Origin of the sequence: Clostridioides sp. ZZV14-6387 (genome assembly GCF_020657835.1) — a bacterium.
GTDB classification, from domain to species: Bacteria; Bacillota; Clostridia; order Peptostreptococcales; family Peptostreptococcaceae; genus Clostridioides; species Clostridioides difficile_A.
In genome coordinates, this window is record NZ_JAGWCW010000028.1 from 1 (window position 1) to 57,671 (window position 57,671).

The 57,671-nt window shown below is 28.5% G+C and carries 49 protein-coding genes (1 of these 49 running past the window's edge); 36 read left to right on the top strand and 13 right to left on the bottom strand.

What is annotated here, in order from left to right:
* Nucleotides 1–449 precede the first annotated feature (449 nt).
* From KGF38_RS15670 to KGF38_RS15705, 8 genes are all read left to right on the top strand, one after another.
* Nucleotides 450–1,079: a hypothetical protein gene (locus KGF38_RS15670; RefSeq protein ID WP_054269482.1), complete on the top strand. Its 630-nt coding sequence runs from the start codon at nucleotides 450–452 to the stop codon at nucleotides 1,077–1,079.
* A 58-nt stretch (nucleotides 1,080–1,137) separates the two neighbouring features.
* Nucleotides 1,138–1,464 (top strand): PTS sugar transporter subunit IIB, encoded by a 327-nt coding sequence (locus KGF38_RS15675; protein WP_054269483.1) that lies wholly within the window; start codon nucleotides 1,138–1,140, stop codon nucleotides 1,462–1,464.
* A 17-nt stretch (nucleotides 1,465–1,481) separates the two neighbouring features.
* On the top strand, nucleotides 1,482–2,771 hold the full coding sequence (locus KGF38_RS15680) for a PTS sugar transporter subunit IIC (RefSeq protein ID WP_054269484.1): 1,290 nt from the start codon (nucleotides 1,482–1,484) through the stop codon (nucleotides 2,769–2,771).
* 23 nt (nucleotides 2,772–2,794) lie between these two features.
* On the top strand, nucleotides 2,795–3,124 hold the full coding sequence (locus KGF38_RS15685) for a PTS lactose/cellobiose transporter subunit IIA (RefSeq protein WP_054269485.1): 330 nt from the start codon (nucleotides 2,795–2,797) through the stop codon (nucleotides 3,122–3,124).
* 147 nt (nucleotides 3,125–3,271) lie between these two features.
* Nucleotides 3,272–4,600: a 6-phospho-alpha-glucosidase gene (locus tag KGF38_RS15690; protein WP_074178295.1), complete on the top strand. Its 1,329-nt coding sequence runs from the start codon at nucleotides 3,272–3,274 to the stop codon at nucleotides 4,598–4,600.
* A gap of 294 nt (nucleotides 4,601–4,894) precedes the next feature.
* Nucleotides 4,895–5,749: a protein-ADP-ribose hydrolase gene (locus KGF38_RS15695; protein ID WP_074178294.1), complete on the top strand. Its 855-nt coding sequence runs from the start codon at nucleotides 4,895–4,897 to the stop codon at nucleotides 5,747–5,749.
* 173 nt (nucleotides 5,750–5,922) lie between these two features.
* Nucleotides 5,923–6,903: an alpha/beta hydrolase gene (locus KGF38_RS15700; protein ID WP_074178293.1), complete on the top strand. Its 981-nt coding sequence runs from the start codon at nucleotides 5,923–5,925 to the stop codon at nucleotides 6,901–6,903.
* A gap of 201 nt (nucleotides 6,904–7,104) precedes the next feature.
* Nucleotides 7,105–7,554, top strand: coding sequence for a hypothetical protein (locus tag KGF38_RS15705; protein WP_074178292.1), 450 nt, complete (start codon nucleotides 7,105–7,107; stop codon nucleotides 7,552–7,554).
* A gap of 166 nt (nucleotides 7,555–7,720) precedes the next feature.
* Here the strand turns inward: KGF38_RS15705 and KGF38_RS15710 are convergent, their stop codons facing one another.
* On the bottom strand, nucleotides 7,721–8,650 hold the full coding sequence (locus KGF38_RS15710) for a helix-turn-helix transcriptional regulator (RefSeq protein ID WP_054269490.1): 930 nt from the start codon (nucleotides 8,648–8,650) through the stop codon (nucleotides 7,721–7,723).
* Nucleotides 8,651–8,842: 192 nt separating this feature from the next.
* Between KGF38_RS15710 and modA the strand changes: the two genes are divergently transcribed.
* The 4 genes from modA to KGF38_RS15730 all read left to right on the top strand — a co-directional run bounded on the left by modA (nucleotide 8,843) and on the right by KGF38_RS15730 (nucleotide 12,126).
* Nucleotides 8,843–9,655: a molybdate ABC transporter substrate-binding protein gene (gene modA / locus KGF38_RS15715; RefSeq protein ID WP_054276122.1), complete on the top strand. Its 813-nt coding sequence runs from the start codon at nucleotides 8,843–8,845 to the stop codon at nucleotides 9,653–9,655.
* Between the two features lie 147 nt (nucleotides 9,656–9,802).
* Nucleotides 9,803–10,486: a molybdate ABC transporter permease subunit gene (gene modB / locus KGF38_RS15720; RefSeq protein ID WP_054269492.1), complete on the top strand. Its 684-nt coding sequence runs from the start codon at nucleotides 9,803–9,805 to the stop codon at nucleotides 10,484–10,486.
* Nucleotides 10,487–11,563, top strand: a complete 1,077-nt coding sequence (locus tag KGF38_RS15725) for a sulfate/molybdate ABC transporter ATP-binding protein (protein ID WP_074178291.1) — start codon at nucleotides 10,487–10,489, stop codon at nucleotides 11,561–11,563.
* 5 nt (nucleotides 11,564–11,568) lie between these two features.
* On the top strand, nucleotides 11,569–12,126 hold the full coding sequence (locus KGF38_RS15730) for a sugar O-acetyltransferase (protein ID WP_054269494.1): 558 nt from the start codon (nucleotides 11,569–11,571) through the stop codon (nucleotides 12,124–12,126).
* 196 nt (nucleotides 12,127–12,322) lie between these two features.
* On the opposite strand, the gene KGF38_RS15735 is transcribed toward KGF38_RS15730, so the two are convergent.
* From KGF38_RS15735 to KGF38_RS15765, 7 genes are all read right to left on the bottom strand, one after another.
* A complete protein-coding gene (locus KGF38_RS15735; protein ID WP_074178290.1) occupies nucleotides 12,323–13,339 on the bottom strand; it encodes an ABC transporter substrate-binding protein in 1,017 nt (338 codons plus the stop codon).
* 31 nt (nucleotides 13,340–13,370) lie between these two features.
* Nucleotides 13,371–14,393, bottom strand: coding sequence for a CD0873 family tyrosine ABC transporter substrate-binding lipoprotein (locus tag KGF38_RS15740; protein WP_054269496.1), 1,023 nt, complete (start codon nucleotides 14,391–14,393; stop codon nucleotides 13,371–13,373).
* Between the two features lie 138 nt (nucleotides 14,394–14,531).
* Complete coding sequence (locus tag KGF38_RS15745; RefSeq protein WP_021383597.1) at nucleotides 14,532–15,287, bottom strand: ABC transporter ATP-binding protein; 756 nt, start codon at nucleotides 15,285–15,287, stop codon at nucleotides 14,532–14,534.
* Entirely contained in the window at nucleotides 15,274–16,176 is a 903-nt protein-coding gene (locus tag KGF38_RS15750; RefSeq protein WP_074178289.1) for an ABC transporter permease, read from the bottom strand. The genes KGF38_RS15745 and KGF38_RS15750 overlap by 14 nt, the downstream gene beginning before the upstream one ends.
* Nucleotides 16,177–16,971: 795 nt before the next feature.
* Nucleotides 16,972–18,009: an ABC transporter substrate-binding protein gene (locus KGF38_RS15755; RefSeq protein WP_054269497.1), complete on the bottom strand. Its 1,038-nt coding sequence runs from the start codon at nucleotides 18,007–18,009 to the stop codon at nucleotides 16,972–16,974.
* 95 nt (nucleotides 18,010–18,104) lie between these two features.
* Nucleotides 18,105–18,860 carry an ABC transporter ATP-binding protein gene (locus tag KGF38_RS15760; protein WP_054269498.1) on the bottom strand — a complete coding sequence of 252 codons (756 nt, stop codon included), beginning with the start codon at nucleotides 18,858–18,860 and terminating at the stop codon, nucleotides 18,105–18,107.
* Nucleotides 18,847–19,749, bottom strand: a complete 903-nt coding sequence (locus KGF38_RS15765) for an ABC transporter permease (RefSeq protein ID WP_075050854.1) — start codon at nucleotides 19,747–19,749, stop codon at nucleotides 18,847–18,849. The genes KGF38_RS15760 and KGF38_RS15765 overlap by 14 nt, the downstream gene beginning before the upstream one ends.
* Nucleotides 19,750–20,513: 764 nt before the next feature.
* On the opposite strand from KGF38_RS15765, the gene KGF38_RS15770 reads away from it, so the two are divergent.
* The 11 genes from KGF38_RS15770 (at nucleotide 20,514) to KGF38_RS15820 (ending at nucleotide 35,896) form a co-directional block, all read left to right on the top strand.
* Entirely contained in the window at nucleotides 20,514–22,100 is a 1,587-nt protein-coding gene (locus KGF38_RS15770; protein WP_074178287.1) for a bifunctional ADP-dependent NAD(P)H-hydrate dehydratase/NAD(P)H-hydrate epimerase, read from the top strand.
* A gap of 181 nt (nucleotides 22,101–22,281) precedes the next feature.
* A complete protein-coding gene (locus tag KGF38_RS15775; protein ID WP_054269500.1) occupies nucleotides 22,282–22,728 on the top strand; it encodes an NfeD family protein in 447 nt (148 codons plus the stop codon).
* A gap of 20 nt (nucleotides 22,729–22,748) precedes the next feature.
* Complete coding sequence (locus KGF38_RS15780; protein WP_054269501.1) at nucleotides 22,749–23,792, top strand: SPFH domain-containing protein; 1,044 nt, start codon at nucleotides 22,749–22,751, stop codon at nucleotides 23,790–23,792.
* A 771-nt stretch (nucleotides 23,793–24,563) separates the two neighbouring features.
* Nucleotides 24,564–25,724, top strand: coding sequence for a glucose-1-phosphate adenylyltransferase (locus KGF38_RS15785; protein ID WP_054269502.1), 1,161 nt, complete (start codon nucleotides 24,564–24,566; stop codon nucleotides 25,722–25,724).
* Nucleotide 25,725: 1 nt separating this feature from the next.
* Nucleotides 25,726–26,856, top strand: a complete 1,131-nt coding sequence (glgD, locus tag KGF38_RS15790; RefSeq protein WP_054269503.1) for a glucose-1-phosphate adenylyltransferase subunit GlgD — start codon at nucleotides 25,726–25,728, stop codon at nucleotides 26,854–26,856.
* Between the two features lie 28 nt (nucleotides 26,857–26,884).
* Entirely contained in the window at nucleotides 26,885–28,327 is a 1,443-nt protein-coding gene (glgA, locus tag KGF38_RS15795; protein ID WP_074178286.1) for a glycogen synthase GlgA, read from the top strand.
* A 13-nt stretch (nucleotides 28,328–28,340) separates the two neighbouring features.
* Nucleotides 28,341–30,761 (top strand): glycogen/starch/alpha-glucan phosphorylase, encoded by a 2,421-nt coding sequence (locus tag KGF38_RS15800; RefSeq protein ID WP_167640072.1) that lies wholly within the window; start codon nucleotides 28,341–28,343, stop codon nucleotides 30,759–30,761.
* A gap of 4 nt (nucleotides 30,762–30,765) precedes the next feature.
* Complete coding sequence (locus KGF38_RS15805; RefSeq protein ID WP_054269506.1) at nucleotides 30,766–32,631, top strand: glycoside hydrolase family 13 protein; 1,866 nt, start codon at nucleotides 30,766–30,768, stop codon at nucleotides 32,629–32,631.
* A gap of 240 nt (nucleotides 32,632–32,871) precedes the next feature.
* Nucleotides 32,872–33,510: a GntR family transcriptional regulator gene (locus KGF38_RS15810; RefSeq protein WP_074178284.1), complete on the top strand. Its 639-nt coding sequence runs from the start codon at nucleotides 32,872–32,874 to the stop codon at nucleotides 33,508–33,510.
* 189 nt (nucleotides 33,511–33,699) lie between these two features.
* Nucleotides 33,700–34,494 (top strand): MerR family transcriptional regulator, encoded by a 795-nt coding sequence (locus KGF38_RS15815; RefSeq protein WP_227832530.1) that lies wholly within the window; start codon nucleotides 33,700–33,702, stop codon nucleotides 34,492–34,494.
* A 97-nt stretch (nucleotides 34,495–34,591) separates the two neighbouring features.
* Nucleotides 34,592–35,896, top strand: coding sequence for an MATE family efflux transporter (locus KGF38_RS15820; RefSeq protein ID WP_074178282.1), 1,305 nt, complete (start codon nucleotides 34,592–34,594; stop codon nucleotides 35,894–35,896).
* A 146-nt stretch (nucleotides 35,897–36,042) separates the two neighbouring features.
* Here the strand turns inward: KGF38_RS15820 and KGF38_RS15825 are convergent, their stop codons facing one another.
* On the bottom strand, nucleotides 36,043–37,374 hold the full coding sequence (locus KGF38_RS15825) for an MATE family efflux transporter (protein WP_074178281.1): 1,332 nt from the start codon (nucleotides 37,372–37,374) through the stop codon (nucleotides 36,043–36,045).
* A complete protein-coding gene (locus KGF38_RS15830; protein ID WP_054269511.1) occupies nucleotides 37,367–37,801 on the bottom strand; it encodes a MarR family winged helix-turn-helix transcriptional regulator in 435 nt (144 codons plus the stop codon). The genes KGF38_RS15825 and KGF38_RS15830 overlap by 8 nt, the downstream gene beginning before the upstream one ends.
* Before the next feature lie 657 nt (nucleotides 37,802–38,458).
* Here KGF38_RS15830 and KGF38_RS15835 point away from each other — a divergent pair.
* The 4 genes from KGF38_RS15835 to speB are packed head-to-tail and all read left to right on the top strand — an operon-like array spanning nucleotide 38,459 to nucleotide 42,161.
* A complete protein-coding gene (locus KGF38_RS15835) occupies nucleotides 38,459–39,934 on the top strand; it encodes an aminotransferase class I/II-fold pyridoxal phosphate-dependent enzyme (protein ID WP_074178280.1) in 1,476 nt (491 codons plus the stop codon).
* 58 nt (nucleotides 39,935–39,992) lie between these two features.
* On the top strand, nucleotides 39,993–40,406 hold the full coding sequence (gene speD / locus KGF38_RS15840) for an adenosylmethionine decarboxylase (RefSeq protein ID WP_054269513.1): 414 nt from the start codon (nucleotides 39,993–39,995) through the stop codon (nucleotides 40,404–40,406).
* A 35-nt stretch (nucleotides 40,407–40,441) separates the two neighbouring features.
* Nucleotides 40,442–41,293 (top strand): polyamine aminopropyltransferase, encoded by an 852-nt coding sequence (gene speE, locus KGF38_RS15845; protein ID WP_054269514.1) that lies wholly within the window; start codon nucleotides 40,442–40,444, stop codon nucleotides 41,291–41,293.
* Nucleotides 41,283–42,161 (top strand): agmatinase, encoded by an 879-nt coding sequence (gene speB / locus KGF38_RS15850; protein WP_054269515.1) that lies wholly within the window; start codon nucleotides 41,283–41,285, stop codon nucleotides 42,159–42,161. The genes speE and speB overlap by 11 nt, the downstream gene beginning before the upstream one ends.
* A gap of 173 nt (nucleotides 42,162–42,334) precedes the next feature.
* Here speB and KGF38_RS15855 read toward each other — a convergent pair whose 3' ends face one another.
* A complete protein-coding gene (locus KGF38_RS15855) occupies nucleotides 42,335–42,535 on the bottom strand; it encodes a cold-shock protein (RefSeq protein WP_003418660.1) in 201 nt (66 codons plus the stop codon).
* A 457-nt stretch (nucleotides 42,536–42,992) separates the two neighbouring features.
* Here KGF38_RS15855 and KGF38_RS15860 point away from each other — a divergent pair, with 457 nt between their 5' ends.
* Both KGF38_RS15860 and KGF38_RS15865 read left to right on the top strand, forming a co-directional pair.
* Nucleotides 42,993–44,483: a 4Fe-4S dicluster domain-containing protein gene (locus KGF38_RS15860; RefSeq protein ID WP_054269516.1), complete on the top strand. Its 1,491-nt coding sequence runs from the start codon at nucleotides 42,993–42,995 to the stop codon at nucleotides 44,481–44,483.
* 262 nt (nucleotides 44,484–44,745) lie between these two features.
* Nucleotides 44,746–46,242, top strand: a complete 1,497-nt coding sequence (locus tag KGF38_RS15865; protein ID WP_054269517.1) for a 4Fe-4S dicluster domain-containing protein — start codon at nucleotides 44,746–44,748, stop codon at nucleotides 46,240–46,242.
* A gap of 339 nt (nucleotides 46,243–46,581) precedes the next feature.
* On the opposite strand, the gene KGF38_RS15870 is transcribed toward KGF38_RS15865, so the two are convergent.
* Both KGF38_RS15870 and KGF38_RS15875 read right to left on the bottom strand, forming a co-directional pair.
* On the bottom strand, nucleotides 46,582–49,494 hold the full coding sequence (locus KGF38_RS15870; protein ID WP_207644661.1) for an EAL domain-containing protein: 2,913 nt from the start codon (nucleotides 49,492–49,494) through the stop codon (nucleotides 46,582–46,584).
* Nucleotides 49,495–49,568: 74 nt separating this feature from the next.
* On the bottom strand, nucleotides 49,569–49,817 hold the full coding sequence (locus KGF38_RS15875) for a hypothetical protein (protein ID WP_227832529.1): 249 nt from the start codon (nucleotides 49,815–49,817) through the stop codon (nucleotides 49,569–49,571).
* Between the two features lie 196 nt (nucleotides 49,818–50,013).
* Between KGF38_RS15875 and KGF38_RS15880 the strand changes: the two genes are divergently transcribed.
* From KGF38_RS15880 to KGF38_RS15910, 7 genes are all read left to right on the top strand, one after another.
* A complete protein-coding gene (locus KGF38_RS15880) occupies nucleotides 50,014–50,928 on the top strand; it encodes a ComEC/Rec2 family competence protein (RefSeq protein ID WP_054269519.1) in 915 nt (304 codons plus the stop codon).
* Nucleotides 50,929–51,047: 119 nt separating this feature from the next.
* Nucleotides 51,048–51,239, top strand: a complete 192-nt coding sequence (locus KGF38_RS15885) for a hypothetical protein (RefSeq protein WP_021383686.1) — start codon at nucleotides 51,048–51,050, stop codon at nucleotides 51,237–51,239.
* A 221-nt stretch (nucleotides 51,240–51,460) separates the two neighbouring features.
* Complete coding sequence (locus KGF38_RS15890) at nucleotides 51,461–51,811, top strand: DUF6483 family protein (RefSeq protein ID WP_021383697.1); 351 nt, start codon at nucleotides 51,461–51,463, stop codon at nucleotides 51,809–51,811.
* 261 nt (nucleotides 51,812–52,072) lie between these two features.
* A complete protein-coding gene (locus KGF38_RS15895; RefSeq protein WP_054269520.1) occupies nucleotides 52,073–53,578 on the top strand; it encodes a DUF1846 domain-containing protein in 1,506 nt (501 codons plus the stop codon).
* Nucleotides 53,579–53,966: 388 nt separating this feature from the next.
* Nucleotides 53,967–55,064, top strand: a complete 1,098-nt coding sequence (gene dinB, locus KGF38_RS15900; protein ID WP_054269521.1) for a DNA polymerase IV — start codon at nucleotides 53,967–53,969, stop codon at nucleotides 55,062–55,064.
* Between the two features lie 261 nt (nucleotides 55,065–55,325).
* The gene (locus tag KGF38_RS15905) at nucleotides 55,326–56,462 is read left to right on the top strand and encodes an ABC transporter ATP-binding protein (RefSeq protein ID WP_054269522.1); all 1,137 of its coding nucleotides are present in this window, start codon (nucleotides 55,326–55,328) and stop codon (nucleotides 56,460–56,462) included.
* A protein-coding gene (locus KGF38_RS15910) for a glycine betaine ABC transporter substrate-binding protein (protein WP_054269523.1) crosses the window boundary here: on the top strand, nucleotides 56,455–57,671 show its 5' portion. The gene runs 331 nt beyond the window's last position; only the first 1,217 of its 1,548 coding nucleotides appear in the window; the start codon lies at nucleotides 56,455–56,457; the stop codon falls past the right edge of the window. The genes KGF38_RS15905 and KGF38_RS15910 overlap by 8 nt, the downstream gene beginning before the upstream one ends.

Sequence of the window (57,671 nt, forward strand, 5' to 3'; positions counted from 1 at the left end):
AGAATTGGTAAGACATATTTCAGTATGCAAGATTCTATGAAACAGGAACCCTGTGACTTTAGTCATGGGAGGTTCAGAAAGAAAAAGCACTTAATTGTGATAAGGACTTAAGTAAAATAAAAAATATATTATCTCAATTAGATAAAAAATATAATATAGAAATTAATAAAAAAGAATGTTATCAAATATTATTAATATTAGAATATGTATAAATAATAAAAAAGATTACCAATAAGTATAAAAACCTATTTGGTAATCTTTTTTAGTCTAAAATGACATTAATATTAGACACATACAAGTAAATTTAGACAAAGTATCTGAGTATTGGCAATAAATATGATTGAAATAATCGCATTTAGAAGTGTCTAAAAAAACTGGCACAATACTTGCTTTGTATTATTTATAAATAATATAAAGAATTAAAATTTAAATCAAAAGGAGTAAATAATATGCAGGAGAAAATATTAAGAGATAAAAAGGCAAATGACCCATGGGCAAGAATGACTACAAGAAACGGATTTAGTGCAGATGAAATAATATCATCATTTCAAAAGGCTATAAGAAGAAATATGGTAGAAGAAGCATGTGAATTTGCTTATGAACTATATATATCATCACCAGAATTAGAAGATAAGTTGTGGAGAAGAATACTTACAATATCAGTTGAGGATATAGGAATGGGAGACCCATCAGCTATAATAATCATAAATAATTTAAATCAAGTAAGAAAGGAATATTCATATGCAGATGGAGATAGACCTTTATTTTTCATACATGCAATAAGATATCTTTGTGCATGTGAAAAAGATAGATCAAGTGACTTATTAAAAAATATAATTATAAAAGGATTTGCAATGGGTAAAGTCCCAGAAATTATGGATGTGGCACTTGATAAACATACATATAGAGGATTAGAAATGGGAAGAGATTCATTCCACTTCTTAAATGAAGCTAGCATAGTAATACCAGAAAAAAAGGTAGATAATGATTATAAAGAAAGATACTTAAAAATATTAGAAGAATATAAGCCAGAAGAAGCTATAGATACAGCTTTTAAATTTAATCACTGGCAGTACTAAGAATTAAAGTATAAAACTATAAAATAAAAGAAATTAAATATTGCAGGAGGAATTTATTATGAATATTTTATTAGTATGTGCAAATGGAGCTTCAACAGGAGTACTCGTAGAAAAAATGAAAAGTTTTTGCAGTGAGCATGTAAAGCTAAAAACAAAAACTATAAATATAGATGCAACATCATTTGAAAATTTAAAATCATATATTCAAGTTAATGATATAGATGTAGTTCTTGTAGCTCCTCAAATTAGATTTAAGGAGGAGGATGTAGTTGAAGCTTGTAAAAATTATAAAATAGTAGTTGGTGTAATAGATACTAAACATTATGGTCGTATGGATGCCCCTTCTGTTATGAAGTCGGCAATCGAGCTATATAAAAATAGATAATTAGGGAGAGGATAAACATGGAAGCACTTCAAAATAATTTGAGAAAATTTCTTCTTCCAATAGCACAAAAGATTGAAAAGCAGAGGCATCTTCAAGCTATAAAAGAAGGCATGATAAGCATCACCCCAATAATAATTGTTGGCTCTTTAAGTATGCTATTTGTAGCTCTAAATAATATGTTACCTGAAGGAAGTGTAAAAACGTTATTATCTGAGAATATGGATACATTACTTATTCCAAATAAATTTACTATGAGCTTATTATCTATATACTCAGCCTTTTTTATAGCTCAAGCATTGGCTAAAAAATATAATCTTAATCATGTGGAAATAGGTATGACAGCCGTTATAGCACAACTTGTTGTATGTGGGCAAATAGTAGATGGTGCATTAGATACAAGTTATTTAGATGCTCAAGGTTTATTTGTAAGTATACTAATAGCACTTTTAGTAGTTGATATTACTAAGTTTATGAATGATAAAAATCTTGTAATTAGATTTCCAAAAGAAGTACCAAGTGTAGTAAATAAAAGTTTTAGAAATTTAACACCAATGATAGTATGTATAATGTTATTTACAGCAATAGCAGCAGTAACTAAAAATATACTAGGTCAGCCATTACCAGCTATTATAATGAATTTCTTAGCACCAGCTATAAGCAGTTTAGACAATGTTTTTGCAGTAATTATAATACTTTTTATAACTCAATTGTTATGGTTCTTTGGGCTTCATGGAGCAGCAATAACTTCAAGTATATGGATGCCAATAGCAGCTACATATATGGCAGAAAATGCGACACTAATAGCAGCTGGAGGAGACCCAAAACATGTGTTTACAATAGGGTTTTACTATGGTTTCTTACAAGTAACTGGGTCAGGAATAACTTTAGGACTAGTATATCTTATGTCGAGAAGTAAGAGTAAGAGTCTAAATAGTATGGGAAAAGTTGTGCTATTACCATCATTATTTGGGATAAATGAGCCAGTAATATTTGGAACACCAATAGTTATGAATCCATATATGTTTGTACCATTTGTATTTGGACCTGTGCTAGTTGGAGCACTTAACTTTATGGCTTTAAAATTAGGATTAGTAGGATTACCTATTGCAGAACCTCCAGGATTTTTGCCTCCAGGAGTTGCAGCTTTTTTAATGACATTAGACTGGAAGGCTATAGTATTAGTATTTGCAAGTATAATACTTATGACCTTGATATATTATCCATTCTTTAAGATAATGGAGAAAGAGGAATTAAACAAAAATGCAGAATTAGCTACGGAATTAAGTGACGATAGCTTTGATTTTTAACTAGTCATTAGAAGGAGAAGGATATGATACCTGAAATAGAAGAAAAAGTATTTAGCATAATATCAGAATCGGGAGATGCTAAAAGTGATGTGATGATGTCCCTTAAAGAAATAAAAAAAGGTGACTATGATAAAGCTAAAAAACTTTTAGACTCAGCATCAGAAAAAATACAAACAGCATCAAAGAATCATTTAGAATTACTATCAAATGCTATGAACAGTGAAGATAGTGGAACTAATTTTTTAGTTGTACATTCTGAAGACCATTATTCAAATGCTTTGTTTGCTCACTCTTTAGTATCTGAGCTTGTAGACATATTTGAAATAATGGACCCAAGAAATGATAAGAATTAATTTTCATATAAATAGTGCTTGAAGTTTGGCTATAGTTTATTAATTTGGCAAATTTAATAAATGAACTCCCTTTTGCTTTAAAGTACTAGTATTTATAAAGTTATTTATAAATATAGTAAATTTTTAAATAGAAAAGGAGAAATTGTTATGGAGAAGTTTTCAGTAGTAATAGCTGGTGGAGGAAGTACATATACTCCAGAAATCATATTAATGTTGTTAGATAATCTAGATAGGTTACCATTAAGAGCTATTAAATTGTATGACAACGATGAAGAAAGACAAAATAAAGTAGCTAAAGCCTGTGAAATATTAATAAAAGAAAAGGACCCTACTATAGAGTATTTAGCAACAACATCCCCTGAAGAAGCTTATACAGATGTAGACTTTTGTTTGGCTCATATAAGAGTGGGAAAACTTGAAATGAGAGAATTAGATGAAAAAATACCTCTAAGACATGGGATAGTTGGTCAAGAAACATGTGGACCAGGTGGAATAGCTTATGGAATGAGGTCCATAGAAGGTGTGCTTGAAAATATAGACTATATGGAAAAGTATTCTCCAAATTGCTGGATGTTAAATTATTCTAATCCAGCATCCATAATAGCAGAAGCTGTTAGAAGGTTAAGACCTACTTCTAGAGTAATAAATATCTGTGATATGCCAATAGGTATGGAGCATAGTATAGCAAAGATTGCGGGGCTTGAATCTAGAAAAGATATGGATATAAGATATTTTGGATTAAATCATTTTGGTTGGTATACTTCAATTAAAGACAAAGAAGGAAATGAACTTTTGCCAAAATTAGTAGAGCATATAAAAGAGTATGGATTTATAAATGGTGAAGAAGGAATGAAAAATGATAAGAAGGATAGCTGGTTTGAAACTAATTTATTTACTAGAGAAATAGTAAAAACAGATTTGACTACAATACCAAGTAGTTACTTAAAATACTATCTATTCCCAGATTATGTTGTAAATCATTCTGACGTAAATTACACTCGTGCTAATGAAGTAATTAATGGAAGAGAAAAAGAAGTATTTAGCTCATGTGCATTAATAGAAAAGCAAGGGCATTCTAATGGCAGTGGACTTGAGATAGGAATACATGCAGAGTTTATAGTTGATTTAGCTACAGCTCTAGCTTTTAATACTCATGAACGTATGTTATTAATAGTTCAAAATAATGGAGCTATAGAAAATATACAATCTGATGTGATGGTTGAGATTCCATGTATAGTTGGAAAAGATGGGTATGAACCATTATCAATAGGAAAAATACCAACGTTTCAAAAGGGCTTAATGGAACAACAATTAGCAGTTGAAAAGTTAGTGGTTGATGCTTGGATTGAAAAATCATATAATAAACTGTGGCAAGCACTTATGCTATCTAAAACAGTTCCAAGTGCAAAAGTAGCAAAAGAACTATTAGATGATTTAATAAAAGCAAATAAAAATTATTGGCCAGAACTTAACTAAGAATAATATATGGTTTTTTAGAATATTTAATTTATAAAGGTGTTAGCTTTAGAAGCTTTCACCTTTATTATTATTTAAAAATTTTACTATTAAAGTAATAACAAATTGCATATTATTTTTATAAAGGTTTCTATAAAATACTTAAAATAATTCTATATTTTGTCTTTAAATATAATAATATTAAAAAATTTACACTTTTAACAGGATTTATGTAAGTGTTTATAGAAATAAATAAACATGTACATAATACATAATTATTTTACAATCCTAAAATATGAGAATGGAGAGATGGCTATGAAGTGGAGAGATTATGCTGATGATGTAAATTTATTTGAGGATTTTGATAAAAGTATCAAGCCTCTAACTGACGAACAAAGAAAGAAAAATATAAACACTTTAATTGCATATTTTTCAAAAGAAATTCCTTCTAAAATATACAATTTATCAAATGACGAAATTAAGCCTAGAGATATACTTAGAGGACTTTTGAATGTATATCCACCAAAAGAAATTGCTCCAGAAATACTTAATATGTTACATAATTTATTGTTAATTGAATGTGAAGAAAGAGAGTTAGTAGATGTAAATGATATAGAAGAAGTAGAGGAAGGTATTGCTATATGGAGAGGTAATATAACAAGTTTAAAAGCAGATGCAATAGTGAATGCTGCAAATAATAAGCTATTAGGATGCTTACAACCATTACATTTATGTGTAGATAATGAGATACATTCATGTGCAGGTCCTAGGCTTAGAGAAGATTGTGATAAAATAATAAAAAAACAAGGTCATTTAGAATATACTGGAGATGCTAAAATAACAAGAGGTTATTGCCTACCTTCAAAATTTGTAGTACATACTGTTGGTCCTATTGTATCTGGTGGTCAACCAAGTAAAGAACAAGAAAAGCAACTACTTCATTGCTACAAATCATGTTTAAACACAATAAAAGAAATTGATGAAATAAAAAATATTGTTTTTTGTGGAATTTCTACAGGAGTATTTGGGTATCCAAAAAAAGAAGCAGCTAATCTTGCTGTAAGCAGAGTTAGATTATGGTTAAAAGAAAATCCTGAGAAAAACTTAAAAGTTGTATTTAATGTGTTTACTGAAGAGGAAGAAGAAAAATACAGAAGAATATTTAAATAATATTATATAATAAAATTCTAAAAATCTTTATTATATAATATAATAATTTATTAATACTAAATAAAATTTGTAATTTTAGTACATTAATGGGTATAATAGAAATCATAAGGGTAATATAAGTAATTGTTCTATTACTTAAAAATATAATCTAGGAAATTGTATGGTAAATAAATATGAAAAATAATTTTAAAAATTATATTAATTTAAGCGATAAAGTTATAATTATATCAGTTGTGTTTCTGTTAATTCTATTAATTGTATCTTATATATTTGGTAAATTAGTTTATGATAGCTCAGTTGGTTCAGAACAACTAATAAAAAAAGAAGATGTGATAAAAGTATTTTCTAAGAGAAAAGATAAGCCTCTAGAGAAATTAAAAAGCTATAAGACAGATGAATTAATGATACAAAGTTCTAATAATTACAAACTTGAAAGTATTTTTATAACTTCAAATATAAAGACGAAAGATACTATTATACTTGTTCATGGAATAGGAAGTTGCCACTATGAAATGCTAAAGGTAGCATATGGATACTTAGATAAAGGTTATAATGTATTAATTTATAATCAAAGAAACACAGGTAATAGTGGAGGCGATAATTATACATTTGGCCTTTATGAAAGGTATGATTTAGATAGTTTAGTTAAATTTATAAAAAATAAATTTCCAGATGGAAGATTAGGAATACATGGATTTTCTATGGGTGCAGGAACAGCTGCTATGCATACAGAGATAAACTCTAAAAATAGAGATGTGGATTTTTATATATTGGATTCTCCTTATTCTGAAATGAGAGAAGCGATTAGAATGGGAGTAATAGAAAAGCGCATACCAAAGGTATTAGTCGATTATGTAATAACATGTGGAGATTTATACAATAAGTTTAAATCTGGATTTTGGTACAGTGATGTAAGACCAGATGAGGCAGTTAAAAAGTCTAATGTCCCTATACTATTTATACATGGAACAGAAGATAATGTCTGTGATTATAGAAATAGCCAAAAAATGTATGATTTAGTTAAACACGATAAAAAAGAGATATGGCTTATAGAAGGTGTTGGTCATGTTGATGGATATGAGCATGATAAAACAGTATATTTCAATAAAATCTTTAAATTTATAGATAGTAATGTTGTTAATGATAAAAATTAATTGCATATTAATAGCTTATTTATTTTGGTATTTATCAAAAATAGATAAGCTATTTTTATGTTGAAATATAAATAATATTTAGTAATGTGAATTAATTTCTAGTAAAAATGAAAATAACTACCAATTAAATTCATTTATACCTCAAATGAAAGAGTTAGTATTATATTACAATAAAATCTAAAGAAAAGAGAGGTAGTATATATGAAAAACAAAGATAATAAAGATAAAGACATGTTGAATATGAAAGTGTTAAGGGGGTTAGGATTACTATTAATACTTTTTGATTATACAGGAGATACTTTAAACTTTTATAATTTCTTTGCAAAACCATTGGTATCGGGAAGTTTATATCAGCTAGGAGGTACTGATTATATTGTATTTTTGTTATTTATTGTAGAATGTATATACCTAGTGGGAAGATATATCTTAAAAGTTAAAATAAATTGGTGTAAAGTTATTGAAAATGAAAAGGATACTTTTATAAATAATTTATTAGTTGAAAAAATACAAGAAGAAAGCAATATTGTATATAATGTATTAAATTCATACATATTGCCACATATATATAATAAAGGAAGAGTGTTGCTTGTTAGAATACATCATATGCTAATCTATGTTAAGGAAAAGTACTATTATGTGAATATCTATTAAATGTAATAGTACTATGAAATTTATTATATTGAAATTTGTATTAACTGCTAAATTTAATAAGGTAAACATTTTTAAAAATGCACAAAAAATCGCAATTTATTTTGACCTTAAGTTATAAGTTTTGTGAAAAATTATAAGTCTTATGAAATAGATTGCGATTTTGATTCTATACTTCTGCTATGATTTTACCTGTATCAGTTAAGTCATACCCACCAAGACCTTGAAGTTCAGCCTTAAATTCAGCTGAGTTTATTATGTTAATTATGGTTTGGTAAACTGGATTTTGTAAGTCTTCTTTTTTGATGACTAAATCATAACGTTCCTTGTGAAGAGGAATAAAGTCAATATTATTTACTTGTAATGCTGCTTTTTCATTCCCTAAACCAACATCAGCTATTCCACGAGAAACAGTACTTGCAACCCCAAGGTGTGATAATTCTTCATTGTCATAACCTTTTATATGGTTACCATTAAAATTTAGAAGTCTAAGTTTACCATCAAGTAGAACTCTAGTACCAGCACCCTTTTCTCTGTTGACAAGAGTTATGTTTGGTCTAGTTAAATCTTTCCAAGCTTTTATTTCTTTAGGATTACCTTTAGCAACATAAAAACCTTGCATTCTGTAAGCTAAATTTATAAGAACACATGGGATTCCTGGCAATAGTTTTTTAACAAAAGTGCTATTATATTCATCTGTTTCAAAATCCCATAGATGAGATGATGCTATAGAAACCCTACCATTATATAATTCATATAAAGCATTATAACTACCTATATAAGAGCGAAATGTATTTACTCCATCTAATTTTTTTTCAACAGACCTAGCTAAAATATCTAATATTACATCTTGACCAGAAATAATAACTTTAAAATTATTATTTATAGATATATTCTTATTGTTAAATTGTGTATCTTTTATTTTACCAGTCTTTTGACTATTGATATATTCTTCAACATCTTTAATATCAACTCTTATTTTTTTCCCTACTTTATAAGAAGGAAGTTCACCTCTTTTGATTAATTCATATACAGTATTTTTTGTTATCTTTAATAATTCAGCTACCTCGACAGGCGTCAAAGATGATAATGAGTCCATAATACACCTCCATATAAGGTTATTTTAACATTAAAAAAAGAAAAATGTAGGAAAATATTTAAAAGTAATATAAATAATTTACTTGAAAATTTATTAGTAGGTATATATAATTAAGTTATACGTAACAAAACATAATAAAACATGATAAAACATATTGAAATGTGTATCAAATTTACAAAAAGGGAGATTGTTATGAAAAAAATATTGGGAATATTAGGGCTAGTTGCATGCTTAACTTTGGGGACAGTTGGATGCAATAGTAATGAAAGCAAGAAAGATGATGAAAAACAAGAAAAAACAAATAAAAGTAGTGAGACAGTAGAGTTAAACATATCGGCTGCTGCAAGTTTAAAAGAAGCAATGGCAAAGCTTGAAGAAGAATACAAAAAAGTTGATTCAAATGTAAAACTTATAGTTAACTATGGAGCATCAGGTTCATTACAACAACAGATAGAACAAGGAGCACCATGTGATTTATTCATTTCAGCAGGACAAAAACAAATGAAGGCATTGGATGAAGAAAAGTTATTAGTTTCTGATACAACGAAAGACTTAGTAAAAAATGATTTAGTTCTTATTTCTTCTACTGATAGTGATGTGTCTAGTATGAAAGATTTGACATCGGATAAAGTAAAGAAAATTGCTGTTGGTGAAGCTGAAAGTGTTCCAGCAGGGAAATATGCAGATGAAGTATTAACTAATTTAGATTTAAAAGATAAATTAAAAGACAAGTTAGTATTTGCAAAGGATGTAAAAGAAGTTTTAGCATGGGTACAATCAGGAAATGCTGATGTTGGATTCGTTTACTTTAGTGATACTGTTAATAATGATAAGATAAAAGTAGTTGAAAAAACAGATGAAAAAACTCATTCACCTATTACATATCCAGTTTCAGTAATTAAAGCTAGTAAAAATGTAGATGCTGCTAAGAAATTTGAAGAGTTTTTGTTAAGTGATGCAGGTCAAAAGATTTTTGAAGAATTTGGGTACAAAAAAGTAGAATAAGTTTACAAATAAGTTATGTATATTAAGTATAAATTATATATAAATAAATGAAAATTGAAAATAATTGTATATTATAATAAAATGGAAATAGTGAAGTTAATAGACATATTAATTTCACTATTTCCATTTAAAATTAAGGAGGGAAAAATGGGAACAGATTGGTCACCTTTATGGATATCACTTAAGACATCTTTTTTGTCAACAGTGATAACTTTTATAATAGGAATATTTGTGTCATATATTATGGCTAATTATAGAGGCAAGTGGAAGGGTCTTATAGATGGGTTATTTACACTCCCATTGATTTTGCCACCAACAGTTGTAGGCTTCTTTTTATTATTGCTATGTGGGAAAAATGGTTTTGTAGGTAAGTTTTTGTTAAGTTTTGATAAGACTTTAATATTTAGTTGGACAGCAACTGTAATTTCAGCAGTAGTGGTGTCTTTTCCTATGATGTACAGAACTTCAAGGTCAGCATTTGAACAGATTGATAATAATATGTTGTCAGCTGCGAGAACATTAGGTCTTAATGAATGGAAAGTGTTTTTTAAGATTGCAGTTCCATTAGCATGGCCTGGAATAATTGGTGGACTGGTGTTGTCATTTGCTAGGGCTCTTGGAGAATTTGGAGCAACACTTATGGTAGCTGGTAATATACCTGGAAAAACTCAAACTATGCCAATAGCTATATTTTTTGCTGTGGAAGGTGGAGATATGAATAAAGCTATGATGTGGGTTATGATTATTGTAGTGATATCTATAGCAATGATTTTATTGTTAAATTATTGGTCTGAATTTCAGCAGAAAATTATAGGAAAGAGGTGTAGATAATTGAGCTTATATGTAGATATTGAAAAAGATTTATCCTCTTTTAAATTAAAGGTAAAAATTGAGCAAGAAAAAGGAATTTTAGGTTTTCTAGGAGAATCTGGTTCTGGAAAAAGCATGACACTAAAATGTATAGCAGGGCTTGAAAAACCAACAAAAGGTAAGATTATATTAAACGATATAGTATTGTTTGATTCTGAAAAAAAGATAAATTTGTCAACTCAAGAAAGAAAAGTAGGTTTTCTATTTCAAAACTATGCTTTGTTTCCACATATGACTGTAAGCCAAAATATTGAGCTTGGACTTTTAAAACTGAGTAAGGATGAAAAAAAGGAAATAGTAGAAAGATACTTAGATATACTTAAATTGAATGGGTTTGAGAGGAGATATCCTTGGCAATTATCTGGCGGTCAGCAACAAAGAGTAGCATTAGCTAGAGCATTGGCAGCATCTCCAGATATATTACTTCTAGATGAGCCGTTTTCAGCACTAGACCATCATTTAAGAAGTAATATGGAAAAAGAACTTATGAATATGCTAAAGGATTATAAAGGAGACATATTATTTGTCACTCATGACATTGAGGAAGCTTATAGAGTTTGTGATGATATTATGGTATATAACAAAGGGGAAGGCCTTCCAAAAAGACCTAAAAAAGAGTTATTTGAATCCCCAAGATACCTTATGGAAGCAAAGATAACAGGATGTAAAAATATATCTCAATTAAACAGAATAGATGAAAATACTGTTTATGCTACAGATTGGGGATGCGAGTTGACATTAAATAGAGAAATAGGCGATAATATAGAATATGTGGGAATCAGAGAGCATCATATTAATGTCTTGGATTCTAATGAAGATTTAAGTGGAAAGCTATGTTTTGAATTGATTAACATTATAGAAAATCCATTTACATATACTATATACGTTAGAAAACAGGACTTATCTAACCAGTGTATGCCTATTCAAATAGAATTAGAAAAAAGTAAAATGAGATTTAAAAATGGAGACAGCATTTATTTAGATTTTCCACAGGAACATTTATTTTGCTTTAGAAACAATTATAACGAAAAGGAGTAAATTATATGACTGAAAAAGAAAAAATGTTGTCAGGTAAAGGCTATTATGCAAGCGATAAAATTCTAGTAAAAGAAAGAGAGAAATGTAAAAGATTAACTAGACTATTTAATAATACTTTAGAGGATGAATATGAGAAAAGAGAAGAAATTTTAAGTGAGCTATTTGGTTCAGTAGGTAGTAAAATAAATGTAGAACAAAATATAAGATGTGATTATGGATATAACATCCATGTAGGTGAAAATTTTTTTGCAAATTATGATTGTATCTTTTTAGATGTATGTAAAATAGAAATTGGTGATAATGTAATGCTAGCGCCAAATGTTCAAATCTATACAGCTTATCATCCAATGGATGCACAACTTAGAAATTCGGGTATAGAGTATGGTTCCCCTGTAAAGATAGGTAATAATGTATGGATAGGTGGTGGAGTAATCATAACTCCAGGTATTACTATAGGTGATAATGTAGTAATAGGTGCAGGAAGTGTTGTGACAAAAGATATTCCATCAGATACTGTGGCTGTTGGAAATCCATGCAGAGTAATAAAGAAAATAGAGGACTAAATATTGATTATATAAAGCCTGTAAAAGTAAAGTCTATAAAAATAAATTAAGAATGTTTATACATAATTTTGAATAGAAAAGATACGAAAGTAAAAATATATGCCTGTTTCTTGTTTTAAAAAGCTTATAGAAACAGGCATAGTAATTATAGAGAAAATATATTTAATTTTATATCGTTCAAACTAGAGTAGTCAAATTATTTATTTTCAGTCTTAACGTAAACTATATTATTGTCAGAAGGTTTATCTATAGAAAGTGCTTTTAATATATCTTCATTAATAATTAAATTAGTTTCATCCAAACTTGTTATAGGCATATCTGAAACTTTAGATTCTCCTTTTAGTACTTTGACAGCCATCTCACCAGTTTTATAGCCCAATTTTTCGTAATTTATACCTTGGCAAGCCAATGCGCCTCCTTTTACCATTCCTTCTTCTGCTGCTATTATAGGGATTTTATTTTTAGTAGCAAGTTCAGATACTATAGGCATAGAAGATGCAAGTAAATTGTCTGTAGGAGCATAAATAACATCAACATTTCCCATTAGGCTAGAAGCTGCTTGATTTATTTCGCTGGAAGAACTAATTCCCTTTTCAACAATTTTAAGCCCTTTATTAGTAGCATATTTTTTCAAATTATCAACTTGAACTTTAGAATTTACTTCACTAGTATTGTATATGACACCTATAGTTTTTGCTTTGGGAACTAGTACATCAAGAGCTTCCATACTTTTTTCAATTGGTGTAAAGTTAGAAGTTCCAGAAACATTTTTACCTGGATTATCTAAAGAATCTGCAAATCCAGCAGAGACAGGGTCAGTTACAGCAGTGATAAGTATAGGTATATCTTTAGTTGCATTATATGCAGCCTGAGCAGATGGTGTAGATATAGCAAATATCAAGTCCTTTTTATCAGATACGAATTTACTTGCTATGGTCTGTGTAGTAGGCATATCATTTTGAGCATTTTGGTAATCTATTTCTATATTTTTACCATCCTTAAAACCATTATCTTCTAAAGCTTTAACAAAGCCTTCTTTAGATGCATCTAAAGCTTGGTGTTCAACTAATTGTGTAATACCAATTTTTTTTATATCATTGTTTTTGCTGGATGATTCATCTAAATCACCTTCATTATTCTTAGAGCAACCTGTAATGGTAGATATACTAAGAACACCAATCAAAGTTAAATTTATTAGTTTACTTCGTTTCATTTTGACCACTCCCTCAAAAAATCTATTATATCTATTCTTGTTTAGTTTTTACATAAGAAATATTATCATTAGAAGGTTTTTCCATGCCTAAAGCTTTTAATATATCTTCATTAACTATGATATCTGTGTCATCCAATGTAGCTACAGGCATATCAGAAACTGATTCTCCATTTAAAATTTTAACTGCCATTTCACCTGTTTTGTAACCTAGTTTTTCATAGTTTATACCTTGACAAGCAAGAGCACCTTTTTCAACTGGACCAGATTCAGCTGCAATAACAGGAATTTTATTTTCAGTAGCTATTTTAGAAACTATAGGCATAGAAGAAGCTACTAAGTTATCTGTAGGAACATATAAGACATCTATTTTACCAACTAAACTAGAAATTCCTTGATTGACTTCATTTGAAGTAGTTACACCCTTTTCAACAACTTTAAAACCATTTTTAGATGCATATTCCTTTAAGGCATCAACTTGAACTTTAGAGTTAACCTCACTAGTATTGTACATAACTCCTATAGTTTTTGCCTTAGGAGCAAATATTTTAAGAAGTTCTAGGCCTTTGTCTACAGAAACAAAATCTGATGTCCCAGAAACATTTCCACCTGGTTTTTCAAGTGTTTTAACTAATCCAGCAGCAACAGGGTCGCTTACAGCAGTCATAAGTATAGGTATATCTTTAGTGGCATTGAAAGCTGCTTGAGCTGATGGAGTAGATATAGCAAATATTAAATCTTTCTTGTCAGATGCAAATTTACTTGCAATACTTTGTGTAGTAGGCATATCATTTTGAGCATTTTGGAAGTCTATATCAATATTTTCTCCATCTTTAAATCCATTCTTTTCTAATGCTTTTACAAATCCTGCCTTAGTAGCATCTAATGCTGGATGTTCAACCAATTGAGTTATTCCAATTTTTTTAACTTCTTTATTTTTAGAAGCACTTTCTTGTTTTGAATTACCAGAATCTCCACCTTGTGAACATCCTGTAAGCATAGATACACTAAGTGCACCAGCTAAAACTAAACTTGCCAATCTTTTTTTATTAATCATTTTTATATCCCCCTCAAGAATTTTATTGTTATATATGTTCATATATTCATATGAATTATTGTAAAGTTAGCATAATTATTATATTTTTGAGCTTATTTTAGAAATAAACTAAACTTAAATTAATATAATAGATATATTTTAAACGGCATATTCGAATTTTTCTAAGATTTCCTCAACTGTTAATTGCTCTTTTTCTTTACCCTTTACATCTAATACAACTTCACCTTTATGAAGCATTATTAATCTATCTCCATATTGAAGAGCATGTTTTAAGTTGTGAGTTACCATAAGTGTAGTTATATTTTTTTCTCTTACAATCTTATTAGTCAACTCAATTACTTCGTTTGATGTTTTTGGGTCAAGTGCCGCTGTATGTTCATCAAGTAATAAGACAGAAGGATTTGTCAAGCATGACATAATTAGTGATAGTGATTGTCTTTGACCTCCTGATAAAAACTGTACTTGAACATCAAGATATTTTTTTAAATCAAGAGATACTCCTTCTAATAAATTTTCTAAGAAATCTCTTTTGTAACGAAGACATTTTCTTAGGTTTAATAATTTACCTTTATTAAGAGCTAAAGATAAGTTTTCTCTAACTGTCATAGAAGGACAAGTTCCAAGGCTTGGGTCTTGAAAAACTCGACTTACTATTTGAGTTCTTCTATGTTCTGCTAGGTTAGACAAGTTGTGTTTATTTAATAATACTTGACCAGAAGATTCTTTTATAAGTCCAGATATTATGTTTAGTAAAGTAGATTTACCAGTTCCATTACTACCTATGATACTTACAAATTCACCATCTTCTATATCAATTGATAAATTTTCAAATATAGTATTAGGTTGACCGTATGGATTAGGGAAACTTTTTGAAAGATTTTTAATTTGTAACATCTATAACACCTCTTTTTTCTGATTTATTTTTGGTACTAGCTTTGTGGTTGTTTTTTTTTAGTGAAACATTTAAGTTACCAGTAGCTAAGAAAGCAATTATAACTATTGCAGTTATAAGTTTTAAGTCGGTTGATAACATTCCTAAACTCATTGCAAAGTATATAGTGAATTGGTATATAAAAGAGCCAACGATTATTGCAGTAGTATCTTTAATAAAAGTGAATTTCTTAAATAAAGTAATACCAATTATTATAGATGCAATTCCAAGAACCAAAGTTCCTATACCCATATTTACATCTGAGAATCCTAAGAACTGAGCCATAAGGCTACCAGATAAAGCTATAAGTCCATTTGAAATCATAAGTCCTAGTATCTTTATAGAGCCGATATTTATACCCAAAGATTTAATCATTTGAGAGTTATCACCAACACCTTTTAAAGTGTATCCAAGACCTGTTTTTAAGAATAAGTCTAAGAAGACTTTACAAATAAAAACGAATACTAAGGCTAAAACTATAGGAGATATTTCTCCGTTGAATAAGTGCTTGAAACTGAATAGAGGGATGTTTGATTTTCCCATTATTCTTAAATTGATAGAGTATAGCATTCCCATAACTAAAATACCAGAAAGTAAGTTAGAAATCTTAAACTTAATGTGAAGAATTCCAGTAACAAGACCAGCAGTGCAACCACATAAGATAGCCATTAGTGTTGCCACTACAGGGGAAATACCATTAGTAAGAGAAAATGCTACGATAGAAGCACCCATTGTGTAACTACCATCAGCAGACATATCTGGAAAATCTAAGATTTTGTAAGTTATATAAACCCCCAGTGCCATAATCGATAAAATTAAACTTTGCGCCATTACAGATATAATACCTGACATAAATAAAACACTCCTTTGAAAATATTTTTATAATTTTAATTATTTGCTAATTTTGTGTATAAAAAAACCACATAGTATACAAAACTATGTGGTGAAAAACACGAATAAGCCACATAGTTTAATCTATGTGGCTCTTATATAGTTAAATGAAAACTCTATAAACAATATAGCCAACATAGATACAATCCCAAAATTTTACTAGTCTTAAGGGGCCTGTATCTATGTTAAAACGTAGGTACAAACCCTAAAAATAGTGGCTATAATAATAATAATATTTTTTATTGTTTAATAAAGTATTCATAATTATCTCTCCCTTTTAATATTTTAATTAGTCAGAAAATTATATGTATTCTCGACTTGTTATAAATTATAAATTATACAATAATAAAAGTCAACTGCTAAATTTAATTAAAATACTAAATAATGTATACTTATATAACTTTCAAATTAATGTGATATTTGGAAAAAACGTTATCCTGATATTTTGTTGACATGGAAAAATTGTGAAAATATTTACTAAACATAGAGTCTATATGCACATAAATTCATACTATTTTATAAAAAAAAGCTGTCTAAAGAATATTAAAATCCTTTTGGACAGCTCAAGTTGTGATTAGAAAGTTATATAACTTTCATAATCAGTCGTCAGTATAGACGACTTTTATGGAAAATGAATAACTTTATATGCAATATTTGAATTGCTGAAATAAGCACAATTTTCAAAGGGTTAGGGTGGATAAGAGTACTTATTATATAAAGTTTTCATATTACCTACTTTGTTAAATTTAATAAGTATTATTCTGCAGATTTTGTATTTTCATCTGACTTTATATACTTTATATTATCGGCTGATAACTTTTGCATGTCAAGTGCTTTTAGTGTATCTTCATTAATTATTATTTCAGTTTCATCTAACATAGTAACTGGGATATCTCCAATAGATTTCCCTTCTAATACTTCAATAGCAAGTTCTCCAGCCTTATATCCTAGCTTTTCATAGTCTATTCCACAACAAGCTAAAGCACCAGAAGATACAGAACCTTCTTCAGAAGCTATTATAGGAATTTTGTTCTCATTAGCAACTTTAGCAACTATTGGCATAGAAGAAACTATTAAATTGTCAGTAGGAACATATAAGACATCTATCTTACCAACTAAGCTAGAAATAGCTTGATTAACTTCACTTGAAGAGCTGATTCCTTTTTCAACAACTTCATAATTATTTTTCTTAGCGTAATCATGTAGAGAATCAACTTGGATTTTTGAATTAACTTCACTAGTATTGTATATAACACCTATTCTTTTTGCTTTTGGAGTTAATGTTTTAACTAATTCCAATGTTTTATCAATAGAAAGGTAGTCTGATGTACCAGAAACATTCCCGCCTGGCTTTTCAATAGATTTAACAAGTCCAGCTTCTATAGGGTCTGTAACAGCAGTCATAATTATAGGTATATCTTTAGTAGCATTATAAGCTGCCTGAGCAGATGGAGTAGATATAGCATATATCAAATCTTTTTTATCAGATACAAATTTACTTGCAATACTTTGTGTAGTAGGCATATCGTTTTGTGCATTTTGGAAGTCTATTTTTATATTATCTCCATCCTTATAGCCTTTGTCTTCAAGTGCTTTTATGAATCCTTTTTTTGCTTTATCTAGAGATGGATGTTCTACTAATTGAGTTATACCTATATTTTTTTGTTTTTTGTTATCGGCTTTATCCTTTTCGTTTGAAGTACTAGAGCCATCATTTTGAGAACAACCAGTAAGCATTGATACACCAAGTACTCCTGCTATAATTAAACTTAATATTTTTTTACTTTTTATCATTTTATTTTCCTCCCTCAAATTTAATAATTATATTTGTTCATATATTCATATAAAAGATTATAAGTATACTTGATTAAGACTAAGTTTTTTATTTTTTAAACTGCATATTCGAATTTTTCTAAGATTTCTTCAACTGTTAATTGTTCTTTTTCCTTATCTCTTACATCTAAAACAACTTCGCCTTTATGAAGCATTATCAATCTATCACCATATTGAAGAGCATGCTTTAAATTGTGAGTTACCATAAGTGTAGTTATATTTTTTTCTCTTACTATCTTGTCTGTTAGCCCTATAACTTCATTTGATGTTTTAGGGTCAAGTGCTGCTGTATGTTCATCTAACAGAAGAACTTTAGGATTTGCTAGACTAGACATAATTAATGATAGTGACTGTCTTTGACCTCCTGAAAGATATTGTACTTTGATATCTAAATATTTTTTTAAGTCTAAAGAAATTCCTTCAAGCAAGTGTTCTAAGTCATTCGTTTTATGACGAAGACACTTTCTTAGGTTTAATAATTTACCTTTATTAAGAGCTAAAGATAAGTTTTCTCTAACTGTCATAGAAGGACAAGTTCCAAGGCTTGGGTCTTGAAAAACTCTACTTACTATCTGAGTCCTTTTGTATTCTGCTAAATTTGTTATAGCAGTATTATCTAAAGTAATTTCTCCAGAAGATTCTTTTATAAGTCCAGATATTATGTTTAGTAAAGTAGATTTACCAGTTCCATTACTACCTATGATACTTACAAATTCACCATCTTCTATATCAATTGATAAATTTTCAAATATAGTATTAGGTTGACCATATGGATTAGGGAAACTTTTTGAAAGATTTTTAATTTGTAACATCTATAACACCTCTTTTTTCTGATTTATTTTTGGTACTAGCTTTGTGGTTGTTTTTTTTTAGTGAAATATTTAAGTTACCAGTAGCTAAGAAAGCAATTATAACTATTGCAGTTATAAGTTTTAAGTCGGTTGATAACATTCCTAAACTCATTGCAAAGTATATAGTGAATTGGTATATAAAAGAGCCAACGATTATTGCAGTAGTATCTTTAATAAAAGTGAATTTTTTAAATAAAGTAATACCAATTATTATAGATGCAATTCCAAGAACCAAAGTTCCTATACCCATATTTACATCTGAGAATCCTAAGAACTGAGCCATAAGGCTACCAGATAAAGCTATAAGTCCATTTGAAATCATAAGTCCTAGTATCTTTATAGAGCCGATATTTATACCCAAAGATTTAATCATTTGAGAGTTATCACCAACACCTTTTAAAGTGTATCCAAGACCTGTTTTTAAGAATAAGTCTAAGAAGACTTTACAAATAAAAACGAATACTAAGGCTAAAACTATAGGAGATACCTCTCCATTGAATAAGTGCTTGAAACTAAATAGAGGGATGTTTGATTTTCCCATTATTCTTAAATTGATAGAGTATAGCATTCCCATAACTAAAATACCAGAAAGTAAGTTAGAAATCTTAAACTTAATGTGAAGAATTCCAGTAACAAGACCAGCAGTGCAACCACATAAGATAGCCATTAGTGTTGCCATTACAGGGGAAATACCATTAGTAAGAGAAAATGCTACGATAGAAGCACCCATTGTGTAACTACCATCAGCAGACATATCTGGAAAATCTAAGATTTTGTAAGTTATATAAACCCCCAGTGCCATAATCGATAAAATTAAACTTTGCGTCATTACAGATATAATACCTGACATAAATAAAACACCCCTTTGAAAATATTTTTTAAATAATTTTTTAAATTTAATTTGAAAATTGAGTTTTAATATAAAAAAACCACACAGTATATATAACTGTATGGCAAAAACACGAATGAGCCACACAGTATAATCCATGTGGCTCTATATTATGATGATAAAATAAAAACTTTAACAACAATTACTATAGCCAACACAGATACAATCCTTAAAAATCATAATCCTAAGGGGTTTGTATCTATGTCATGACAATTTGTCTTAACTTAGCTACAAACCCTAACTAAATTGGCTATTAAAAAATCGTACTTGTTTGTTTAATAAAGTCTTCATGTTTATCTCTCCTTTTAATTTAATAATTTTGAAAATTTTGTTTTCTATTTTGTATAGTAATTAGTTTAATACAGTAAAAAATAAAAGTCAACTATAAATTTAAGAAAATCATTAAATTATCAGAAAATTTGATTTAAATAAAAAAAATTTTATGTGTGGAATATAGCAATATTCTTAATTATTATTTTCTAAATAAAAATAAAAAATATTTGGATGATTAGTTCAAATAGGCTTTAAACCAACATAATAACTCAAATTATGTGATATAATAAAATTAAATAATTATTTTAATTCAAAATTTTTTGTTATTTTAGATTACTTTAAAATTTTAGTTTTAGTAATTTTATTATGATATTTATGATATTAAAAAGACTTCAATAGATATTTATCTGTGAATATTTAGGAAGTCTTTAACTTTATAGGAGTGATGATTTATGCTGATAGGTACATCTGATTTAAGTAAAAACGTTGATGCTGCATGTGTGACAGAGTTGGGAATCCCAATGATTGTATTAATGGAAAATGCCGTGATATCTGCAATGAAAAATATGGATATAGATATATATAATAGCTATGTGGTTGTATGTGGTGTTGGTAATAATGGTGGAGATGGTCTTGGGATAGCAAGACATTTAAATACAAAAGGAAAAGATGTAGAAGTATTTTTAATAGGAAATCTTGAAAAGTTAAGTGAATGTTCTAAAATAAACTACAATATACTTTTAAATATGGGTATTAATATTATAAATATTAATAAAAGTGATTTAATTGAAAAAGATGATGAAAATATAAATAAAAATAAAGTTGATAAAATCATTAAGAATGAAAAGGGAAATATTATAAAAAATAAAAATTTAACAATGCTTAAAGAAGCAATATCTAAAAGTGATGTTGTAGTAGATGCTATATTTGGGACTGGATTAAAAAGAGATATAACTGGTATTTTTAAAGAAGTAATCGACATGGTAAATGATAATAGTAAAAAGACATATTCTATAGATGTTCCATCTGGTATAAATAGTGATAAAGGAAATGTGTTAGGAACTTGTATTAAAGCAAATAAGACAATTAGTTTTGAGTTTTATAAAAGAGGTTTTTTAAACTATGACACTAGTTCACTTATAGGTAATGTAATTGTAGAAAAAATAGGTGTTCCAGATTTTATTACAAAAAAATACCATGAAGACGAGTTCATAACTGATGAGAATTTTGTGAAAAATAATATTAGAATAAGAGATGTACATGGTTTTAAAAGTGATTTTGGAAAAGTATCTATAGTTGCAGGTTCAAAAGGATTTTATGGTGCAAGTTTTATAGCAACTGAATCTGCTGTTAAGAGTGGAAGTGGACTTGTAATATTGATTAGTGAAGAAGATGTACAAAACAAGGCATCTATTAGGCTTACAGAAGCGATGACTGTAAATTTTGAAGAAGAAAGATTGAATAAAATATTAAGTTCTAGTAATGCAATTGGTTTTGGTCCAGGAATGGGAGATAGTCATCAGACATTTGATAAATTGCTCAAAACAGTGGAAGGTTCTAATTGTCCAATTGTATTAGATGCTGACGGATTAAATGTTATGAAAGATAGATGTTATAGATTTTTAGAGTGGGAAAATAAATTCGTGATTACACCTCATCTGGGAGAAATGGCCAGGTTGACAGGAGACTCAATTGGGTATATAAGAGAACATAGGGTAGATGTAGCAAAAGAATTTGCTCAAAAATATAATGTAGTTGTACTTTTAAAAGGTTATCAAACTGTCATAACAGATGGCAAAAAAACATATATAAATCCTACAGGAAACAGTTGTATGGCAACTGGAGGAATGGGAGACTGTCTTCTTGGCATGATTACTTCATTTATAGGTCAAGGTGTGGATGTATTTGAAGCTACAGTCATGGGAGCATATATACATGGTTATATAGGAGATAAATTAAGCAAGAAAATGTATACAGTAACTGCAACGGATTTAATAAGTAACATTTCGTTAACAATGAAGGAGTTTTTGCTTATCTAGTGAATGATATTTGATACTACTTTGTAACAACTTTAACAAAGTATGTTGATATAATACTATTAAATTAATTTAAAATTAATTTATTTTATTGGTTTATGGTTTAAATTTACATTTAAAAGCATTGTATAAACATAATATTTATATAGGGTTTTATAATTCATATGAAAAGAGGGAAGATAGTATGAAATTAATATGGTTGATAGTAGCAATCTTATTTGGAATAGCAGAAATGTTGACACCAAGTTTAACTCTGATATGGTTTAGTGTAGGAGCTGTAGTACTTATATTTTTAAGTAGCTTTGTAGAGAGTATATTCTTACAGATTCTAATTTTTGCAGTAATCTCTATAACTATGTTGGTTGTAGCTACTAAAAAAATAGTAAAGAAAGATAAAGGTTATAAGTCTAACACTAATTTACAAGCGATGATGTCTAAAAAAGGTGTTGTTACAGAAGAGATTTCTCCAAATAGCACAGGTTTAGTTGTAGTTGAACATGAAACATGGACTGCTATTTCTATAGATGGTGAAAAGATAGAAAAAGATTCTACAGTAGAAGTATTGAAAATAGAAGGGGTAAAACTAGTTGTTAAAAAAGTAAACTCTACAACTAGTGTGACAAATCAATAGAATAAAGGAGGATTTATAGTATGGGTATTAAAATTGTTTTAAGTATTGTATTAATAGTAGTAGTTGTAGCAATAAGTTTAACTTGTATAAGAGTTATAAAACAATCTAAAGTAGGTATAATAATGAGACTTGGAAAGTTTCAGAAAGTAGCTGATACAGGTGTACATTTCTTAATACCATTTTTAGATCAGATGGCATATGTAATTGATTTGAGAGAAATTGTAATAGATTTCCCACCTCAACCAGTTATAACTAAGGATAATGTAACTATGCAGATTGATACAGTTGTATATTATAAAGTTACAGACCCAGTTAGATATGTGTTTGAAATAGCAAATCCAATAGCTGCTATTGAAAACTTAACAGCTACAACATTAAGAAATATAATTGGTGAACTTGACTTAGATGAAACATTAACATCAAGAGATATAATAAACGTAAAAATGAGAACTATCCTAGATGAAGCAACAGATAAATGGGGAATAAAAGTAAATAGAGTAGAGTTAAAGAATATAATGCCTCCTCATGATATTCAAGTTGCGATGGAAAAACAAATGAGAGCAGAAAGAGAAAGAAGAGAAGCGATACTTCAAGCAGAAGGTAACAAATCAGCTGCGATATTACAAGCAGAAGGAGAAAAACAATCTGCTATACTAACAGCAGAAGCTAGAAAAGAAGCTATGGTACGTGTAGCAGAAGGAGAAAAAGAATCTGCTATCTTGGTTGCAGAAGGTGAAGCTGAAGCTATAAGACAAACAGCTATTGCTAAAGCACAAGGTGAAGCTGAAATGATAAAAAGAACTCAAGTTGCAACAGCAGAAGGTTTAAAATTAGTATTTTCAGCAATGAAAGAGTCTGATATTGACAATAATATTTTAGCATTAAAATCTATGGAAGCACTTGAAAAAATGGCTGAAGGTAAGTCAACAAAACTAGTTTTACCTTCAGAAGCAGTTAACTTCTTAGGAACATTTAAAGGAATAAAAGAAGTTATGAGTGATGATAACAAAGATATGTTAGATGTAAAAGAAGTTTTAGATAATAATGATTCATTAAAAAAATAAAAGAGTTTTGTTATCACAGGAAGGAAATGGAAATTAAAGGTCGAATTAATTAAATATAGTATAAAAATGCACGTTGAAAAGAAGAAGACTTATAGCTTTTTAAGTCTTCTTCTTTGTTTTTATTTAAAAAATAATATTATAAAAATAAATTAACAGAATTTTTATACAATTTATTCTTTACTAATATAAAAAGTGTTATATAATAATATATAAAACATGTAGGTAATGAGAATGATTTTAATTAATCTATTTATATCATTAGCACACATAATTATAAAAATAGCAACATTACTATTAATAAAACTAATAACCTAATTGTAACTTTATAATTTACTGTTTAGATGATGTCAAAAAAGTGTTAATGAAAAAAAGGTTAACTATTGATTATTTAAAATTTTTTGGATAATTATTTAACAAATTTATAATTATATTTTATTATCATGCATTTAATAAATAAAAAAATAAGTATATCTATTATGGTATAAAATATTCATAAAAAATGTTTCTTATATTTGTTAAATAAAATTTGTATTATTTTTTAACTGAGAATTGAATATTAATAAATACTATGGTGTTTATGGAAAATAATGTATACGTCAACAAGCATATTATGGGGTATACATTATATCAATTGTATAGTTGATATTATTTTATTTTTATTAAAGTATCATTTGAGCAAAATTTATACACAACATTTATTGACTGATAGAGTTTATAAAAGTAAAAATGCAATTATAAATATTAATTACTAGATGAGGGGAGTGTCATTAAATGAAAAAAGAGATGTTAGCTATGATTTTGGCAGGAGGGCAAGGTTCAAGGCTAGGCGTTTTTACAAAAAGAATTGCCAAACCAGCAGTGTCATTTGGAGGCAAGTATAGAATTATCGATTTTGTGTTAAGTAATTGTTCAAACTCTGGTATCGATACAGTCGGTGTTTTAACTCAATATAGACCGTTGATATTAAATTCACATATAGGTATGGGAAGTCATTGGGATTTGGACAGAATAAATGGTGGTGTATATGTTTTGCAACCATTTATGAATGAAAAAGAAGGTAATTGGTATAATGGTACAGCACATGCAATATATCAAAATATGGATTTTGTAGATACTTATAATCCAGAATATGTATTAATACTATCAGGTGACCATATATATAAAATGGATTATAGTAAGATGTTAAAATTTCATAAAGAAAAAGGCTCTAAAGCCACAATAGCAGTAATTGAAGTCCCTTGGGATGAGGCTTCTAGATTTGGAATAATGAATACAAATGAAGATTCAAGTATCTATGAATTTGAAGAAAAACCAAGTGAACCAAAGAGCAATTTAGCATCTATGGGAGTATACATATTTGATTGGAAGATGTTGAGAAGTTATTTTAAAGAAGCAGAAAAAAATTCAGAAGTAAATTATGATGATTTTGGAAAGAATTTAATACCTAAAATGTTAGAAGATAATGTTGGAATGTATGCTTATCCATTTAAAGGTTATTGGAGAGATGTAGGAACTATACAAAGTTTATGGGATGCTAATATGGATATAATAAAATCTCCAGAAACTCTTGATTTAGCAGACCCTAAATGGAAAATATATACAAATACTATGGCAATGCCTCCACAATATATAGGTAAAAATGCAAATGTTCATAGATCAATGATAGCAGATGGTTGTAGGATTTTAGGTGAAGTTGGTAATTCTGTATTATCACATGGAGTTGTTGTTGGTAAAGGAAGTAAGGTAATTGATTCAGTAATAATGCCAAATGTTGTAATAGGTGAAAATGTAACTATAGAAAAAGCTATGATAGGTGAGTGTGCAACAATAAATGATAATGTCCAGATAAAAAATGTAAATAATGAAATAAATGTAGTTTCTGAATACGAAAATATTGAACCTAGATGCGTATTAATAGAAGGAGGTCTTTAAGATGAGAAATGAATGTTTAGGCATAATAAATTTAAACAAAAAAGGAGACCCAGCAATAAACAAGCTTAACTATGGAAGGCCAATAGCATCTACTCCAGTAGCTGGAAGATATAGAATAATAGATTTTGCTTTATCTAATATGATAAATTCAGGAATCACTAAAGTTGGAATATTCGCAAAGGAAAAATACAGATCATTGACAGACCATATAGGCAGTGGTAAAGATTGGGATTTAAGTAGAAAAAAAGGTGGATTATCAATTTTTAGTCCAGAAAATACTAAGTATAGAAATACTTATTCACATAGAGAAGGTGATATATACACTATCTTAGCTAATCTAGATTATATAGAAAAGAGTGAAGAAGAATATATTTTAATAGCACCTAGTTATATGCTATGCAACTTGGATTATTCTAAAGCATTGGAGTATCATAAAAAATCTCATAATGATATAACTATAATATATAAAAATGTAAATAATGCAAATAAAGATTTTGCTGGTAATTTAACTTTGAATTTGGATAGTAACAATAGAGTAATAAATGTTGGAAATAATTTAGGTAAATTCCCTAGAGCTAATATATGTATGGAAACTTATATTATGAAACGTGAAGATTTTGTAGAGTGTATATATAATATTGTAAATAAAGGCAATTATTGTTATCTAGAAGAATTCATTATTGAAGAAGCAGAAAATATGAAAGTAGGAGCTTATGAGTATACAGGATATCTGAAATGTGTAAATTCTGTCGAATCTTATTTTGAAATGAGTAAAGATTTATTAAATTTAGAAATTGCTGATGAATTATTGTATTCTGAAAGAAAGATATTTACAAAAGAAAAGAATGAATCGCCTACAATTTATACAGATAGTGCCAAGGTAGAAAATAGCTTTATAGCATCAGGTTGTCTAATTGAAGGTACTGTAAAAGATAGTATCATATTTAGAAAGGTCAATGTTGAAAAAGGAACAGTTATAGAGAACTCAATAGTAATGCAAAATTGTGTAATAAAATCAAATGCAAAATTATATAATGCAATATTAGATAAAAATACAAATATATCAAATGGAAAAGAATTAAGAGGAGATGAAAAATATCCTCTTGTAGTAGAAAAGAATACAAACATATAAATATATTTTTTAGAAGGGGGAATGACTAGTGAAGGTTTTTTATGTAACAGCAGAGTGTTGGCCCTTTGCAAAAACTGGAGGATTAGGGGATGTATCTTATGCATTACCTAAAGAATTAAAAAAAGAAGGCGTAGATGTAAGGGTTATAATGCCTAAATATTCAACTATACCAAGTTATTTAAAAGATCAACTAAAAGAGATAGCTGTGTTTAGTGTACGTGTTGGATGGAGAAATCAATATTGTGGACTTTTAGAAATGGAATTGGATGGTGTCAAATTTTACTTTATAGATAATGAATTTTATTTTAGAAGAGAAGACGAAAGAAAGAGTATATATGGATATGGAGATGATGCAGAAAGGTATACTTTCTTTACAGATGCTGTTTTAGAAGCTATAAGTAGAATTGATTTTTATCCAGATGTAATACATATAAATGATTGGCATACAGGAATGTTACCATTGATTTTAAAAGAGAGATATGCAACCCTTGAGGGGTATAAAAATATAAAAACTATGTATACTATACATAATCTGCAATATCAAGGTGTGTTTGATAAATTTGTTTTAGATGATATATTGGACTTACCTCAAAAATACTTTGATAATGGGGATATAGAATATTATGGCTCAATAAATTTTATGAAAGCTGGAATAAATTTTGCAGATAAAATTATAACTGTTAGTCCTACTTATGCAAATGAAATACAAACATCATTTTATGGTGAACAATTGGATGGTTTGCTTAGAAAAGAATCAGGAAAATTAAAAGGAATATTAAATGGTATAGACTATGACTTAAATGACCCTGCAAAAGATGAAGATATATTTGTTCATTATGATGTAGAGTCTATTGATAAGAAGATAGAAAATAAATTGAGACTACAAGACCTTTTAGGGTTGAAAAAAGATTCATCTATTCCATTAATAGGGATAGTTTCAAGATTAGTTTCTCAAAAAGGATTTGATTTAATAGCGTATATGATGCCTGAACTTATGAGAGAAGATTTACAAATTGTTGTTTTAGGAACAGGAGAACATCAATATCAATCAATGTTCAATTATTATGATTCTAATTTTTCTGATAAAGTATCAGCTAGAATTACTTTTAATACATCATTGGCTCAACAGATATATGCTGCAAGTGATATATTCTTAATGCCATCATTATTTGAGCCTTGTGGTATAGGACAAATGTTAGCTATGAGATATGGTTCTTTGCCAATAGTTAGAGAGACTGGAGGGCTTAAGGATACTGTAATGCCTTACAATAAATTTACTGGTGAAGGCAATGGATTTAGTTTTAAAAATTACAATGCTCATGAGATGTTTTTCTGTTTGAAAAATGCAATCAAAGTATTTAAAGATAAAGAAGAATGGACTAAATTAGTTGAAAATGCAATGAAAACAGATAATAGTTGGAAAAAATCAGCTAAGGAGTATATAGAAACATATAGAGACATATGTGATTAAAGGAGTGGTTTTTTTGGTAACAATAAGCAAAAAAAAATTCAAGCAAAAATTTGAAGTGAAAATGTATAGCTTATATGCACAGTCTATCAAGGAAGCTACTAATGAACAATTGTTAAACGTATTATGTAGTTTATTGAAAGATGAAATAGCAAAAAAGTGGGTTGCAACAAAGTTAGACAAGAAAAAGGAAGTTTATTATTTTAGTCTTGAATTTTTAATAGGAAGACAATTAAAATCAAACTTACTAAATTTGAATATTGAAGAAGAAGTTAGAGAAGGCTTATCTGAATTAGGAATTAACTTGGATGATTTAGTTGAAGCTGAAGTAGACCCAGCCTTAGGAAATGGAGGTCTTGGTAGATTAGCTGCTTGCTTTTTAGATTCTATGGCATCCTTGAATATAAGTGGTCAAGGGTATGGAATAAGATATAAATACGGTTTGTTTGAACAAAAATTTGTAAATGGTTATCAGGTAGAAGTACCTGATAACTGGCTTACAGAAGGACGATATGCTTGGGAAACTGTAAGGCCAAATGAAGCAGCAATGGTGAAGTTTGGTGGAGAGGTAGAATTAGTTAAGGAAGGTAGTCATTTAAAAGTAATGCATAAGAATTACCTTCCTGTAATGGCAATGCCTTATGATATACCAATAATTGGGTATCAAAATCAATGTATAAATACTTTAAGATTGTTTAAAAGTGAGATACCAAAGAGAGATTTTGGTGAACTTACTTCAAACGCTCTAAATTATTCTGGTAGCTATGAAGAGGCTTTAAAACATAAGTATTATACTGAGGAAATATCACAGGTACTATATCCAGATGATTCAAATTATGCAGGAAAGTTATTGAGATTAAAACAAGAATACTTTTTTGTAAGTGCAGGGATACAAGATATAATAAGAAAATATAAAAAGAACAAACTGGATATTAGCAATTTATGCGATAAGGTAGCAATTCATATAAATGATACACACCCTACCTTATGTATACCAGAACTTATGAGAATTCTGCTTGATGAAGAAAACTTATCTTGGGATGAGGCATGGGAAATAACTAAAAAAACAGTATCTTATACTAATCATACTATAATGTCAGAAGCAATGGAAAAATGGCCTGTAGGTATGATGAAAGAGCTATTACCAAGAATTTATATGATAATAGAAGAAATAAATAGAAGATATGTAGAGGAATTAAATAATAAAGGATATGACCAAGATAGAATAAATAGAATGAGTATAATAAGCTGGGATAACATCAACATGGCAAATTTATGTATTGTTACAAGTCACAGTGTAAATGGAGTTGCTAAGCTTCATACTCAAATTCTTAAAACAGAGGTATTGAAAGATTTCTACCAAGATGAGCCAAATAAATTTAATAATAAGACTAATGGAATTGCACATAGGCGATGGCTTATAAGTTCAAATCCTGAACTTAGCAATTTAATTACAGATTTAATTGGTGATTCATGGAAGAAAGATACTTTACAGTTAAAGAATATTGAAAAATTTAAAAATGATTCTTCTGTTTTACAGAGACTTGATGATATAAAATATAATAATAAAGCAAATTTAGCAAAACTTATAAAAGATAAATACGATTTAAATATCGACCCAAATTCAATATTTGATGTTCAAGTTAAGAGATTACATGCTTATAAGAGACAGTTGTTGAATATATTTAATGTACTTCATATGTATCATGAGTTACTTGATAATCCTAATTTAAATATTGACCCGAGAACTTTTATATTTGGTGCAAAAGCTGCACCAGGATATTATTTAGCTAAATGTATAATCAAATTTATAAATTCTGTTGCAAGTACTATAAACAATGATGTCAGAGTAAGGGACAAGTTAAAAGTAGTGTTTTTAGAGAATTATGGAGTATCATTAGCAGAGATAATAATACCAGCAGCAAATGTTAGTGAACAAATATCAACTACAACAAAGGAAGCATCAGGAACAAGTAATATGAAGTTTATGATGAATGGTGCTATAACTTTGGCTACACTAGATGGCGCAAATGTAGAGATATGTGAACAAGTAGGAAAAGAAAATATGTTTTTATTTGGACTTAGTGCAGAGCAAGTATTGAATTATAATAAGTATGGTGGATATTCTTCACTTGACTTATACCATTCTAATATGAATATAAAAAGGGTAGTAGATGATTTAATAAATGGATTTATTCCTAATCTAGGTGAAGAAGGAAGAAGCATTTATAATTCACTTACCACTTACAATGATGAATATTTTGTATTGAGAGATTTTGAGAATTATGGTGAAGCTCAAGCTGATATAAACAGGTTATATAGAGATAAAGAAAAATGGAATACAATGTCTTTAGTTAATATAGCTAACTCAGGATTTTTCTCCTCAGATAGAACAATTTCTGAATACGCAAAAGACATTTGGTTTAAAAGGGTGTGATTAGATGCAAGATATAATAGAATATAACTCTTGGGATAAAAATTTTAAGGCTCCATTTGGAGCTTTAAAATTTGATGAGGGATTGACTATTTATGTTAAAGTAAATGAAGGATATAATGTCGATTCTATTTCCCTAGAAATAAATAAAGAAGAAGAAATGAGAACAATAACTTTAAATGAAGAATTAAGTAATGATAAACTTGGAAAGTGTTTCTGTTGCAAGATGGAAAACTTTGAAGAGACAGGTGTTTATTTTTATTATTTTAAAGTTGATGTTGAAGTGGATGGCAATAAAAAAACTGTATTTTATGGAAAGAATAGAGAAAATGGATATTCTTGTGAGTATGACTACAATGATATAAATAAATATCAAATCACTGTTTATAAAGATTTTAAAGTACCAACATGGTATAAAGAAGGAATACTTTATCATATATTTGTAGACCGATTTAATAATGGCAATCGAAATGGTAAAATTGACAATCCTAAAAAGAATAGCTTTATATATGGGAATTGGGAAGATATACCTATGTACATAAAAGACAGCAAAGGTGATATTATAAGGTGGGACTTTCATGGTGGTAATTTGAGAGGGATAATCAACAAACTTGGATATCTAAAAAAACTAGGAGTAAGTATACTATATTTAAGCCCTATATTTGAAGCATCTAGTAATCATAAGTATGATACAGGTGATTATAAAAAGATTGACCCAATGTTTGGAGATGAAGAGACATTTAAAGAGCTTATTAATAAAGCAAAAGAAAAAGATATGTCAATAGTATTAGATGGTGTTTTTAGCCATACTGGAGCAGATAGTAAATATTTTAATATGTATGGAAACTATAATAGCCTAGGAGCATATCAATCGAAAGAGTCTCCATATTATCCATGGTACATGTTTGAAGACTTTCCTCAAAAGTACAAAAGTTGGTGGGATGTTAAGACATTACCAAATATAAATGAACTAGAAGATAGCTATATGGACTATATAATATATGACAAAGATAGTGTTATAAATAAGTGGATAGATATGGGTGTTAAAGGTTGGAGGTTAGATGTTGCAGATGAACTACCAACTAAGTTTATAAGAGAGTTAAAAAAGGAACTAAAAAAAGCTGACGATGATTCAATTCTTATAGGAGAAGTCTGGGAAGATGCGTCAAATAAGATTAGTTATGGTCAAAGAAGAAGTTATCTATTGGGTGAAGAATTGGATTCTGTTATGGGGTATCCTTTTAGAAATAATATGTTTTCTTTTTTAAAAGGAGAAATTAAATCATATGAACTTTGCAATAGATATATGCAGATTAAGGAAAATTATCCAAAAGAATCATTTAAGTCTAATTTAAATTTAATTGGCACACATGATGTTACAAGAGCTAAAACTGAATTGAATTATGATGTGGATTTAGTGAAGCTTGCAGTAGCTGTACAGATGACCTTTGAAGGTGTACCATATATATACTATGGAGATGAAGCAGGTCTTTGTGGAGGTGTTGACCCAGATAATAGAAGAACATATCCATGGAAAAATGAAGATGAAGATATGCTTAGTTTCTATAAGGATATTATAAAAATTAGAAATAAAAATACACTTTTAAGCTCAGGAGATACAGACTTTATATATACAGAAAATAATTCTGTGTTTGCTTTTATTAGGTTTAATGAAAATAATGATAGAGTATTAATTTTGGTAAATAGAAGTGAGAGTACTGAAAGAATATCATTAAATATAGATGGTAGTTTTATTGAAGAAATACCAATAAAGTATAGCCCTAAGAATGTAAATAATACTACACAAATTGAAAATAATGAATTGAGAATTGATTTAGGAGCAAAATCATTTGGCATTTTTAGAATAAATTAAATACTTGATTTAAAAAATAAAGAAAAAGTAAAAATGTAGAAAAAATTTTGATAAATCAAAACTTTTTCTACATTTTTTGTTTAAATTACTATAAGAATTTTAGTATTTCAAAATATTACAAACAAGTATAAAAAATATGATAATTGTGATATTATATAAATGAGTAAGGTAAAACTGAACCTCTCTACCAAAGTTGGCGGGAGATTTAACTTTTATAATCTTAATATGGAGGAACGTCTTATGAAGGTAGATCCACTTACAACTCAAGTATATGACTATATATCAAAAAAAATCCAAAATGGAGAGTATGAAGCTAATCAGAGAATTACTGAATCTGAGATTTGTAACTCTATAGGAGTTAGTAGAACACCAGCAAGGGAAGCACTAACGAGGTTGGCGGGTGAAAATTTACTAGAAAAGATACCTAATAAAGGATTTGTTGTAAAAGAATTTCAAGAAAAGGAAAAACTAGACACCTATTCTGTAATTGGAGTATTGGATGCTTTAGCAGGTTCTTCAGCAGTACAAAATTTAACTGAATCAGACTTAATAAAAATGGAAGAATTAACAGAAATGATGACTATATCTATAAAGTATAAAAATTACAGTAACTATTTAAAATTAAGTAATGAATTTCACGATATATACATAGCTAAATCAGAAAATCAAGTGTTAATAAATCTATTGAATTCTTTAAGATATAATTTTATGTCAAAGTCATATACTAGTAATAATGAAGATGAGTTATATAAAATGTTGACATACAGTAATAATCAACATATTGAAGTAGTAAAATTTATGAAAGAGAATGATTTAGAAAATGTTGAAAGAATTCTGAGGGAACATTGGAAAACGATACCTGTATCGGATATGGAATAAAGAGGAGCTTTATAAAGCTTCTCTTTATTTTTTTATATATATTTATGTTTTTTGTTAATTATTAATAAAAAAAATATGAATAAAATTAATTAAAAATAAAATTAATTTTATGTTGCTGTTTGCATAAGAATATAGTATTATTTTAATGCAAAATATAAAGGGGGAGATTATATAAAAACATATTTTTCAATAGGTGAAGTATCTAAGCTTTTTGGATTATCAATAAAAACTCTGAGATACTATGATAAAATAGGTATACTAAAACCAGCATATGTAAATCAAGAAAATAAATATAGATATTATTCAAGAGAGCAGTTTATGAGTATAGATGTAATTAAGTACTGCAAGATTATGGGAATGACTCTTGAAGATATAAAAAAATTGATTGATTCAGATGGTTCAATAAAATCTATGTTGAATACAATTAATGAGCAGAAAAAAATGATAGAAAATAAAATAAAAGAATTGTCAGATGTAAAAAAATATTTAAATGATATAGAATCTAATGTAAATGAATTATTGGAATATGGTTTAAATCAGGTATTTGTAAAATACAATAAAGAAAGAAAAGTAAGTGTTTATAAATGTGATTCAAAAGATGAAGTTGAGTTTGAGATGTATCTTAGACATGTCATCTTACATGTTCAGGACAAATACAACGATGTCTATCCTATAATCTCAGGGAGTATTTCTTATGAAAAAGTAATTAAAGAAAGAGATACATTATTATATGATAACATAGTTGATTTTACAAGAAGAGACAATTATGAAAATGAATATATTTTGCCAGAAGGAGAATATCTAACTATATTATATGATGATAATTGGAATAAAGCTTATGATTATTATCAAAAAATAATAGATTATGCTAAGGATAACAATATAGAAATTGTTGGTGATTTTAATGAAATATGGATACTCTCTAGAGTAGACTCAGATTCAAAAGAAAAGACATTAGTTCAGTTAGAAATAAGAAAAAAATAGTATACAAAAAAACTTGACTCTCCCCTCAGAGGATATATTAATATTTTATATAGTGGAATAATAATTATCATAATAATATATAGAGGGGTGATTTATAATGATAAAAAAATTTTTAGAATATGCCATACCATCAGCTCTTGCTATGTTTGTATCATCATTTAATACTATATTAGATGGAATATTTTTGGGGAAAGGACTAGGTGATGTAGCACTTACAGCTGTTAGTATAGTGGTGCCTCTTGTTATGGTGTTTTTAGGGTTATCTAGTTTAATGGCAGTTGGAGGAGGAGCATTAGTATCAAAAAACTTTGGTTCTGGAGATGATGAAAGGGCTATAAATATATTTAGGCAAGTTATAAAAGTTTTAATATTGGGTAGTGTATCTCTTACAATATTTTGTATACTTTTTTCAAATAATATTGTTAGATTTATGGGAGCAACTGAAAGCTTGGTTGGATTATCTGCTGAGTACTTAACCTTTTATGCTGTTTTTTGTCTTCCAAATTTACTAGGACTTGTTTTCTGTAGCTTTTTAAGAAATGATGGAAGACCAAAACTTGCAATGATAGCAACTTTGTCAGGGACAATTTTTCATATAGCTTTGAATTATATATTTATATTTAAACTTGGATTTGGTATAAAGAGTGCAGCAATTGCAAGTGGATTAGGTCAGTTATCAACACTAATGATAATGCTACCTCATTTTGTATTTAAGAAAGGTAAATTGTCCTTTGGAATAGCTAAAATAGAAAAAGATGTTTTAAAAGAATTGTTTGCAATAGGGTTCCCTTCATTTTTTGCAGAGTGTGCTTTTTCAATAATAATACTTGCACATAATATAGTTTTAACAAGAGTGGTTGGAGATGTAGGTCTTTCAGCTTATGCTGTAGTGAACTATATAACTACAAATATTTATAATCTTCTAATGGGAATAACTTTGGGTGTTCAGCCACTTATAAGCTATAATTTTGGTTCTAAAGAGACTAATAAAATGTTAAGTTATTATAGTATGGCAACGAAGATGAGTATTTTTGTGTCTGTAATATTTACAATAGTATGCTTCTTGTTTGGAAGAGAGATTATAAAAATATTTACAGGTGATGAAGAGATTATTTTAATGGCATACGTTGCACTTAATATGGCTAATATAGCTTACCTCATGATTGGAAAAAATTTAACAACAACTATGTATTATCAAGCAATAGAAATGCCAATACATTCTAATGTTATAGGGGCTTTGCGTTCAATTTTACTTTTACCTATTATATTGATTATTTTTTCTAAGTTATTTGGAGCAAATGGAATATGGGTAAGTATGGCTATTTCAGAGCTTTTAACAGTTTTGATTATGAGTAAAGCAGTGAATATAAAGGAATGCACAAAAAATGCTATAAGTTTATAGCATTTAATATTATAAATTATATAAGTAAGAGTTGTCTTAAAGCTGACTTTTTTAATCAAGTTTCAAGTTCAACTCTTTTATATTTTTTATAAAAAATTTCCTCATTCATACAACACTCAACAGGAATGTATTATTTGATGATATATTTAAAGATAAGTATAGGTATCTTTTTTCTTAAATATATAAAATACTGCCACAATGAATCCAAGAACTTCTGCTGCAGGAACTGCCATCCAAACACCAAATTCTCCAAATATATTAGGAAGAATAAGAATAGCACCTACAATAAAAATGAAAGTTCTTGAAAATGATATAATGGCTGAGGTCTTTCCGTCTGAAAATGCAGTAAACATTGCAGAAGTAAAAACTCCTAATCCCATAACAATAAAAGATAGAGAGTAAATAGAAAATCCATGAAGTGTAATATCATAAACACTACTATTTACTGGAGTGAAAATTGTGATTGCTTCTGTTACTGTCAAATGAATCAAAAAGTTTGTTAATACTGTACTTATAAGCAAAAAAATAATACTGTTTTTAAATATACTCTGTAACTGCTCTTTGTCATCATTTCCATATTTGAAACTTATGACAGGTGCAATTCCATTAGAATATCCAAAATAAAGAGCAGTGAATATATATTGAAAATAAAGTATGATTGTAATGGAAGCTACACCATCTTCTCCATAAAATTTTAATAGAACATAATTAAACAAAAAAGTTGTTACAGCATTTGCTAAATTTGTTACCATCTCAGATGAACCGTTTGTACAAGCTTTTATAAGTACTTGCCAATCCATTTTAGGTTTTACAAAGCATAATGAATTTTTTTTAGATGTAAAGAAAAATAACAAGCCCACAATTGCAGGAATACAATAACTTATTCCTGTAGCAATTGCTGCACCATTTATACCTAGATTCAAGGGTGCCATAAAAATATAATCTAAGACAATATTTGTAATACCAGCTAATAAAGTAACAGCTAATCCTAATTTTGGTTTTCCTACTGTAACAAAGAATGTTTGAAAAGCCGTTTGAAGAAAGAAAGCAGGAGCAAATGAAAATATAATTTTTGCATAAGAGATAGTTAAGGGAGACTGAATGGGACTTACACCTAAAAGTAAAATAATTTCATCAATGAAAACATTCCCTAGAATCGCAATCAAAATTCCTATTAAAACCTCTATAGCGATTAAAAAACTAAGATTTTCCTGTGCCTCTTTTTGTTTACCTTCACCTAATTTTCTTGCAATTATTGCACTACCACCAGTTGCAATCATAATTGCGATTGCCATTTCAAAGCATATTGCAGGATAAAACATATTAACAGCAGATAAAGCAGTCGTGCCAATTAATCGTGATACAAACATTCCATCAACAATAATATACATAGATAAACTAATCATCATCACAATGTTAGGTATTGCAAATTGTAATAATGAACAAAAGGAAAACTTTTTAGCCAAAACATTATCCATTATTGATTTCCTCCTTGAGTAATTCATAATATTTTGTGTTACTTACAATTAGCTGATTTATCAATTCTTCACCTAATTCTTCCATTACATTTTCTTCCATTTGAAGTAATGGCTTTAATATCTCGCAAGCGAAATCACTTCCTTTAGGTGTAAATGTAATCAATCGTTCCCTTTTATTTTCTTCATTTGGGGTAATTAAAATATAACCTTTTTTTTCAAAATCAAATAAAATTCCATGAACTGTTTGTTTAGGTAAAGCCCACCAATCACATATTTGTTTTTGAGTGCATGTCTTAAAATCATACAAGGTATATAGAACAAGCAAAGAATTGTAATTCAATTTATTCTTTTTCGCCCATATCCTATATAAATCCAATGTACTGCTTAAAGCAGAGTTTACAAGTCTAATTTGTTTTCTAATATCCATAATATCCTCCTAATAGTACTAATCGGTACTTTATGTAGTATAGTACTGATTAGTACTATTGTCAATAAGAAATAAAAAGAAACAAAAAATATCTTCCTTAACTATTTGCCATTCTAAATAAGGTTGTTTTGTTATATCAAGAAACTTTTATTCTTTGTAAATCTTTATTTTGTATCTGGTTTTATTTATAAAAATAGAATTTATTTCATCAAATAAAAAAAATTTAATAAATTTTAACAGAAAATAAAAATACAAAAATAGGAAATTTATTTAGTCTAACTAAACCAGAAATTTTGACATATGAAATCAGAATAATATAAAAGTTTAGTAATAAAATACTTACAACTTAAAAATATTAAACTCAAAAGCTTTGTAAATCTCAAAAAAATAGAAATGATAAAAAAATAAAAAACAAAAAAGTTTATAAATACTAATTTTTAAAAAAATTAATATAAACAACGAAAAATAAAAAAGTTTATAAATATTGATATGACTAATGTTTGGGTTTTTGTATAAAACAAAAAAAACACTTGTAAAAGTAGCGGAATGTTAATATAATAAATATCATGAGTTTAATAAAAGTAAAAATAAAAAATAGAAATAATAAATAAGAATACAATAATTATTTGAATATAGAGAGGAGATGAATTCAAAATCATGGATAGTGAGTTCGCAAATGCAGTTGAATTGAGCTATGAATGTGCTCCATTATTAGAGTCTTTAAAGGAATACTCAGAAAAAGATATAGCTTGCTTTGATGTGCCTGGACATGTAAAAAATAGAGGTGTAGATATATTAAATAAATATCTAGGTGAAAATCTCATGAAAATGGATATAAATTCATCACCAACTATGGACAATGTATCTGCTCCAAATGGGGTTATAAAAAATGCACAAGATTTGTTAGCGCAAGCATATATGGCTGATGAAGCATTCTTTATAACTAATGGTACAACTCAGGCAATACATGCAATGATTTTGAGTGTGATAAAACCAGGTGAAAAAGTATTACTTCCAAGGAATATACATAAATCAGTGATAAATGCATTAATACTCTGTGGAGGAATACCAATATTTATACAGCCAGAATTTGATGAGAAATTAGGCATAAGTTTAAATATTACTCTTAAAAAAATTAAAGTGGAGATAGAAAGAAATCGTAATATAAAAGCATTATTTTTTCTTAATCCAACTTATTATGGAGTTTGTGCTGATATTGAAAATATCATAGAGCTATGTCATAAAAATAATATTTTGGTGCTAGTGGATGAAGCTCATGGAGCTCATTTTCCATTTCATTTAGATTTGCCTCCCTCTGCAATAGGACTAGGAGCTGATATGGTAGCTGTAAGCATACATAAAACAGGAGGTGCATTGACACAGTCTTCAGCACTTTTGCTTAATAGAGGCAATGTAAAATTTGAAAAAGTTCTTCAATCAATAAATATGTTACAGTCAACATCAGCATCTTATTTACTTATGGCAAGTATAGATGGTGCTAGAGCAAACCTAGTTGAAAATGGAGAAAAACAATTATCAAAAGCACTAAATTTATCCAGGTATGCAAAATCAAGATTAAACAAAATTGATGGAATAAAAGTTTTATCTACTGAAATATTAAAACAAAAAGGTGTCAAATTTATAGATGAAACAAAACTATGTATAAACGTGAAAGAATTAAATTTAACTGGATTTGAAGTCTATGACTTATTATATAAAAATTTTTCGATTCAAGTAGAATTAGGAGATTCGTACAATATTCTTGCACTTGTATCTATTGGAACGAATAAGTCTGATATTGATAGATTAGTAAAAGCACTCTCTATAATTGCAAAGGTCTATAGAAAAGAATCTGCATTAAATGAGTTTAATATGGTTCAAATAAATCCTATTATTAAACTTAATCCTAGAGAAGCTTTTTATGCACCGAAAGAAAGTGTAGAACTTGATTTGTGTATAGATAGAGTTTGTGGAGAATCAATAATGGCATATCCACCAGGGATACCAATTGTTGCTCCAGGAGAATTGATAACAAAAGAAATTATGGAATATATTATTTTCTTAAAAAATAGCAATGTATATCTAACTGATGTGCAAGATAAAAACTTAGATAGAATACTTGTAATAAAATAAATTGCTTTATTTAGAAAAGATAAGAATAGATTAAATATGTAGAGGAGTTGGGATTGAAATGAAATTTGAAACACTAGGAAGACATATACTAGTAGAATATTATAATTGTGATGAGAATGTACTTAAAGACCCACATCTTATAGAAAATTTTATGAATGATTCAGCATTAAATGCAAAAGCTACAATCGTTGATTCTGTATTTCACCATTTTAATCCTTGGGGGGTTTCAGGTGCTGTTATAATTGCAGAATCTCATTTAACAATACATACTTGGCCTGAGTATGGTTATGCAGCAGCAGATTTTTTTACTTGTGGTGATATAGACCCATGGAAAAGTTTTGAATTGTTAGAACAACTTTTAAAATCAGAAAGAAGTGAGTCTACAGAAATTCCAAGAGGTCTGACTACAAAAATAAAAAAATATTCAAAAAAAGATTTAGGGAAAATTACTCATAAGCCAGAAGCAGTATAAATACAAAATATATAGGAGAAAGTGAGGATTATTATATGGAGCTTTGGTATACAGAAGAATGGACAGAAAATGTAAGATTTTCTATAAAAGTAAATAAACATTTATTTGAGGGGAAGTCTCAATTTCAGAGAATAGATGTATTTGATAGTGATGAATTTGGAAAGTTTCTAACAATAGATGGGTTAATGATGGTAACAGATAAAGATGAATTTATATACCATGAGATGATAACTCATGTTCCTATGTCTACAAATTTAAACATAAAAAAAGTATTAGTAATAGGTGGGGGTGATGGCGGAACTGTAAGAGAATTAAGCCGTTATCCACAAATAGAAAAGATTGATATGGTTGAAATAGATAAAATGGTTGTAGATGTATCTAAAGAGTATATGGATATATGCTCATGCAAATTAGATGATGAAAGAGTTAATTTATATTTTGAAGATGGTGTTAATTTTGTTAAATGTGCCTCTGATAAATCTTATGATTTAATAATAGTAGATTCAACTGACCCAATAGGACCAGGAGAAGGTCTTTTTTCAACTGATTTTTATAGAGATTGTCATAGAATACTGAGTGATGATGGAATTTTAGTAAATCAAAGTGAAAGTCCTTATTTTGATTTTAATGCTAGGGAAATGAAAAGAGCTAATAAGAAGTTAAAAGAAATATTTCCAATATCTGAAGTCTATCAAGCACATATACCAACATACCCATCTGGTCATTGGTTGTTTGGTTTTGCTTCTAAAAAATTTAGTCCAATAGAAAATCAAGATAGGGATGGATGGGAAAAATTAAATTTAAAAACTAAATATTATAATAGTAATATACACTTAGGTTCGTTTATGTTACCTCAATATGTAAAGGAGATGTTAGATGAACAATAATTTCTATCACATGAATACTTTTATGAGTATGGACAAAAATTATGAAGAATCTAATCTTATAGTATTTGGTGTTGGATTCGATGGAACTACTTCAAATAGACCAGGAGCTAGATTTGCAAGTGGTTCTATGAGAAAAGAATTTTATGGCCTTGAAACATATAGTCCGTTTTTAGATTTGGACTTGGAAGATTACAATATATGTGATTATGGAGACTTAGAAATAAGTGTAGGAAGTACAGAAAAGGTATTAGAAGAAATATATATAGAAACATCTAAGATTGTTAGAGATTCAAAAGTTCCATTTATGATTGGAGGAGAGCATTTAGTTACACTACCAGCTTTTAAAGCAGTGTATGAAAAGTATAATGACATATATGTAATTCATTTTGATGCTCATGCAGATTTAAGAGAAGAGTATAATAATAGCAAAAATTCTCATGCAACAGTAATTAAAAGGGTATGGGATGTTGTAGGAGATAATAAAATATTTCAATTTGGTATAAGGTCTGGCACAAAAGAAGAATTTAAGTTTGCGACAGAACAAAAGCATACATATATGGAAATTGGAGGAATAAACACCTTTGAAAATATAATTAATATGTTGAATGGAAAGAATGTTTATTTAACTATAGATTTAGATATACTAGATGCATCTGTATTTCCAGGAACAGGTACACCAGAACCTGGTGGTATAAATTATAGAGAATTTCAAGAAGTTTTTAGAATCATAAAAAACTCTAATATAAATATCGTTGGTTGTGATATTGTAGAGTTAAGTCCTGATTATGATATTACAGGTGTATCAACAGTTATAGCCTGTAAAATATTGAGAGAGTTATGCTTAGTGATATCTGATAAAATTAAATAGAGTAGTTTTTAATAGTAATATATTATAATAAAAGAAGTTATTTTAAAAAGATGTTTTGAATTGTCTTTTTTAAAGTAACTTCTTGTTTTTGTAATGTATTATAAGTATAATAAACAACAAAAAAGAGCCTACGATAGCTCCTTTTCTAAAATATATATATTTAAATTAAATAATTATATTCTATTTACGTTTTCAGCTTGAGGTCCTCTATTACCTTGAGTTATATCAAAGCTAACCTTTTCGCCTTCTTCTAAAGTTTTGTATCCATCATTTTGTATAGCTGAGAAATGTACGAAAACATCGTCTTCTCCCTCTACAGATATGAATCCAAATCCTTTTTCATTGTTAAACCATTTTACTATTCCGTTTTTCATTATAAGAAAACCTCCGCTTTATTAAAAAATACAAACTAAAAAAATAAGTCTGTTCTATTAATATAGCATAAATTTAAAATAAAAGCAAATAAATTTTTTAAAAAAATTAATTGATTTTAGAATTTAAGAAAAACTGCTAAATCATATAATAACAGATAGTGCAAAATCATACCAAACTATGAATGAATTTAATAGCAAAAAATGTAATAAAAAGGAATACAAATAAAAAGTAAAATTAAAAAATATAATAAAAAATATTATATATTCGATTAAAAATTCAAGATAAAAATAGTGAAATTTCAGAAATATCAATATTATTATACAATAAAATATAAAAACATTATATATATTCGATAAAATAAAATTTAAACATATAATATTTTATGTATATATTAATAAAAGCAAATATTGTGTTATAATGGTATCGTATAAAATCATTTACGGGGGTGGTATTAAAATGTTTCAATTTGAAACACAAATACACAAATTAAGACATGATGTTTTAACAGCAATAGCTAGGCTTGGAAAAGAAGATAACCTTACAAGAGAAGCAATGGATAATATTCAATATGAAATAATAAAAGGTGAGAAACCTACATACAGATGTTGTGTTTATAAAGAAAGAGCCATAATATCTGAGAGAGTAAATGTAAGTATGGGGTTAGAACCAGGTCAAGATAAAATAGATTTAGATACAATGGATATAGGAGAAGATGAACAAATTATATATATTTTGGAGGCTGCATGTGATAGTTGTCCAATAAATGAATTTACAGTAACTGATATTTGTAGAGGCTGTCTAGCGCATAGATGTAAAGAAGCTTGTAAATTTGGTGCTATAACACATGTCGGAGGAATGGCTTATATAAATCACGAATTATGTAAGGCTTGTGGAATGTGTAAAAAAGCTTGTCAATATGATGCCATCTCAGAGGTTGTTAGACCGTGCAAGAGCGTATGCCCAACTAATGCCTTAGGATTTGATAGAGAGAATATGAAAGCTATGATACATGAAGATAAGTGTCTAAACTGTGGTGCATGTATGTCAGCCTGCCCATTTGGAGCGATATCTGATAAGAGTTTGATTGCTCCTGTAGCTAGACAATTAGTTAAAAATGAAAAAATGTATGCAGTAGTAGCTCCAGCTATAACAGGTCAAGTTGAAGCAAATGTTACATATGGTCAAATAAAGAATGCTATAAAATCATTAGGATTTGTAGATGTACTAGAAGCAGCTTGTGGAGCAGATGCAGTCACAGTGCATGAAAGCTTAGAGTTTGCTGAAAGAATGGAAAAAGGAGAATCTTTTATGACAAATTCTTGTTGTCCAGGATTTGTTGGTTATATAGAAAAGACATTCCCAAATCATGTAGGAAAAATATCATCTACAGTATCTCCTATGATAGCTAGTGGAAGATTTATAAAAAGTTATGAGCCAGATGCTAAGGTTGTATTCATAGGACCATGTACAGCTAAAAAGAGTGAGGCAGCTAAGAAAGAATTAAAAGGTGCAGTGGATTATGTACTGACTTTTGAAGAAATAATGGCATTATTTGAAGCATTTGATATAGACTTAGCTAAGTGTTCAAATGAAGATATAGATGATGCATCAATATTTGGAAGAGGTTTTGGCGCTGCTGGAGGTCTTACAAAAGCCATAGAGAATTACCTTGCTGAAAAAGGTATAGGTGTTAACTTTGAACCTGTAAAGATTTCTGGCGCAAGAGAAATCAAGAAAACTATGACTATGGCAAATTTAGGAAAATTAGAAGGTAACTTTATAGAGGGAATGATGTGTGAAGGTGGATGTATAAATGGTTCTGGTAAGTTCTTATCAGGTGCAAAAGTTAAAGCCACTTTTGATAGAAAAAATTCTCAATCAACTAAGAAGAGTGTCTTAGCAAATACTAAGATAAAAGATTTTAGTAAAATAAATTTAGAAAAATAAAACGAGTATAAAATACATATTATATAGAGTTGTTCCAAGTTGACTTTTGGGCAACTCTATTTTTATTTATATTTTTGTTTATTTAGTAATTTAAATTAAAAACTATATACACTTAAAATAAAAATTACATATATAATATTTTGTATATAACTTAACAAAGTATACGCCTGTGTTATAATGATTTATGGGAATAAATGAAAATACAATGTACATAATAGTAGAAATATAGCAAAAAAGATGTGATTTATGGGGAGGATTACTTATGTTTGAGTTTGAAACGCAACTAAAAAGGTTGAAGCATGAAGTTTTAACAGCAGTAGCTAGATTATCAATTGAAGAAAAATTAACAAAAGAAAATATAGAAAAAATTCCATATGAAATAATCAAAGGAGAGAAAGCAAGATATAGATGTTGTGTTTATAAGGAGAGAGAGGTAGTTCTTGAAAGAGCACAACTTGCATTAAGTTTAACACCAAATAGTAAATATGGAGATATAAATCCAGATTTAGTAAACTTAGATACAGATGAACAAATTATATATATAGTAGAAGCAGCATGTGATAGATGTCCAATAAATGAATTTACAGTTACAGAACTTTGTAGAGGCTGTCTAGCACATAGATGTAAAGAAGCGTGTAAGTTTGGAGCGATTTCTTACATAAATGGAAGGGCATATATAAATCATGATTTATGCAAAGCTTGTGGAATGTGCAAAAGTTCTTGTCAATATGATGCTATATCTGAAGTTGTAAGACCTTGCAAGAGTGTCTGTCCAACAGGAGCATTGGATTTTAATAGAGATACTATGAAAGCTATGATACATGAAGATAATTGTATAAATTGTGGAGCGTGTATGTCAGCATGTCCATTTGGAGCAATATCTGACAAAAGTTTGATAGCACCTGTTGCGAAAAAACTTGCCAAAAAGGAAAAGATGTATGCAATAGTAGCTCCAGCTATAACAGGTCAAATTGATAGTAATATTACATATGGACAGTTAAAAAATGCTATAAAGTCATTAGGATTTGTGGATATGATAGAAGCTTCTTGTGGTGCAGATGCAGTTACAGTTCATGAAAGTAATGAATTTATTGAGAGAATAAAATCTGGAGATGATTACATGACAAATTCATGTTGTCCTGGATTTTTTAAGTATATAGAGAAGATGTTTCCTGATGAAAAAGATAAAATATCATCTACAGTATCTCCTATGGTAGCAACAGGAAGATTGGTAAAAAAATTTGATTCTGATGCTAAAGTTGTATTTATAGGTCCATGTACAGCTAAGAAGAGTGAAGCAACAGATGCATGTCTAAAAGATGCAGTAGATTATGTGCTTACTTTTGAAGAATTAATGGCATTGTTTGAATCCTTTAATATAGATTTATCAAAATGTTCAAATGAAGATATAAATGATGGGTCAATTTTTGGAAGGGGATTTGGAGCATCTGGAGGTCTAACTAAATCCATACAAAACTATATTGCTGAGAAGGGAATTAGTTTTGATTTTGAACCTATAAAAGTATCTGGTCCAAGACAAATTAAAAAGACAATGACAATGGCTAAATTGGGTAGATTAGAAGGTAACTTTATAGAAGGAATGATGTGTGAAGAAGGATGTATTAATGGAGCAGGTAAGTTTTTATCAGGAGTAAAAGCCAAAAATACCTTTGATAGAAAAAATGGACAATCGACTAAAAAGAGTGTCTTATCTAATGATAAAATTAAAGAATTTGAAGATGTGACTTTAGAAAGATAGACTTAATTTTTATAAAAAGAACAGGGCTGTCGCACTAGAAAATAGTGTTACGCCCTTTTTTGTACAAAAAAGCAAATCCCAAGTTCAAAAGAACTTGAGATTCTTGTATAATATAATTCAGTTTACAAACTTTCTTGAAAATAATAAAGAGATTTCAAAGAACACTCTATTTATTGATGGTACAAAGATAGAGTCATCTTCCAATAGATATACTAAAAAAGTATTCTAAATTTATTATTTATAATAAAATATTATCTGAAAAAATGCTATTTTTATACCTTTATTTATCATGCATAATTTTACTTAGAACATAAACTTTATTTATAATAAACGTACACCTTAAACATTTGATTTAATTTCCAGTACAGGATTTTTTAATAATTGCTCAAAATCATCCTGTGGCATTGGCTTTGCATAAAAATATCCTTGTGCTAAATAACATCCAATTTCTTTTAGTATCCTCACTTGTTCTATACTTTCTACCCCTTCACATATAACTTTCATATTTAATTCTTTTGCTATATTTACCACTCCACACACAACAGCTTGTTCACGACGACCATGCATTCCTGTTTGTATAAATGTACGGTCTAACTTAATTATATCAATAGAAAATTGTTGTAATAAACCAAGAGATGAATATCCAGAACCAAAATCATCTATAGAAATAGGAAATCCTGATTCTTTTAGTTGATTAAAATGACTCAAAATCTGATTAAGATTTTCAATAAAAATGCTTTCTGTGACTTCTATTTCAAGGTATTTATGAGGTATTTTATATGAATCTGCTATTTCTATCAATCTTTCTGAGAAGCCTTCATTGTTAAAATGAATTCTGGAAAAATTACAAGATACTGGACTAATATTTAATCCTAAATCCATCCATCTCTTTAACATTTTGCAAACTTCCTCATAGATATAAAAGTCAATTTCTACCACAAATCCGTTTTTTTCAAAATAAGGAATGAATTCTCCAGGACTTATTATACCTTTATCTGGATAATTCCATCTTACTAGTGCTTCACTTCCTACCAATCTATTTGTATTCATGTCTACCTTTGGTTGAAAGTATGGAATAAACTCTCCATGTTCTAATGCTATTTGCATCCTATCTGTTAAGTTTCTTTGGTGTAATCCTTCCTCTCTCATAGCCATATCATAAAGCACAATACAACTTCTGTGTGTTATTTCTGTATTTCTTCTCGCATAATTTGCTAGATCAAGCATGAGAGATATATCATGTTTTTCAACTTCATTTACTATGTATACGCCAAATACAAGAATAAGTTGGTAAGTTTTTCTCATTTTTTCTATCCAATCATTTAGTTGAGTGTCAATCTTAAAGAGACGTTCCTTTAAGCAATCCCAACTATTGTATTTTAATAACATAACAAATTGGTCTGCAGAAACGCGAGCACAAGATTCTTCAGAAGAGACAGTGTTTTGTAAAACTTTAGCTAATGCACAAAGTATTTCATCTCCTTCTGAAAATCCTAAAGTGTCATTAATCATTCGGAATTGTTTTATATCTAAATAAACAATCACATATAAACCACCTTCTGCATTTCTTAAACTCTCAATGGCTTCTTTAGAAAATTTATTTAAATTCCAAATTCCTGTAAGACTATCTCGGTATAACAAACTCTCGATACGCTTGTTATTTTTTGACTTTAATAAAAGCAGAAAACTCAAAAGTATAATAATAATAGCTGATATTATAATAATTCCTCCAATAATTGCCATCGGATGCTGATGAATAATATCTTGCCAAGTTATATCATATTGATCTATTGTATTTTTTAAAATTATTCTGTCCATTTCTTCTGTTGACATGTATTGAATACATTTATCTAGTATAGAAAACAACCTTGAATCTGCAGAATCAGAAATACCAATACTTATTTCTTCTGCATAGTTTGTCAAAGTTGAAACAGAAAATTTTTCATAACGAGGATTGGATAATAGATAATCTGCAATATAAGTATTTACATAAACAGCATCAACTTTATTCTTTAATACAGCATCAAAACATTCTTTTGGAGAATTATAATATTCTATGGTTCTATCCAGTTTCCCATCTTTAGTAATATTTTCTCCAATCAAAGAACCATTTACAGCTGCCACTTTTTTAATTTCATTTTCATTTTCATTTTCTCCACTAACTAAAACTACTGGAGCATGCAAATAATACTGTGTTGTTCTTATATTGTTTTTTTGGTTATTGATATAATCGTTTTCCATACCACAAACTACAGATATACTAGAATCTTTTGATAATTGAAGTGCTTCATTATAATTCTTTGCAGAAACAAATCTAAATTTCAAACCAGTGTTATTTGTAATTACCTTGAATAAATCAGCAACCACACCAGAAAACTCCCCTGTTTTGGAATCACTATATTCTAGTGGAATCTTTGTAGCATCATAAACAGCTGAAATTTCACCAGATTGTTGTATATATTCTTGCTCATCTTTTGTAAATACTGGCTTCTGAGCAGTACTTATAGAAAAATACTTATTGTATAATTTTGTTTCATAACTAGAATTCCTAAGTGTCAATGTATTCAAAGCAGAATTTAGTTGAGATAACAAATTTGGCTTATGGTTTGAAACCACAGTGTAAAGTGGTTCTGGAGAAAATTGTGCTACACTTTTAAATGTACTAGTCCGACCAAGATGTGTTATAGCAACACCATCTAAGTTTCCATTTTCTAAATCTCTTAACAAATCATTTGTTTCTTTATAAGATACAATTTGAACTTTAAAATCATTTGTTTTACAATATTTTTTAAAGTTTTCAGCATCTTTACTATTACTAATAACACCTACTTTCATATCTTGAAAAGAATCAAAATCCTCATAATCATAACGAGTATCGTCCACTCTTACATTTAAAGTTGTATAAATATTACACATTGGCAGTGTTGGAAAAAGCATTTCTTTTGTACGTTCTTTTGTATAATAGACACTAGGAAGAACATCTATCTCACCTGATTTTAACATTTCAAAAGCATTTTCCCAACTTTTACAATCTACTATTTCATATTTCCAGTTAGTGTATTTATTAATTTCCTGCAAATATTCAAAATTAAACCCTATATACTCACCATTTTCATTTCGACTCATATAATCACCATCATCATAATATCCGACTTTAACTGGAACCTTATCTGAAGCAGAGTCAAGTTCTATTGGAAAAGAAAGAAAAATCATACAAACAATCAGAATCAGTTGAAAGGTTTTTAACTTCAAAATTTTGTTCCCCTCCCTCTTAATAGCTATATTATATCATTTTCAATAGAAAAATAGAATATACTGCCAACTGTTTAACTTTCAGAATATTTCTCGAATTTCAAAAGTTGTATAGGGGTTACTTTATTTCCTCTAATTCGAGAATAAGTCTTATATAATTTTTCTAACTTCATCTCCTCAATAATTTGACTTAATAACCTTACAGAATCATCTTTTGGAATCATATAATCCATATTTAGTGGTAATTTAAATTGATAATTATCACAATAAGTAGCATAATTAATTTGTATAGTATTTTGTTTTTTAATACAAGTATTATACAAGAATCCCAAGCTCTTTTGAACTTGGGATTTACTTTTTTGTATAAAAAAGGGCGTAGCGCTATTTTCTAGCGTGACAACCCCGTTTTTTTAATGCCACAAATATGCCTAGAATTTGCCTCGTTTATATGTGTATTTTACTAAGTCAGGATTGTTATACTATAAATATGTAATAAATAAAATTTATAGGAGATTTTGGATGAAGAGAATAATATTAAGAGACATCATGTTTTTTGTTACTACATTGTCTGTAATTGCAATATTATTGATTGTGGTAAATATAACTACTAATGGTAAGATAAAATCAACAAGTGAATCTTATTTAAAGAGTGAAAAAAATAGTGTAAGTCAAAATAATATTCAAGGCAACACAAAAAATACTGCATTTAAGACTACTATACTAAGCACTGGAAAATCAGACTGTATATTAATTGAGATAGGCGATAAAGTTGTAATGATTGATACAGGAGAAGATAAAAATGGAGAACAAATAGTTGATAAATTAAAGGAAAAAGGAGTAAATACACTTGATTATTTGATTTTAACTCATTTAGATAAGGACCATATAGGTGGAGTCGATAGTGTGCTATCTAGTGTCAAAGTAAAGAATCTGATACAAGCAAATTATGAGAAAGACAGTAAACAGTATGATGAGTATACAGATTCACTTAAACAAGCTGGTGTAGAACCAGTAGTACTGAAGGAAAAGATGAATCTTGAAATCAATAATGCAAAAATAAGCATACAACCAGCTTCAAAAAGTGATTATGAAAGTTCGAATGATTATTCAATAATGACTAGTATAAATTATGGAGAACACAGGTTTTTGTTTGCAGGAGATGCAGAGGAAAAAAGGTTGGCAGAGTTTATAAGTGAAAATACCTTAAAATATGATTTTGTTAAAATTCCTCATCATGGAAGGTATGACAAATTAACTGAAGCATTTTTAGAGTCTATTACCCCAGAATATGCTGTTATTACTTGTTCAGATAAAAAAGCTCCTGATGAAGATGTATTAAAAATATTAGAAAAACTGAATGTAAAAACATTTTTGACTTCTGCTGGAGATGTAGTCATCAATAGTGATAGCAAGACATTGAGTGTTAGACAATAATTTTTTTTAGAAAATCTTTGAAAAAATTTAAAAAAATCATTAGCAAATATTACCCCTTAAACATAGTATATTTTAGGAGCTGAAACTCCACATACAAAATAACTAGGAGGTAACATATTATGTTGGATAGATTTTTTGGTGAAGGCGGATTTGGTGGATGTGCTTGGTGGATAATAATATTATTCTTCTTATTCTTAGCATTCCAAGATTGTTGGGCTGAGATGGACTTATGTGCATGGATACCTTTCTTAATAGTATTATTAATACTTTGTGAATGCGGTGACGTTTTTGATGGAGGATGTGGATGCTAAAAAAATCAATTTAGATGATTTAACAAAGCGTACGGTGGGTATAAGTAAAATACCAAACCAATCACAATCTAGTGTTTGAAGGTAGTCGGAAATCCCCCGCTACCTTCTTTTTTTATGTTTAAAATCTATTTTTGAATTATTTCATTTACATATAATAATTTTTAATATAAAGTCTGTTATAATTAAAAAGAAAATAAACTTTATTTATAGGAGATGTAAAAATGGCTATAGTAGATAAGATTTTCAATGAGATAAAACTTATGGTTGCAAGACTTTTATTGGGAAAGAAATACAGTGAATATGAAGAAAAAGATTTAGTGTATAATACAGAAGAAGAAGTTATACTTATTACCTTGAAACGACTAGTTTTTCAAGGAAAAGTGAATGAAGCAGAAGAGATTTTATTCGATAAGGCTAACACTGTGAATACTGAAAATATGCAGTATATAGCAATAGAATTTTACACTATGCTTATGGAAAAAACTGATGAGGAATTAGAGGCTATGAATTTCTCTAAACAAGAAGTATATCAAGGAATAGAAGATATTAGAAAAGTATTGAACTTGGAGTAAAAGATATATGAGAATATTGAAATAAATTAGTGAGAAGGTGAGAATATTATATTTAGATATATAAAATATAATATTCTTATTTTATTAGTTATATGAGTATATCTAATTTACTATAAAACTATCTTGAAAAAAATTAATCTTAATTGTATAATATTACTTTGAGTGAAAAAGTATTAACATTTTTTTATAAGATGTTTTACTAAAAAAATATATATAAATATACTGTTATCAATAAGAAATTTAATTTAGTGAGGTGTTAAGATGAAAATAGGATTTGACCACAAAAAATATTTAGAAGAGCAGTCTAAATATATCTTAGAAAGAGTAAATAATTTTGACAAGCTTTATTTAGAGTTTGGAGGAAAATTAATGGGAGACCTTCATGCAAAAAGAGTACTTCCAGGATTTGATGAAAATGCAAAAATAAAAGTATTACAACATATGAAAGAAAAAGTAGAAGTTGTAATTTGTGTATATGCAGGAGATATAGAAAGAAATAAAATAAGAGGAGACTTTGGTATCACTTATGATATGGAAGTTTTAAGATTAATAGATGATTTAAGAGGTTATGAGTTAGATGTAAATAGTGTAGTAATTACTAGATTTGAAGGACAACCTGCTACAACTGTATTCATAAATAAATTAGAACGTAGAGGAATTAAAGTATATAAGCATTATCCAACAAAAGGATATCCATCAGATGTTGAGACTATAGTTAGTGATGAGGGGTATGGAGCAAATGAGTATATAGAAACTACAAAACCAATAGTAGTAGTGACAGCGCCAGGTCCTAATAGTGGGAAACTTGGTACTTGTTTAAGTCAGTTATACCATGAAAATAAAAGAGGAAATGTAGTTGGATATTCTAAGTTCGAGACATTCCCAGTTTGGAATGTACCTGTGAAGCATCCTTTAAATATAGCTTATGAAGCAGCTACGGTTGATTTAAAAGATGTAAATATGATAGACTCATTCCATCTTGAAACTTATGGTGAAATGTCAGTAAACTACAATAGAGATTTAGAATTATTCCCAGTGCTTAAGAAAATAATAGAAAAAATAACTGGAAAAGAATCAATTTACCAATCTCCAACTGATATGGGTGTTAATAGAGTTGGATTTGGAATAATAGATGATGAAGTAATAAGAAAAGCCTCGATAGAAGAAATAATAAGAAGATACTTTAAAACTGCCTGTGAATATAAAAAAGGACAAGTTGATAAAGGTGCTTATGATAGAATGAAAATGATTATGGAAGAACTTAACCTAAAACCAGAAGATAGAAAAGTTGTCTTACCTGCTAGAAATTACAGTAATAAATTAAAAGAAAATGCTGATAAGAATGATACTTGCCCTGTAGTAGCGCTAGAGTTAGAGGATGGAACAATATTAACTGGTAAGGGTTCTGACTTAATGAATGGAACAGCAGCAGCTGTATTAAATGCAATTAAACACTTAGCTAATATATCTGATGATATGCATTTAATATCACCTGTAATATTAGAACCTATTATAAATCTAAAAACAAAAACTTTAGCTAGTAGAAATGTTTCTCTTAGTTGCCAAGAGGTTTTAACTGCACTTAGCATTTGTGCTGTAACTAATCCAACTGCACAATTTGCTATGGAAAAATTGGCATTATTAAAAGGATGTCAAGCTCATTCTACTACTATACTAAATAGAGACGATGAACAAACATTTAGAAAACTTGGCATAGATGTAACTTGTGACCCAGAGTATCCATCACAAAATCTTTACTATAGTTAAAATTATATAAAAAAATATGGGCTGTTTTAAAGTAATAGTTTGAGCAGTCCATTACAATTATAATAAAATCAGTAGGCTGCCTTGTATAAGGCAGTCTTTTGTTTTTAAAACATCCCATTTAAATTAATATATATACTGTTATCCATAAGGAATTTTAAATTTAGTTCCTTGGAATACCTATTGTAAAGCTTTTATATAGTTTTTGCAAGTGTTTTTAAGGATTTTTTATAAATTATATTAAATTAGTTGATTATAGGATGTTTTATATATGGAAAATATCAATATGTAAAGAGAATTAAAAAAAAGAGCATAAAGAAACATAAGTTTGGTATAATTAAAAGGTAATCTAAATAAACTCAATCTGTTTGTATTTTAAAAGGTGATAAGGATGGAACTTCATAGAAAAATAATTCACATAGACATGGATGCTTTTTATGCATCTATAGAACAAAGGGATAATAAAAAATTAAAAGGAAGACCTGTTATTGTTGGAGGAAATCCACAAAGTAGAGGTGTAGTTGCAACTTGTTCTTATGAAGCTAGAAAATTTGGTATACATTCAGCTATGCCATCAGCTGTAGCTTATAATAGGTGCCCATATGCAGTTTTTGTAAGACCTAGATTTGATGTGTACAAGGGTGTATCAAATCAAATAAGAGATATATTTTATAGATATACTGATTTAGTTGAGCCATTGTCTTTAGATGAAGCTTACTTAGATGTAACAAAAAATAAAAAAAATATTGACTCATCAATTGAGATAGCAAAGCAAATAAAAAGAGATATATTTCGAGAAGTTGGTCTTACTTCTTCAGCTGGTGTGTCATACAACAAGTTTCTAGCCAAAATTGCGTCGGATTTAAAAAAACCTAATGGTCTGACTGTAATAAATGAAAAAAATGCCCAAGAGTTTTTAGATAAATTACCTGTAAATAAATTTTTTGGTGTTGGAAAAGTTACTTCAAATACCCTTAAAAATTTAGGTATAAAAACAGGATACGATTTAAGGTGTTTAAATTTATTTGAACTTGAAAATATATTTAAGAAAAAAGGTTATGAATTGTATAAATTCGCAAGAGGAATAGATGATAGACCTGTAGAGCCAAATAGAGTTAGAAAATCTGTTGGGGCAGAGACTACATTAAGTCATAACCTGGATATTGATGAAGAAGAAACACGCAACATTCTTGATGAACTTTGTGAAGAGGTATGTCATAGATTAAAAAATTCTGAGAAATTTGGAAAGACGCTTACATTAAAAATTAAATATGAAGATTTCACAAAGATAACTAGAAGTCTTAGTTTAGACCATTATATTGATGAATATAGTGATATAAGAAGTGGCATAGACAATTTATTAAGAAATGTCGAGATGAATAGAAAACAAATAAGGCTATTGGGAGTTACAATATCGAATTTAAGTGATAAAAAAGAAACCTACAAAGATATTACTTTATTTGAGTATATGGATAGTATCCAACTATAGTTTTTTAAAAAATGAAATAACACTAGTTTTGATGTTATATAATTAAGACTAGTGTTATTTTGTGAATATTTTTATTACTTTATTTTTCAACATTATGTATTGTATAACTATATATAAATACTTTATATTTGTAGGAATTTTCAGTCAGAAACTGACCTAAAAGGTCTACTTTGTTTACATAAAGAGAATAATATGATATAATTATAAAAACAACTTATAATATTGCTGGAGGTTGCTTGTCGATAAAGGGGATGATAGATTATGATAGAAATAAGAAATGTAACCAAAAAGATAGGAAATAATGTTATATTAGATGATATTTCTCTAGTTGTAGAAACAGGTACATTGGTGGTTTTAATTGGTTCAAGTGGTTGTGGGAAGACTACAACATTGAAGCTTATAAACAAATTAATAAAACCTACATCTGGTGAAATATATATTAATGGCAAACCAATTTCTCAAGAAAATGAAATAGAGCTTAGAAGAAAAATAGGATATGTTATACAGAACACAGGCCTATTTCCTCACCTTACAATAAAAGAAAATATAGAGTTAATTCCACGCCTAAAAAAGGAAAAGTCCATTGAAGAAATTGAGCAAAGAACATTACAACTACTAGAGATGGTAGGTCTTGATAGTGATGAGTTTTTAAATAAGTATCCTTCAGAACTTAGTGGTGGTCAACAACAAAGAATTGGTGTTGCAAGAGCCATCGCAACTGATGCTGAGATAATATTAATGGATGAGCCTTTTAGTGCTTTAGACCCAATAACAAGAACATCTTTACAAGAGCAATTATTTTCTCTTCAAGATGAATTGAAAAAAACTATAATATTTGTAACTCATGATATGGATGAGGCTTTAAAGATAGCTGATAAAATTTGTATTATGAAGGATGGGAGAATAGCACAGTATGATACTCCAGAAAATATACTTAGAAAACCTGCAAATGATTTTGTAAAAGATTTTATTGGAGAAGATAGAGTTTGGGATAATCCAGAGTATATAAAAGCAAGGGATATTATGATAAAAAATCCTATTGCTGTAACTTCAACGAGAACTGTAACTCAAGGGATAGAAATTATGAGAACAAGTAAGGTTGACAGTTTACTAATTATAGACAGAGCTAAAACATTAAAAGGGATTGTTACAGTAAAGGATATGAAAGATATTAATGACAAATCAATATTACTTGCTGATATTATGTCAAAAGAGCCTTTACATGTGAATGAAGGAGATAATTTAGTTGAGATATTGAATGTAATGAACCGTAATTCGGTTGGATATATTCCAGTTGTTTCTGATGAAAATAAACTTGTGGGGCTAATTACTAGAAGTAGTTTACTTTCCGTTTTAAGTGAACAATTCCTAGAAATGGAGGTGAGTGTCCTTGGATAATTTTTTTAACTTTATACTATTACAAAAGGATAAGATTATAGAGCTTTTAATACAACATATGAGTTTAACTGTTACATCTATTTTGATAGCTATAATAGTTGGAGTTCCTCTTGGAATAATTATTTCAAGAATCTCATCTCTTAGAAAAATAATACTTGGATTTGTAAACTTAGTCCAAGCAGTTCCGTCTATGGCACTTTTGGGTCTTCTTGTACCTATACTTGGGATAGGAAGTAAACCAGCCATATTTATGGTAGTAGTCTACTCATTACTACCAATTGTAAAAAATACGTATATAGGTATAACCAGTATTGACCCAGTCGTATTAGAATCAGCTAAAGGTATTGGTCTTACAAGAAATCAGACATTATTTAAAATACAATTTCCTTTAGCACTACCTATAATAATGGGTGGGGTTAGAATTTCTGCTGTTACAGCTGTTGGTTTGATGACTCTTGCTGCGTTTATAGGTGCAGGTGGTCTAGGATATTTAGTATTTTCAGGTGTTCAAACTGTAAACAATAATATGATTTTAGCAGGAGCAATTCCATCATGTATAATTGCACTACTAGTTGATTATTTATTTAGTAAAATTGAAGTTGCAGTTACTCCAAAAGGATTAAATCCAAAAGCACCAAAGAAAAATTATATAGCACTTAAAGTAATATCTGTTGTAGTTGTTGTTTCAATGTTGTTTGTTGTTTTTAGTTCAAGTTTTTCAGGTAAGAAAGATACAATAACTATTGGTTCTAAAGATTATACAGAACAACTTATACTTGGTAATGTTTATGCTGAATTAATAGAAAAAAATACAAATCTTAATGTTAAGAAGAATTTAAATCTAGGTGGTTCATCTGTTGCATTTAATGCAATTAAATCTGGTGAACTAGATATGTATGTGGATTATACAGGTACACTTTTGGTAAATGTAATGAAACATACTCCAATTAAAGATGCTGATGAAGCATATAAGGTTGTAAAAGATACTATGGAAAAAGAAAATCAGTTAACTTTACTTGACCCTCTTGGATTTAATAATACTTATACATTAGCCATGATGCCTGAGACTGCCGAAAAGTATGGAATAAATACTATTTCTGATTTGACTAAATATGGTAAAGACTTTACTTTCTCGCCAACTTTAGAGTTTGAAAATAGAGAAGATGGTCTTATAGGAATCGCTAGAGATTACGGATTAAAGTTTAAAGA

Excerpts from the sequence above, each read along its gene's own strand:
- KGF38_RS15825 (WP_074178281.1), bottom strand. The coding sequence starts at position 37,374 with ATGGATAATGTTTTGGCTAAAAAGTTTTCCTTTTGTTCATTATTACAA.
- KGF38_RS15735 (WP_074178290.1), bottom strand. The coding sequence starts at position 13,339 with ATGAAACGAAGTAAACTAATAAATTTAACTTTGATTGGTGTTCTTAGT.
- KGF38_RS15730 (WP_054269494.1), top strand. The coding sequence starts at position 11,569 with ATGACTGAAAAAGAAAAAATGTTGTCAGGTAAAGGCTATTATGCAAGC.
- speB (WP_054269515.1), top strand. The coding sequence starts at position 41,283 with ATGAACAATAATTTCTATCACATGAATACTTTTATGAGTATGGACAAA.
- KGF38_RS15880 (WP_054269519.1), top strand. The coding sequence starts at position 50,014 with ATGAAGAGAATAATATTAAGAGACATCATGTTTTTTGTTACTACATTG.
- KGF38_RS15770 (WP_074178287.1), top strand. The coding sequence starts at position 20,514 with ATGCTGATAGGTACATCTGATTTAAGTAAAAACGTTGATGCTGCATGT.
- KGF38_RS15905 (WP_054269522.1), top strand. The coding sequence starts at position 55,326 with ATGATAGAAATAAGAAATGTAACCAAAAAGATAGGAAATAATGTTATA.
- KGF38_RS15760 (WP_054269498.1), bottom strand. The coding sequence starts at position 18,860 with ATGTTACAAATTAAAAATCTTTCAAAAAGTTTCCCTAATCCATATGGT.
- speD (WP_054269513.1), top strand. The coding sequence starts at position 39,993 with ATGAAATTTGAAACACTAGGAAGACATATACTAGTAGAATATTATAAT.
- KGF38_RS15855 (WP_003418660.1), bottom strand. The coding sequence starts at position 42,535 with ATGAAAAACGGAATAGTAAAATGGTTTAACAATGAAAAAGGATTTGGA.
- KGF38_RS15805 (WP_054269506.1), top strand. The coding sequence starts at position 30,766 with ATGCAAGATATAATAGAATATAACTCTTGGGATAAAAATTTTAAGGCT.
- KGF38_RS15740 (WP_054269496.1), bottom strand. The coding sequence starts at position 14,393 with ATGATTAATAAAAAAAGATTGGCAAGTTTAGTTTTAGCTGGTGCACTT.
- KGF38_RS15885 (WP_021383686.1), top strand. The coding sequence starts at position 51,048 with ATGTTGGATAGATTTTTTGGTGAAGGCGGATTTGGTGGATGTGCTTGG.
- KGF38_RS15750 (WP_074178289.1), bottom strand. The coding sequence starts at position 16,176 with ATGTCAGGTATTATATCTGTAATGGCGCAAAGTTTAATTTTATCGATT.
- speE (WP_054269514.1), top strand. The coding sequence starts at position 40,442 with ATGGAGCTTTGGTATACAGAAGAATGGACAGAAAATGTAAGATTTTCT.
- KGF38_RS15865 (WP_054269517.1), top strand. The coding sequence starts at position 44,746 with ATGTTTGAGTTTGAAACGCAACTAAAAAGGTTGAAGCATGAAGTTTTA.
- KGF38_RS15820 (WP_074178282.1), top strand. The coding sequence starts at position 34,592 with ATGATAAAAAAATTTTTAGAATATGCCATACCATCAGCTCTTGCTATG.
- KGF38_RS15675 (WP_054269483.1), top strand. The coding sequence starts at position 1,138 with ATGAATATTTTATTAGTATGTGCAAATGGAGCTTCAACAGGAGTACTC.
- KGF38_RS15670 (WP_054269482.1), top strand. The coding sequence starts at position 450 with ATGCAGGAGAAAATATTAAGAGATAAAAAGGCAAATGACCCATGGGCA.
- KGF38_RS15710 (WP_054269490.1), bottom strand. The coding sequence starts at position 8,650 with ATGGACTCATTATCATCTTTGACGCCTGTCGAGGTAGCTGAATTATTA.
- KGF38_RS15690 (WP_074178295.1), top strand. The coding sequence starts at position 3,272 with ATGGAGAAGTTTTCAGTAGTAATAGCTGGTGGAGGAAGTACATATACT.
- KGF38_RS15810 (WP_074178284.1), top strand. The coding sequence starts at position 32,872 with ATGAAGGTAGATCCACTTACAACTCAAGTATATGACTATATATCAAAA.
- KGF38_RS15695 (WP_074178294.1), top strand. The coding sequence starts at position 4,895 with ATGAAGTGGAGAGATTATGCTGATGATGTAAATTTATTTGAGGATTTT.
- KGF38_RS15890 (WP_021383697.1), top strand. The coding sequence starts at position 51,461 with ATGGCTATAGTAGATAAGATTTTCAATGAGATAAAACTTATGGTTGCA.
- modA (WP_054276122.1), top strand. The coding sequence starts at position 8,843 with ATGAAAAAAATATTGGGAATATTAGGGCTAGTTGCATGCTTAACTTTG.
- glgD (WP_054269503.1), top strand. The coding sequence starts at position 25,726 with ATGAGAAATGAATGTTTAGGCATAATAAATTTAAACAAAAAAGGAGAC.
- KGF38_RS15685 (WP_054269485.1), top strand. The coding sequence starts at position 2,795 with ATGATACCTGAAATAGAAGAAAAAGTATTTAGCATAATATCAGAATCG.
- modB (WP_054269492.1), top strand. The coding sequence starts at position 9,803 with ATGGGAACAGATTGGTCACCTTTATGGATATCACTTAAGACATCTTTT.
- KGF38_RS15705 (WP_074178292.1), top strand. The coding sequence starts at position 7,105 with ATGAAAAACAAAGATAATAAAGATAAAGACATGTTGAATATGAAAGTG.
- KGF38_RS15745 (WP_021383597.1), bottom strand. The coding sequence starts at position 15,287 with ATGTTACAAATTAAAAATCTTTCAAAAAGTTTCCCTAATCCATACGGT.
- KGF38_RS15755 (WP_054269497.1), bottom strand. The coding sequence starts at position 18,009 with ATGATAAAAAGTAAAAAAATATTAAGTTTAATTATAGCAGGAGTACTT.
- KGF38_RS15775 (WP_054269500.1), top strand. The coding sequence starts at position 22,282 with ATGAAATTAATATGGTTGATAGTAGCAATCTTATTTGGAATAGCAGAA.
- KGF38_RS15860 (WP_054269516.1), top strand. The coding sequence starts at position 42,993 with ATGTTTCAATTTGAAACACAAATACACAAATTAAGACATGATGTTTTA.
- KGF38_RS15680 (WP_054269484.1), top strand. The coding sequence starts at position 1,482 with ATGGAAGCACTTCAAAATAATTTGAGAAAATTTCTTCTTCCAATAGCA.
- KGF38_RS15895 (WP_054269520.1), top strand. The coding sequence starts at position 52,073 with ATGAAAATAGGATTTGACCACAAAAAATATTTAGAAGAGCAGTCTAAA.
- KGF38_RS15780 (WP_054269501.1), top strand. The coding sequence starts at position 22,749 with ATGGGTATTAAAATTGTTTTAAGTATTGTATTAATAGTAGTAGTTGTA.
- KGF38_RS15830 (WP_054269511.1), bottom strand. The coding sequence starts at position 37,801 with ATGGATATTAGAAAACAAATTAGACTTGTAAACTCTGCTTTAAGCAGT.
- KGF38_RS15835 (WP_074178280.1), top strand. The coding sequence starts at position 38,459 with ATGGATAGTGAGTTCGCAAATGCAGTTGAATTGAGCTATGAATGTGCT.
- KGF38_RS15765 (WP_075050854.1), bottom strand. The coding sequence starts at position 19,749 with ATGTCAGGTATTATATCTGTAATGACGCAAAGTTTAATTTTATCGATT.
- dinB (WP_054269521.1), top strand. The coding sequence starts at position 53,967 with ATGGAACTTCATAGAAAAATAATTCACATAGACATGGATGCTTTTTAT.
- KGF38_RS15700 (WP_074178293.1), top strand. The coding sequence starts at position 5,923 with ATGAAAAATAATTTTAAAAATTATATTAATTTAAGCGATAAAGTTATA.
- KGF38_RS15785 (WP_054269502.1), top strand. The coding sequence starts at position 24,564 with ATGAAAAAAGAGATGTTAGCTATGATTTTGGCAGGAGGGCAAGGTTCA.